This is a genomic window from Bacteroides graminisolvens DSM 19988 = JCM 15093 (assembly GCF_000428125.1).
Taxonomy (GTDB): domain Bacteria; phylum Bacteroidota; class Bacteroidia; order Bacteroidales; family Bacteroidaceae; genus Bacteroides; species Bacteroides graminisolvens.
In genome coordinates, this window is record NZ_ATZI01000015.1 from 1 (window position 1) to 57,671 (window position 57,671).

Consider the following 57,671-nt stretch of genomic DNA (forward strand, 5'->3'; position numbering starts at 1 on the left):
AGTAAAAAAATGAACTAAGATGTAAATATTACATTTTTATGGTAGGTTTTGACCCAAGTTTGCTTCGAGTTTATTATTCATATCGTTCTTTAAGTGTAAGCGATCGGTTAACTCCGTCTATTAGTATTAATTGCTCCTTCCTATCTTTGTGATCAAAACGAAGATTATGGTATATTGGACATTAGATTATTTCAAGGTTCTCTACACTGAATACACCTCCTTGGGTGTTAGTGTTCGAGATTTCTGCAGAGAACGCGGCATAAAAGAGAACCGGTTTTATTATTGGGTTAAAATGTTTAAAAGTCACACGGTGTCAACTTTGCAAACTCCAAGAGATTTTATTCCCATCAGTTCAGATTCTGTTAGTCGCCTCACTCAGGGCTCCATTGAATTCAAAAAAGATAATACAATATCGCCCCAAGTGGAGGACATAAAGATAACATACCCTAACGGTGTGGTATTGCAGTTGGTTGGTGGATACGATTTAGAGCTGCTTAAACGACTCATCACCTTAAATACCTAAGCTTATGTTTAGTCTTACAGCCTCAGATAGGTTTTATCTTTATCCTTATCCTACCGATATGCGCAAGAGCTTCTATACCCTTAGTGGTATTGTTACCAATCAGATGGGAATGGATGTTCAGGATGGGGATGCATTTGTCTTCATCAACAAGCTTTGTACCGCCATGAAGATACTTCACATGGAGTATGGCGGCTTAGTCATTTATCACATGAAGCTATCCGGTGGGCAGTTCGCTCTGCCTGCAATAGATTTTCAAGAAGGTAAAACGGTATCGCATGAAACCCTTTGGAGTGATTTGGTTTTAATGGTTCAAGGTATAGATGCCCAGAAAACCAGGTATCGGAAAAGGTGGATTCCTGAAAAGAAAAATACAGTTTGAAAATCAATAGAATAATAGAAAATAGTCGTCAAACTGCGCGGTCATCTCACCTGTTATTTGTATCTTTATATCGTTGAAACAAACCGATTATGCCCCAGAATCTGATTGATAAAGATGAACTTATACGCCAATTAATGGCTGATCGTGACCGACTGTTTCGGGAGAACAGCCGGCTGCGTACAGCCACCAACATAGCTCCAGAAGAAATGCAGCAGGTTCATAATGATCAATTGGCGGCGAAGGACACCTTAATCAATAAGAAAGAAGCGTTACTCCGCCAGAAAGAGGTGCGTATTGCTCAGTTGGAAAAACAGGTGGACTATCTCAAGCGTCAACTATATGGAGGAAAAGCGGAGCGTTACATCAATCCTGATCCTCAGGCACGACAGTTAGAGCTTTTTGAGGGCGTTGACCTATTGCCCGGAGAAAAGGAAGCGGCTACCAAAGCCGAGAAAGAAATAATATCTGAGAAAGAGGCCAGAGCTAAGCGTATGGAGAAAGCCAAAAAGAGTGCCGTGCGCAAATCGCTACCTGAAAACTTAGAGCGCAAGATTGAACATCTGTATCCCGAAGGTTACAATCCCCAAGACTGGGATCTGCTAGATGAGCAAGAACCACTTTACACGGAAGTTTTAATAAAAGAGCCCACTAAGTTTTATGTGCTTCGTACCTATCGCCATAAAGCTATCCGTAAGTCAGATCATCTGATCGTTACAGCGGATTGTCCTGTCAAACCAATCGCAAAAAGTTATGCTTCATCATCCTTACTTGCTGACCTGATGGTAGATAAGTACGTTGACCACATTCCATTCTACCGGCAACATAAACAGTTTGAGCGTTTAGGTATGAAAATCCCGGAGCCTACTATTCTGGGGTGGTTCCAACAGGTAAGTGACCTACTGATGCCCTTGCACTTCCGATTATGGGAGTTAATGAAGAAGACCAATTATTTACAGTGTGACGAAACCACACTTCCTGTTGTGCGGAATGATAAACACAAGACAGTAAAAGGATACATCTGGCTTGTGCGGGATCCTATGTCCGGACGTGAGTATTTCTATTGGGACAAAGGTTCCAGAAGTGGAGAGGTAGTGCTAAAACTCTTTAACGGATATCAGGGTGCTCTCCAGACCGATGGCTATGAGCGCTACGAATTGCTGGATGGGAAGAAAGGGATTATTCTATTATCTTGCTGGGCACATGCCAGAAGAAAATTCTCTGATGCAATTAAGAATGATAGAGAACGGGCGGAAAGTGCTCTGGAGCAAATCCAGTTACTATATGAGGTAGAGCGGCAGATTAAAGATCAGGCTCTCTGCTTTGAAGAAGCGGCTAAACTAAGAGTGCGTTTGGCTTATCCCATCATGGTTCGGTTTGAAAAATGGCTGGTTGCCGAACATGCCAAAGTTATTAAAGGAAGCCCCATTGAAAAGGCGATCTTATACACCTATAATCGCTTCAATAAGTTATCTCGCTATCATCTGGATGGCAGATACAATATTGACAACAATGGAATAGAAAATGCAGCGAGGCCCGTTGCCGTGGGAAGAAAAAATTATTTATTCTGTCAGAATGATACCGCAGAAAGCACAGCTATCATTTATAGTTTTATGGGATGCTGCAAAGCTGCCAAAGTGAACTTCCGAACATGGATGATTTACTTCTTAGACCATGTGCATGATTACGACCAGGATTATACTAGAGATATAGCGGAATTGCTTCCTGATAACTTGAAAGACGCAGGAGTACTGTGAAATCTAAAGGAACTACCAAATCATTGAGATAAACTACATCATTGAAATCATTGAGATCAAACTATGACATCTTAAAGGAAAATCCGTCCTTGCAATACGGAGTTGACCGATTGCTTACTGTCAATCGGTACGGCAAAACGACACGCTGATGTATATGTATTCTGCCTTCTCAAAAATAAGGACCAAGAGAATATAGATCCAATGAAACTAGAACAATGGTCTTTCTTTGTGTTGCCTACCTATAAAATTGATGGATATACGAGAAGTCAAAGCTCTATTACCTTAAATTCTCTATCGAAGCTGGTTAATGAAATTCAGCACTCAGAATTGAGAGAAGAAATAAATAGAGCATATTTAGAGCAAATAAAATCCCTATCAAAGAATACAATTAAGCCATAATAGACAAATACCTCTGCAAAGCTACTATCTCTGCTTCAACAACCAATTGCTGAAAGTCTTCTGTGAGATGCTCTGTATGTGACTTCTCCAACGCCTTGTAATAGCCTACTTTTGCATCGTTACTACCTTTCAGTGTTATAATAACATAGCCATTTCGAAGAAGGTATAAGTTCATCAATAAACGAGAAGTGCGGCCATTGCCATCTATAAACGGGTGGATTCGTACCAGCTCATCATGCAGATAAGCAGCTACAAGAACGGGATGTACCTTCTCTACTTCCATCTGCTTAAACCGGATCATAAAATCTTCCATTTGTTTCTCTATTAGATACGGTTGCGGTGGCATATATGTACTACCAGAAATCATAACGGGAACAGTACGATACCTGCCGGCATTCTCCCGATCTATCCCATGGAGAATAAGGGAATGTATCTCTTTAATGGTGCGTTCGTTTATCTCTATATCTCGTTTAGCAATATCCTTAATGTAGTTGATAGCTTCGGTATGATTGATTGCTTCCAGATGTTCGCGCATAGACTTTCCTGAAATTGTAACCCCTTCGTTTACAACAAGAGCTGTTTCTTGCAAGGTAAGAGTATTGCCTTCTATACGATTACTTTCGTACGTATATTCAATATCCAAAGCATCCTGAATCTTCCTCAGCGCTTCTCCGGGCAATGGACGCAAAGTTGATAGCTGCTCTTTGAGCACATCTACTTCTATCAGCAACTTCTTTATATTTTCATTCATAGTCATTCTATTTCTTTAATTCGCTCAATCTGCCTATCAAGAAAATAATCAGCATAACTGCTATAATCTTCTGTTTCGTAAAAAGCAATCAGCGCTTTTCTATATTTAAGGATAGCAGCATCTTTTGCTGAATAAACGGGAATAATACCTGCATTCATCAAAACCACGCTCTCAATCATTCTGGCAGTACGTTTGTTGCCATCAATAAAGGGCTGCAAACGAGCAAGATTACAATGCAAAAACACGGCTCGTTCTAACGGATTAGCATACTCTTCTTGTTGAAACAGTATTTCGTTCAATTTACTTTTTATCTCTTGCTGATTCTTGGGGGGAGTATAAAGAGTGCCACTAATACGAACAGCACGTGTTCTTAACGAGCCCGACTCTTCATTAGAAACCAAACCGGTAGAAATAGATTGATGTATACGAAAAAGAGTTGCCTCGTTTATGATTTCTTGATTTTGGAATTTATGAATATATTCCAATTCAGAAGTAAAAGTGTTGTAGAGGTTTTTAAGCATCTTGGCATCTTCATATCTTTTTTCAGAAGTGATGCCGTCTTTCAATAATGCTTCTGTTTCAACATAAGTATAGGTGTTTCCTTCTATTTTTCCTGAATAATAGCACCACAGCACTGCCAAGTCCTTTATCTCAGCGGAATAAAGTTCTGATAACTTTGCTAAAGGACTTTCCAATATAAAGATAGCCTTTTTACGCTGTTCATCGTTGAATACTGGTCCCATACAGCATAAAATTTAGAGTTTTCCATGTTACTTCTCAAAGGCAATTTAAGTCCTTTAAAAAGAAAAAGCTTCAAAACCATCTATTACAGGTAGTTTTGAAGCTTTTTGTGAGGTTCCTGGCGGATTCGAACCGCCGTAGACGGTTTTGCAGACCGCTACCTAGCCACTCGGTCAAGGAACCGTTTTTCTCTATTGCGGTGCAAAGGTAGCACTTTTTATGAAACTACCAAACTATCCGCAGCAATTTTTCTTTGGAGGTGCCTGGTTTTCCTTGCACTCCTTCTTCTTCTTATCCATCAAATCTCTTAATTCACAACCACTTGCGCAATTATCACAAGGATTATTGCTGCTTTGCGAGCGACGAAAAAAAAGATAGATGCGCCGGGATACCTCTGCAAAACAGAGGCCCACTAGCAGTATAACGATCACATATTGCCAATTCATAATAGTAAACTTCCTACTTGATAAACAACAAAAGCCACTCCCCACGCCAATCCCGTGGTATAAAAGGCCGCAAACAAAGCCCACTTCCAACTTCCGGATTCTTGTTTAATGGCTACCAGTGTAGCAATGCAAGGGAAGTAAAGCAGCACAAAAAGCATATAGCAATAAGCTACTAAGGGGGTAATAGGAATGCGTTCGCCCAGACTAACACCGTCGGCATCGGCATCATTGGTATAAAGCACTCCCAGAGTACTGACTACCAACTCTTTTGCTCCCATACCCGAGAACAGACCGATACTTAGTTTCCAGTCGAAACCCAAGGGCTCTAAAACCGGTTCAACCACTTTCCCTATCTGACCGATATAGGAATTTTCTTGTTGTTCGGCCTGCGTATCGTAGTTTTCATGACTGGGGTAATAACCCAGAAACCATATAATAATAGAAGCTATCATAATGATGCCTCCCATTTTCTTGAGGTATTGCTCTCCTTTACTCCATGTATGGCGCATAATGGCTTTCAACGTAGGCATGCGGTAAGGCGGAAGTTCCATCACAAAGGGGGTATCATTTCCTTTAACCAAAAAACGGCTGAAGATTCGGGCAATTAACACTGCCAGGAAGATACCCACCAAGTAAATACTGAAAAGTACCAAACCGGCAGAGTGAGGAAAGAAAGCGCCTACCAACACCAAGTATATGGGCAGACGTGCACTACACGACATCAACGGATTGACCAACATCGTGATAATGCGGCTTTTCCGGTTCTCAATGGTTCGCGTTGCCATCACTGCCGGCACGTTACAGCCAAATCCCATCAGCAAAGGAATAAATGACTTGCCGTGAAGTCCCATCTTGTGCATAATCTTATCCATAATAAATGCAGCACGAGCCATGTAGCCGGAATCTTCCATCAACGAAATACAGAAATACAGAATCAGAATGTTGGGCAGAAATACGATAACACCTCCTACTCCGCCTATGATGCCGTCAATTAACATGTCTTTCAGAGGTCCTTCACCCATGTTGTTTTGTATGAGCGTGCCCAACGATGCAACCATCCATTCAATAGCCATCATCGGATATTCGCCCAGCACAAAAGTGCTTTCGAACATGAGATACATAAATAGCAAAAACAACGGATACCCCCACACGCGATGCGTTACAATGGAATCGAGTACTTTGGTGAATTGCTGTTGTTCCTGATGGCTATCCGTAAAGGTTTCTTTTAAGGCACCACTGATGAAGCCATATTTGGCATCCATAATTGCCGATTCGCTATCTTCATTGAGCGTTGCATTAATCTGTCGTGCAGCCTTGTCTCGCTTACGAATTATTTCGCCTGCGTTGGGTAGTGTTTGAATGACTTTTTCTATTTCGCGATCGTTTTCCAACAATTTAATGGAGAGAAAACGGGTTGAGTATTTGTGACGGATCGATTCGTTCTTCGAGACTTCCTCCTTTACATAAGCAATCGCTTTCTCCAAATCGGCTCCGTGATTGATGTGAATATGCCTGAACACATTTTGATGAGGCTTTTCTTGCTTCACATAGTCTTCCATGTGTTCTTCATGGTTGTTCTCGTCAACATGGGCCCGATGCCAATCTTGTAATTCCTTGGCTACCTCGGGATTTATATTTCCTTTCTTATCAAGAAAATCAGCTCCTTCATACAAGTTGATAATGATATGGAAAAGGCGGTCTATGCCCTTTTGTTTCTTACAAACCGTTGGCACCATAGGCACACCAAAAAGTTTGCTCAGCAAATGATGGTCGAGTTTGTTGCCGCTTGCTTCCAGTTCATCATACATATTAAGCGCAATGACCATGCGCACATTCATATCAATGAGTTGTGTGGTAAGGTAGAGGTTTCTCTCTAGATTCGACGCATCGACCACATTGATGATAACGTCAGGGGTTTCATCAATAATGTGGCGTCTCACATATAGCTCTTCGGGAGTATAGGCTGAGAGTGAATAAGTTCCGGGTAAATCGACTATTTTAAAATGATAGCCTTCAAAATCAAAATAACCTTCTTTGGCATCAACCGTCACACCGCTATAGTTCCCCACATGTTCATGGGCACCGGATGCCAAATTAAACAGAGATGTTTTGCCGCAGTTAGGGTTACCCACCAAAGCTACGTTGATGGTACGGCGTTTACCCAAGGCTAATTTCTTGAGTTTCTCTTCAGAGCGAAAGGTATCTTCGGAAATCGTGCCTAACAATTGGTCACGTTGAAAGCCTCTGCAGTCAAATCGAAACGGATTATCACGCCTGAAACTTGCATGTTGGTGGTAATGAAACCTGGGCGCAAGGGGATGAAGAGCATTTACACAATGCATTCTTCTTCGTCTGTGCCTGCGTTCAAGCCGCAAGCCGCGTGCTTCTTCCTCTGTGAGTACCTCAACCATCTCGGCTTCTTGCCTGCGCAAAGAAACTTCGTAGCCCAGAACTTTATATTTTATAGGATCTTTCAAAGGGGCATTCAGCATGACTTCCACGGTTTTTCCTTTGATAAAGCCCATCTCGATGATACGCTTGCGAAAACCGCCGTGCCCTAATACCTTAATGATAACTCCTTTTTCTCCTGTTTTGAGTTCGGATAAACGCATACCTAATTCCTTCAAAAACTTAATGTGGGCAAAGATAGAGCATAAGTTGCTTTGAAACAAATTATTTAGATTGTTTTTAAATAGCATTGAAGCAATCTTTATCAATTCAAAAGAATTATATTTGCACTATGTTAATGAAAAAGGTTAAGGAGTTCATCGAGAAAGAAGATTTGTTTTCTAAACAGGACAAAATTCTCGTTGCACTGAGCGGTGGTGCCGACTCGGTAGCGTTAACCCGTATATTGATCACATTAGGCTATCATTGTGAAGCTGCTCATTGTAATTTTGAACTGAGAGGTGAGGAATCTGACAGAGACGAGGATTTCGTACGCAACTTTTGCCGGTCACTGAATATCAAGTGTCATTCCATTCACTTCGAGACACGCCGGTATGCTGCTCAACAAAGTATTTCCATTGAGATGGCTGCCCGGGAATTGCGGTATAATTGGTTTTCCAAAATCTGCGAGGAATCTGATTGCCAAGTGGCTGCCGTCGCTCATCACAAGGATGATAGCGTTGAGACCATGTTGCTCAATTTGATTCGTGGCACGGGCATCAATGGTTTATTGGGCATCCGACCGAAAAATGGAAACGTAGTTCGTCCCTTACTTTGCGCTTCACGTCAGGAGGTGGTGGCATATCTGCACCGCATGAATCAGACTTATGTTACCGACAGCACGAATCTGGAGGATGAATACACGCGTAACAAAATCCGTTTGAATCTCCTGCCTTTAATGGAAGAGATTAACCCTTCGGTGAAAGACGGATTAGTCAAAACAGCCTCTTACCTGAACGATATTTCAAAGGTTTACCAACAGGCCATCAAAGAAAGCATAGACCGTATCTTTATAACTCCCGAAAAAGAAATCAGCATTGAGAAATTAATGAATGAGCCTGCTCCTCAGGCTTTACTATTCGAAGTATTGTCTCCGCTGGGGTTCAACTCTACGCAGGTTGAGGAGGTATACGGATCACTGAACGGACAGCCGGGTAAACGGTTTATAAGTAGTCAGTGGCAGGTAGTGAAAGACAGAGATCTTCTTTTAATTGAAAAAGTGAAAACGGCCAACGATAAACCACAGATTACTTTTGAAGAAGTTCTTCTAACCAAAGAATTCGTCATACCCAAGGATAAAAACACAGCCTGCTTTGACGCCAATAAATTCAAAGGGGTTATTTCCATCAGGAAATGGGAGAAAGGCGATTATTTCATTCCTTTTGGTATGAAGGGGAAAAAACTAGTTAGCGACTTCATGACTGACAGTAAGTTCTCATTGCTCAAAAAGGAGCAGCAGTGGGTATTATCTTGCAATGATCAAATAGCTTGGCTTATCGGTGAAAGAACCGACAATCGCTTCCGTATTGATGATTCCACCCAAAAAGTAATAATAGCCAAACTAGGGAAACAAGAGTAATTTTATCGGTTTGCCAATAAAATAGGCTTAAAAAAGGGCTTAAAACTCTCCTCTTATTTAAAAATTATTGTTTTTGCAAATAAAAAATAGCATTTATTTATTTGTTTCAAAATAAATCATTACCTTTGCCCCGTTGAAATTCTCTGTGAACTCCGAATCAGGGAAACGAAAACACAAATCCCAATTCAATAGTAATTATCCCGAATTCATAAAATAATGCTTGTGCCACATCGCTTTTGACCGATAGTCATAGCCATGTTATGCACTCTAAGCGAAAGAAATAATAAAAAAATTACCTATACGTATGTATAACATCATTCAACTTAACGACAAAAATTTGTCGGAATTGCAGTCTATTGCCCAAGAATTAGGCCTCAAAAAAACTGATTCTTTAAAAAAAGAAGAACTGGTTTACAAGATTTTAGATGAGCAAGCCATAGCTGGAGCAACTAAAAAAGTTGCAGCCGACAAAATAAAAGAGGAGCGCAAAGATGACAAAAAGAAGCGCTCACGGGTCAGTGTAAAAAAGGAAACAGCTGACAAAGTTTTCTCTGCCTCCAAAAATGGGGAAATTACTCGTCCAGAAGCAGCCAACACTACTTCAAAAACAGTTAAAACACCCACGCAACCTGCTACACCTGCTGCACCCGCTACTCCACAAACAGCCACTCCGGCAACCGCTTCCTCAACTGCAACAGCCAAACCCGCTGCTTCAACAGAAAAAGCAACTAAAACAACTGCAAACGCTGAAGCGTCAAAATCACGCAAGAATTCTCGTAACACCCCTGCCAAGAAAGAAAGTAATGAAGTCATTACCGCTCCTGTAGAGGCAAAAAAAGCAGTTACACCAACTGAGCCAATAGCTCAACCAATTAAAAAAGTAGTTCCTGCTCCTGCCAAGAAAGAAACGCCCGATCTTTTCGAAGTTGAAGATGATTTCATTCCTATTGAAGAACTTCCTTCTGAAAGATTTGAATTACCAACCGAGCTATTAGGCAAATTTGAAGCTACTAAAGTAGAATCAACAAAGCCTGAAGCTATATCTTCGCAGGATCGCAAACCGAATAAGCAACAACCCAAGGTTGTGCGTCCGGTTAATCAGCCGAATAATCAGGGAGGCAATAGTCCCGCAAACAATGCGCAGGCAAGCAACAACAATCAGCAACGTCCGCAACCACAAAGAGCTCCTCAAAGCGAAAATGCACCGATGCCGGAAAGGAAAGCTCCGGAAAAAGCTTATGAGTTTGATGATATTCTGACGGGAATTGGTGTTCTTGAAATCATGCAAGATGGTTATGGATTCCTTCGTTCATCTGACTACAATTACCTCTCTTCTCCGGATGACATTTATGTATCGCAGTCTCAAATCAAACTTTTCGGTTTGAAAACGGGAGATGTTGTAGAGGGAGTTATACGTCCGCCCAAAGAAGGTGAAAAGTATTTCCCGCTGGTAAAGGTTTCTAAGATCAACGGACGTGATGCCAACTTTGTACGTGATCGCGTTCCTTTTGAACACCTCACTCCTTTATTCCCTGATGTGAAGTTCAAATTATGCAAAGGTGGATATTCGGACTCTTTGTCTGCTCGTGTAGTTGATTTGTTTGCTCCGATAGGAAAAGGTCAACGTGGACTAATCGTTGCTCAGCCTAAAACGGGTAAAACGCTTCTATTAAAAGACATAGCCAACGCTATAGCAGCCAACCATCCGGAAGTTTATATGATCATGCTACTCATTGATGAACGCCCTGAAGAGGTTACCGACATGGCGCGTAGCGTTAACGCTGAGGTCATTGCTTCTACATTTGACGAGCCTGCAGAACGTCACGTAAAAATTGCAGGTATTGTACTTGAAAAAGCCAAAAGAATGGTGGAATGTGGTCACGACGTAGTCATCTTCCTGGATTCAATCACTCGTTTGGCACGTGCTTACAACACGGTTTCGCCTGCATCGGGCAAAGTATTGTCTGGTGGTGTGGATGCCAACGCATTGCATAAGCCTAAAAGATTCTTCGGAGCTGCCCGTAACATTGAAAACGGAGGTTCACTCACCATTTTGGCTACCGCATTGATTGATACCGGCTCTAAAATGGACGAAGTTATCTTTGAAGAATTCAAAGGAACCGGTAACATGGAATTGCAATTGGATCGTAACTTATCTAACAAACGCATCTTCCCTGCTGTTAATATCGTAGCATCGAGCACCCGACGTGATGACTTGCTACTCGATAAACAAACACTTGACCGCATGTGGATTCTGCGCAAATACCTGTCGGATATGAACCCGATTGAGGCTATGGATTTTGTAAAAGACCGCTTGGAAAAGACAAGAGATAACGATGAGTTTTTGATGAGCATGAATAGCTAATCCGAAACGAATCAGTAACAAGAGAGCGGAACAAGATACCATGTTTCGCTCTTTTTTTTCAGTAAAACAGACTTTGAGCTTACAAAAGAGAACAACCGATTTTATGTATACCAACAAACAAATTTGGAACGTAAGTTTTCCAATTGTATTAAGCCTGCTGGCACAAAACATTATCAATGTAACGGACACAGCTTTCCTTGGAAGGGTAAGCGAAGTGGCTCTGGGAGGATCGGCTATGGGCGGATTGTTTTATATCTGCATCTTCACCGTAGCTTTCGGATTCAGTACGGGTTCTCAAATAATGATTGCCCGTCGCAACGGCGAACAACGATATAGCGAAGTGGGGCCTGTCATGATTCAGGGAGTCATCTTCCTTTTGGCGGCAGCCTTATTCATGTTTCTGTTTACACGTGTATTCGGAGAGGATATCATGCATTTTATTGTGTCATCGGATACAATCTTTGATGCGACAATGGATTATCTGTATTGGCGTGTATTCGGTTTCTTCTTTTCATTTATCAATGTGATGTTCCGTGCATTCTATATCGGAGTAACCAAAACGAAGGTGCTTACTATCAATGCTATTGTTATGGCTCTTACGAATGTGGTTTTAGACTATGCATTGATATTCGGAAACTTCGGATTCCCAGAAATGGGCATAGCGGGTGCAGCTATCGCATCGGTCATAGCCGAGGCCTCATCTATAGTATTCTTCCTGATTTACACCTATGTGACTGTTGATTTTAAGAAATACGGTTTGAACCAGTTTCGTACTTTCAATTTAAAATTGCTCACACAAATATTGAATATATCATGCTTTACCATGCTTCAATATTTCCTCTCTATGGCTACGTGGTTTGCATTCTTTGCCGCTGTAGAACGTTTAGGACAAAGAGATTTGGCCATAGCCAACATTGTGCGAAGTATCTATATTGTAATGATGATACCGGTCAGCTCGTTGGCAACAACAGCCAACAGTTTAGTCAGTAACACCATCGGGTCGGGTAAATTGCCTCAGGTGATGCCTTTGATTGGTAAAATTAGCCGAATGTCATTCCTTATCATGCTGGTATCCGTGGGCATTATCGTATTGTTCAAAGAGCAGGTTCTGGCTATTTACACAAACGAGGTGCAGTTAATTAATGAATCGGGTGCTTCTGTTTTAGTTATTGGAATAGCCATGTTAGTGGCTTCAGTGTCAAATATTCTATTCAGCAGTATATCGGGCACAGGGAATACACGCTCTGCTCTTATGCTCGAAACAATAACACTGGTCATTTACATCGGTTATGTTTTCATAGTTGCTATTGCATGGCAGGCTCCGGTTGAGATTTGTTTCACAACAGAAATTTTATACTATGTATTACTGCTTGTAGGTAGTTATATTTATCTGAAAAAAGCAAAATGGCAAAATAAAAAGATATAAATAAATGGATATTTTGTACATTTGCACCCTTAAGTACCCAAATAAAGATAATTAATAATTTGATTTAGATATATGTTCGATAATTTAAGCGAAAGACTTGAGAGGTCGTTTAAGATTCTGAAAGGTGAGGGAAAAATCACCGAAATTAATGTTGCAGAAACGCTGAAAGATGTTCGTAAAGCATTGCTAGATGCCGATGTTAACTACAAGGTTGCTAAGAATTTCACCGATACCGTTAAGGAAAAAGCGCTCGGACAAAACGTATTGACTGCTGTAAAGCCTAGTCAGTTGATGGTTAAAATCGTTCACGACGAATTAGCGAAGTTAATGGGAGGTGAAACGGCAGAAATAAACCTGAAAGGACAGCCTGCTGTTATTCTGATGTCCGGATTGCAAGGTTCGGGTAAGACTACCTTTACCGGTAAGCTGGCACGCATGCTCAAAACCAAAAAGGGGAAAAATCCATTGGTTGTAGCTTGTGACGTTTATCGTCCTGCAGCTATCGAACAGTTACGTGTATTGGCTGAGCAGGTAGGCGTACCCATGTATTGCGAACTCGACAGCAAAGACCCCGTATCCATTGCACAAAATGCAATTAAAGAGGCCAAAGCCAAAGGTTATGACCTGGTAATTGTAGATACAGCCGGCCGATTGGCAATTGACGAACAGATGATGAACGAGATTAGTGCTATCAAAGAAGCAATTAATCCGCAAGAAATTCTTTTCGTTGTTGACTCTATGACTGGTCAGGATGCGGTTAACACAGCCAAAGAATTCAATGAACGATTGAATTTTGACGGCGTGGTATTAACCAAACTCGATGGTGACACACGTGGTGGTGCGGCTCTATCAATCCGTACCGTAGTTGACAAACCCATCAAGTTTGTAGGTACGGGTGAAAAGTTGGATGCACTTGATCAATTCCACCCCGAACGTATGGCAGATCGTATTCTGGGTATGGGTGACATTGTTTCACTTGTTGAACGCGCCCAAGAACAATACGATGAAGAAGAAGCCAAACGTTTACACAAAAAGATTGCAAAAAATCAGTTCGACTTCAACGACTTCCTGACACAAATTGCACAGATCAAAAAAATGGGTAACCTGAAAGAGTTGGCTTCCATGATTCCGGGTGTAGGAAAAGCAATCAAAGATATTGATATTGACGATAATGCCTTCAAAAGCATTGAAGCCATTATCTATTCAATGACTCCCCAAGAACGTTCTAACCCGGCACTTCTCAACGGTTCAAGACGTACCAGAATTGCCAAGGGAAGCGGAACAAACATTCAAGATGTAAACCGCCTTTTGAAACAGTTTGAGGAGACCCGGAAAATGATGAAAATGATTACAGGAGGAAACAAAACGATACCTAAATTAAAACGATAATAGACTATATATAACAATGGCAGACTACACATTAATTGATGGAAAAGCTATTTCGGAACAAGTAAAACAAGAGATAGCAGCAGAAGTAACTGAAATGGTGGCAAACGGTGGCAAGCGCCCCCACTTGGCAGCTATTTTGGTTGGACATGACGGTGGTAGCGAGACTTACGTTGCAGCAAAAGTAAAAGCATGTGAGGCATGCGGATTCAAATCTTCGCTCATTCGTTATGAAAGCGATGTAACTGAAGAAGAGCTTTTGGAAAAGGTACGTGAGCTGAATGCAGATAATGATGTTGACGGTTTTATTGTGCAACTTCCTCTGCCCGATCACATTTCAGAACAGAAGGTTATTGAAACCATTGATTACAGAAAAGATGTTGACGGTTTTCACCCCATCAATGTGGGCAGAATGTCAATCGGACTACCTTGCTACGTTTCGGCTACTCCCAACGGAATTATCGAACTGTTGAAAAGATATCAGATTGAAACTTCCGGAAAAAAATGTGTCGTACTTGGACGAAGCAACATTGTGGGCAAACCAATGGCTGCTCTAATGATGCAGAAAGGTTATCCGGGTGATGCAACTGTTACTGTATGCCATAGCCGTTCACGCGACTTAGTTAAAGAATGCCAGGAAGCGGATATTATTATCGCTGCGTTGGGTCAACCTAACTTTGTAACAGCTGATATGGTAAAAGAAGGAGCTGTGATTATTGACGTTGGAACAACACGGGTGCCCTCTGACAAAACAAAGTCAGGATTCAAGCTGACGGGTGACGTGAGGTTTGATGAAGTTGCACCCAAATGCGCTTTTATAACTCCTGTTCCGGGTGGTGTGGGTCCCATGACCATTGTATCGCTCATGAAGAATACATTGTTGGCCGGTAAAAAGGCTATCTATAAATAAAATGGAAAGCAGCATTCTTTTCGTAGAAGAAGGAGTGCTGCTTTTTAATTTTTGCATATCAAACTAGCATTTTAGACCTTAATAAATCTTTCTTTTATGATAAAAACACCCTCTTTCCCTTTATTCATCTTGTTGCTACTTTGTTCTTGTAGCAGTAACTCCCAAGAGACAAAAGACAAAGTAACCTTATTATTCGTAGGCGATCTGATGCAACATCAGGGACAAATTGATGCAGCGCGAACTCCTCAGGGCTACGATTATTCAGCTTGTTTCAAATTAGTGAAAGACGAAATTGACAGTGCAGACATTGCCATTGGTAATCTTGAAGTAACACTGGGAGGCAAACCCTACAAAGGTTATCCGCAGTTCAGTGCTCCGGATGAATTTCTTTATGCCATACGGGATGCCGGTTTTGATGTATTACTGACCGCCAACAATCATTGTCTGGACAGGGGACAAAAAGGATTGGAAAGAACCATTGCCAAACTTGATTCGCTGGGTATTCCGTACGCCGGGACATATCAAAACAATCAAATTAAAAATGTACGTTACCCTCTGATTCTCGAGAAAAAAGGCATACGCATTGCTTTGCTGAATTATACTTATGGAACCAATGGATTTAAAACAACAGGTTCAAATGTCGTGAATTACATTGATAAAGCAGCTATTAGTCGTGACATCGAATTAGCACGCGCCCAAAAGGTGGACGTGATTATTGCTTGCATGCATTGGGGTGAAGAGTACAAACAAATTCCCAGCAGTGCACAAAAGGAAATGGCAATGTGGCTAATCAAGCAAGGTGTAAACCACGTAATCGGGTCACATCCACACGTTGTTCAACCTATTGTAGTACAAACTGACAGCCTCAGCCAACAGAAAAACGTAATTGCTTATTCGTTGGGAAATTACATTTCTAATATGTCGGCTCCCAACACCGACGGTGGACTTATGTTGAAACTGGAATTAACCAAAGACAGCATTACTTATTTAAGCAATAGTGCGTATAGTCTTATTTGGGTAGGACGCCCTATTCTTACCCGTGAAAAAAATCACAAACTAATTCCGGTAAGAAACATTCCTCCAACCTTGCCCATGGAAGCACGTAATCGCCTGATTATCTTTACGAAAAGCACCGAAAAGCTTTTCAACAAGCACAATCATGGAATAAGCGAATATAATTTTTAGCTAAAATATCTATTTAAATATTTGCAGAATAAAAGATAATACGTATCTTTGCACCGCATTAGAAAAGCGACATGGTGGATGTAGCTCAGCTGGTTAGAGTGTCGGATTGTGGTTCCGAAGGTCGCGGGTTCGAACCCCGTCTTCCACCCCCATAAGAATACAAAGGATTGCTTGTTAAACAGGCAATCCTTTTTTTATTGGTATATAAAGTTGGATTAGAATCTACTAATAAAATTCCAATCCAAATTCATTCTTCAAATCAAGTAAAGCACTATTTTTCTGCACCATCATTTGAAAGCGTTCTACCTTACCAAAAGCTTTCACATTCTCATTACCCTCGCTCACACGAACACTCATTGTTATGGCATTATTATTCAATTGAGTTCTAATATAAGCAAGTATCTGAGGAATAAAATCAGTAAAGTTTTTACTAGTCAACTCATTATCTACTACAATTTCACAAGAAGTTTCGCCCGTTTTCACAACCTTGATGTTTTGCATACGCATGGCAAAAGCCTTGTGTTCAAGTGGTAACTGAGCAGCATAAGCCCTCCAGTAATAATTTACATTCTCCTCATCAAAAGGCATATTCTGCACGGTAGCCGATAATTCGATATCATGAGAGGAATTAGTATCATCCTTATCCGAGTCACTATCACTCTGCATTTTCTTGATAGACAGTCCGATTGAGGAACCTTTCATGAAAGGAACTTTGCTTTCTGTGCGTTGACTAGCCTTAGTCAGCACATCCGATAAAGATTGACTCTCACGCACAGAAGCTGATACAGCCTGATTGGGAGCAGTCTCCCCAACAACAGGAGACGAAACCTGAGTCGCAACTGGCTGCTGCACAGAAGACTTTGGCGCCACAACCGACGCATTCGCACCTGATTGAGCAGGCTGAGCAGGTGTTCCTGACGAACTAAAAACGGGTTTTATGACTTGCTTAGGGCTACGCCCATGAGCGTCGTCATCTGATTCACCGGATGTTATTTGAGCAATTTGAATAAGAGCAAGCTCAACCAATAAGCGTTTATTCTTACTGATTCGGTAATTCAAATCACAATCGTTACATAATTTCATCGCCTTATAAAGGAATGGCAACGGACACACTTGCGCCTGATCCTGATATCGCTTACGAATACTGGAACCAACTTCAAGCAAGGCAACCGTAGCAACATCCTTACAAACCATCAAATCTCTCAGATGTGATGCTAATCCGTTTATAAAATGATTACCATCAAACCCATTATTCAACACATCATTGAATAATAAAAGCGCATCGGTTATGTTATTTTGCAAGAAAGAATCTGTCAGCTTAAAATAATACTCATAATCCAGCACATTTAGGTTCTCGATGGTACTTTTATAAGTAATACTTCCACCGGTAAAACTTACAACCTGATCAAAGATAGATAAAGCATCGCGCATTCCTCCATCAGCCTTTAAGGCAATAACATTCAACGCTTCAGGTTCAAAATGAACCCCTTCTTGTCGGGCCACATATGAAAGGTGTTCAACCGTATCTTCAACAGTGATTCGATTGAAATCATAAATTTGACAACGTGACAAGATGGTAGGCAGAATCTTATGTTTTTCAGTAGTAGCTAAAATAAAGATGGCATGATGAGGAGGTTCTTCCAATGTTTTCAAGAAAGCATTGAAAGCTGATGCCGAAAGCATGTGAACCTCATCTATAATATATACTTTATATTTACCAATTTGTGGAGGGATACGAACCTGCTCCACTAACTGCCTGATATCATCAACCGAATTATTGGAAGCCGCATCCAGTTCATGAATATTATAAGATCTTTGTTCGTTAAATGCAACGCATGATTCACACTCATTACAGGCTTCTCCTTCAGGAGTGAGATGCAAACAGTTTATTGTTTTAGCAAAAATACGTGCACAAGTAGTTTTTCCCACTCCACGAGGTCCACAAAACAAGTAAGCATGGGCTAACTTTTGTGTTGCAATAGCATTTTTTAATGTTGTGGTAAGTGCTTTTTGGCCTACTACAGATTCAAAGGTAGCAGGACGGTATTTACGAGCTGAAACAATATAATTATCCATAACCAGGGATTCTCTATTTTCTATTTTTGCAAATATACATAAAAAAAAGACTGTAACAGTAGGTTTTAAGATAGAAGTTTTATCTTTGCATAATCAATTATCAATTCGAATTCGTAGAGATACCATGAGCAGATTATTATTAATTTGGGGATTCATCAGAAGACATAAATACCTGATAGCAACGCTGGTCTTTGCTATTATTATTGGCTTTTTAGATGAAAACAGCATGGTAAGGCGTGTAGGTTATGCCAGAGAAATAAATCGTTTGCACGAAGAAATAGAGCAATATCGTAAAGAGTATGAGGAAAGTACTCAGCGACTGAATGAACTCACTACTAATCCTGAAGCAATTGAGCGTATTGCCCGTGAACGGTATTTTATGAAAAAGCCCAACGAGGACATTTACGTATTCGAAGAAGAAAACAAAACAGAAAAAGAATGAAAAAGATAGTTCAAGGGCTCATGATGGTAGGTGGAATTATGACATTGGCCGGAGCAGCCTTTTATATCACCGGTTGGTTCCTATCTCCTTATATTTATATTATTGGTGCAGGCCTGTTTGCTATAGCCCAAATAAATACCCCCTATCAAGGAACGAATAAAATAATAAAGCGTCTTCGTTTACAGCAAATTTTGGGAGCTTTGATGCTAATCATGTCCGGCATCTTCATGTTCACAACCCGCGGAAACGAGTGGATTGCTTGTTTATGTATTGCAGCTGTACTGGAATTATACACTTCCTTTCGCATACCACAAGAAGAAGCCAAAGAACAATAACATTCTTTACTGGTTTCTTAACTTCCGATAAATAAACATACTCATATTTCAAACCAACCCATCGTATCCCCATGACTCGTCGCGGGGAAAACTCTCATCATTTCGTTGGTCGAAATAATATAGCCCGAAATAAAAGAAGTATTTGCCGAATCAAAAAGGCAGCAAAACAATAAATGTCTTGCTGCCTTATTACCTAAATAATATAGGAAATACTATTTCTTAGCTGCAGAAGCAGGAGTATATCTTGCATTCAATCCTTCAACAATCTCTTTAGTAATGTTGAATGCACTATCAGCATAAAGCAAGTTATCAAATCCTGTGTTGCTTATAATCATGCTATAGCCTTTCGTTTTATTATATTCCTTCAGGAAAGCATTGATTGAATCACGAAGTTGCAAACTGTTTTTTTGATTTTCAGCAGCCAACTCATTGGTCAACCTATTCTGCAACTCTTGCAGATCTTGCTGTTTCTTTGTAAGGCGAGCGTGCTCTTGTTCAGCTCTTTCACGACTTACAAAAGCATTGTTTTGTAATTTACGTTGGAACTCCTGAGCCTCTCCATCAAGTTCTCTGGCTTTTTGATTCAATGTGGCACGGATATTCTCTTCCTTTTTCATCATTGCCTCATTCAAATCATTCCAGAAATTATATTGAGTTAATAATGTATCAATTTCAACATAGGCAATTTTCATATTCGTAGTAGCCACAGCTCCACCAGAAGCTGCCCCTCCAGTTTTGTCTTCAGTTTTACCCGCACACTGAGCAAATAAAAACATCACTGCAACAGCCGCAACTCCGTTAATGAGGTAGTTTGTTCTCTTCATAACTTGTAATATTGTTGTTTTTAATTAATTAATTCATACTATCGTTTAAGGTTCGCTCTACATCACTAAAAGAAAAGCGGGGTTTACTTTGTGCCTCACGATCTTGAGATTGTGCACAGCTAATTCCTTTATTTCTTAAAGCTTTGTTTCCGCTAACGTGGCCGTTTGGAAACTTACCACCTTTCACAAAAAAAACATTGATGCCTAATAAAATAAGGCATATTGCAACTATTAACAGAGTAATCAGTATTGTATTGAGCATTTCTATTAATTTTGTGGGTGCAAATATAGACTTTTGCCCCGATTATACATCCTTTTTATGGATAAAAAAAAGAAAATGGTTTATTATAAACCCGCACATTTAACCATATTTAGCAATATTCGGTTAATAACCACAATTCATTTATCCTTTTGCAAGGATACATAAAAAAAGAGAGAAAAGAACATTATGAACTTATAATTGTTATATTTTAACTTCAATTACAAACCCAAAAAGAAAAAAAATGGAACTATCAGAATTAAAGCCTGAATCAGTATTTTATTATTTCAGCGAAATATGCAAGGTCCCCAGGCCTTCCAAAAAAGAAGAGAAAATTATATCTTATCTGGAAAACTTCGCAGCTGAACAAAAGCTTGAGATTAAAAAAGATGAAGTAGGTAATATATTAATAAAGAAACCCGCTACACCCGGAAAAGAAAATTTAAAGACTGTGGTTCTACAATCGCACGTTGATATGGTATGTGAGAAGAATAATGATGTAGAACACGACTTCCTTACCGATCCCATTGAAACGATCATTGACGGTGAATGGTTAAAAGCGAAAGGAACAACTTTGGGTGCTGATAATGGAATTGGGGTAGCTACCGAATTAGCCATACTAGCCGCTAATGACATTGAACACGGTCCCATAGAATGTTTATTCACGATTGATGAGGAAACAGGATTAACCGGTGCATTTGCCCTGAAAGAAGGCTTTATGAGTGGTGACATATTATTGAATCTCGATTCTGAAGATGAAGGCGAACTTTTCATCGGTTGTGCCGGCGGAATAGACTCTGTAGGCGAGTTTCACTATCGTGAAGTGCCTGTTCCTACCGGATATTTCTTTTTCCGTGTCGATGTAAAGGGTTTAAAAGGCGGTCATTCAGGTGGTGATATCCACTTAGGTCGTGGAAATGCCAACAAGATTCTGAACCGTTTCTTAAGTCAGACTGCCAAGAAGTATGATATGTATATCTGTGAAGTAAACGGAGGTAATCTTCGTAACGCTATTCCCAGAGAGGCTTATGCTATATGTGCTGTGCCTCATGATGCCAAAGAGCCGGTTCGTGTTGACCTCAATATTTTCATCGCCGATATTGAAAATGAATTTGCTGTTTCCGAGCCGGATTTAAAGTTGACTCTTCAATCGGAAACACCTCGCAAAATGGCTATAGACCAAGATACTTCTTCACGTTTACTGAAAACGCTTTATGCAGTGCCTCATGGGGTATATGCAATGAGTCAGGACATACCGGGTTTAGTTGAAACATCAACAAATCTGGCATCTATAAAAATGATAGACAGTAAGAAGATCAAAATAGAAACCAGCCAACGCAGTTCTATCCTTTCAGCCAGAAATGACATGGCCAACACTGTAAGGGCAGCTTTCGAACTAGGAGGAGCACGCGTTTCCTTCGGCGAAGGTTATCCGGGATGGAAACCAAACCCTCATTCTGAAATTCTGGAAATTGCAGTAGCCTCTTACAAACGCCTCTTTGGAGTTGATGCGAAGGTGAAAGCCATTCACGCCGGACTGGAATGTGGCCTTTTCCTTGATAAATATCCCGGACTGGACATGATTTCTTTTGGCCCCACATTAACAGGAGTGCACTCACCGGACGAGCGAATGCATATTCCATCAGTTGAGAAATTCTGGAACCATTTGCTTGATGTTTTGGCTAATGTTCCGACCAAGAAATAAAACAGCATACTGATTGTACAATCCTGAAAGGTTATTTGATAAAGATACAAATTGATCTTATCAAATAACCTTTTTTGTTACCCTAACAATGACCTTAAAGTCTATGAAAACACGAATAGTAGTATGTTGTTTTATTTGTTTTCTATCTGTTCCGACTCAAGCGCAGCATATTGATTCCTTACGTATTATGTTCTGGAATGTAGAGAACCTATTTGATTGCAAACATGATTCTCTCAAACAAGACCAAGAATTCTTGCCCGAAGCCTTACGGCATTGGCACTATGGACGGTATAAAAAGAAGTTAGCAGATGTTGCACGCACCATTGCTGCCGTTGGAGAATGGAAACCGCCCCTATTAGTTGGGTTGTGTGAAGTCGAAAACGACAGTGTATTAAGGGATCTGACACGCTACTCTCCATTAAAACAATATGGTTACCGATACGTAATGACTAACTCTCCCGACAATCGGGGGATTGACGTTGCCTTGTTATATCAGCGGGGGCATTTCAAATTAATCAATCACAGAAGCATACGCATTCCATGTCTCCATGCCAAAGAACGACCAACAAGAGACATTCTCCATGTAACGGGAGTAACCTTGAACCTCGACACATTACATGTATTCGTTGTACACACCCCTTCAAGGTCGGGCGGACAAAAGGCTTCAGAACCAAGGCGATTACAAGTAGCTCAAATCATCAAAGATGCAACTGATAGTTTGTTTCAAACATCTCCGGATTCGAAAATTATTATCATGGGTGATTTCAATGATTATCCGCATAACAAATCAATAGCCATGGTACTTGGTGCAACAGCTCCCATCCCACCCCTGAAGACCAATAAACTATATAACTTACTGGCCTCTCAGAGTAAGCAAAAAGAGGTGGGGTCCTATAAATATAAAGGAGAATGGGGCTTACTGGATCAATTAATCGTATCGGGAGCACTCCTCGACTCAAATGGCAGCACGCATACTTCTGAAGAGATGGCGCACATAGCCAGACTCACCTTTTTACTAACAGAAGATGCCAAATACGGTGGTGTGCAACCGTTTCGGACTTACAACGGGATGCGTTATCAAGGTGGATTAAGTGATCATCTGCCAGTGTACTTGGACCTGAAGGTCAAAACTCAATTCTAGAACAGAAGCGAAGATTTTCATTAAAAAAACGGGGCAATCTAATTCTTAGACCGCCCCGTTTTAAGTTATACAATAATAATTCAAAATTATCCGTTTACCTTTTTATAATCTTCCAGGAACTTAGCCAAACCGGCATCCGTTAGCGGATGATTGAGCAAACCTTTAATGGCACTCAGCGGACAAGTTGCAACGTCGGCACCTGCTTGCACGCACTCAATAATATGTTTGGTGTTGCGAATAGAAGCCGCCAGCACCTGAGTGGTATATCCATAATACCGGTACATTTCAACAATCTGAGCAACAAGCGCAATTCCATCTTCACTGATATCATCGAGTCTGCCTACAAACGGTGAAACGTAAGCAGCCCCTGCCTTAGCAGCCAATAAAGCCTGTCCAACGGAAAAGACCAAAGTACAATTCGTTCGGATGCCATGTTCGGTAAAATACTTAATCGCCTTAATGCCCTCCGCAATGCAGGGAACCTTTACTACAATATGAGGATTAAGAGCAGCCAGTTCAAGTCCTTCTTTAATCATGCCTTCGTAATCAGTAGCAATTACTTCAGCACTCACATCACCTTGTACTATGTTGCATATTTCGACATAATGTGCACGTTGATTTTCAACCCCTTTGATACCCTCTTTAGCCATTAAAGAAGGATTCGTTGTTACTCCGTCAAGAACTCCCATATCGTGGGCTTCTTGTATCTGACTGAGATTAGCCGTATCAATAAAAAATTTCATGATATATTGATTTAAAAATTAAACACTAATTATATCATGTAACAGTCTTGAGAAGAACTTGTTCACAAAAAAAGTCCTTATTGAGCGTCAAGCTTTTAACGAGACTTCTTCAATACCAACCTGTTTGTAATGTTTGCAGGCAGTTCATTTTCATAGTGAGTAACCATAATCAAGGTTTTATTCTGGCGCCGGCAAAAGGCTTCAATAATCTTTTTCACCCTTTTACGATTAAAGGTATCTAACCCATGAAGAGGTTCATCCAGAATCAACAGTTCGGGGTCTTTCACGAAAGCTCTTGCCAGCAAGGCCAGCCGCTGTTCGCCGGAAGATATTTGCAGAAACATCTTGTCTTTTAACGAAGAGATTCCAAACACCTGCATCCACCATTCGCAAATAGCCATTTGCTCGGGCAGGGGACGTTTATACAATCCGATGGAATCATGCAATCCCGACGCAACGATTTCAATAACCGGCAAGTTTTTCAAATAAGCCCGATGCATTTCGGGTGACACATAACCAATGTGTTTCTTGATTTCCCAAATGCTCTCTCCCGTTCCTCTTTTCCGTCCGAAAAGACTGATGTCACAAGCGTACGACTGTGGGTTATCAGCACAAACCAGACTTAAAAGTGTGGATTTCCCGGAACCGTTTTCACCACTTAAAGCCCATTTCTCACCCAAGTTGACCACCCAGTCGAGCTCCTTCAAAATGGTACGGTCTCCATAACGAATGCTCACTCCATTGAGTTTCACCACTTCGGCCGATTCGTAATCCGTGCGTTGGTAAGGCAAATCAAGAATAGCTTGTTGCACTTCACTGCAATCATCTTCCGAAAGATGCAGACTCAGTCCATTGAGGTAGTCCGTGCGCGTTTGCTTTTCCCCCACATTTCCATGAAAGACGGGGAGCACATGAGTAATAAAATCGGGCACATCGTCGACCATGGAAAGCACCAGAACAATTTGTAAATCAGACAGGCGGGTGACACGTTTCAGTAAATCATGAAGCAGCTCGCGTGCCGATGCATCCAAACCGATAAAAGGATTATCCATAAGTAATACCCGCGGTGAAGTAAGCAAGGTTTTAGTCAGCTGGAACTTACGCAACTCACCGCTCGACAGCAAAATAATTTTCTTATCGAGCAACGATTCCATATTGAATAAAGCAAAAAGCTCTTCTTTTAACGCCACATTGTCCGTCTCACCCAGCAAGTCGCCCACTGTAGGCGCATCTTCCTGATCATGTGCATTCCATCTTTGCTGATAATAGTAATTGGCATCGGCGGCACCATACGAATCACGAAAAGTGATGTACTTCACATTGTCGTAAACCGTCTGCGTATCCGACGGTGAAAAATCATACGAAACAGAGCCTTCCTTCAACGGATATTTCCCCAAAAGGGTGTCAATGAGCAAACTTTTACCGGCACCATTGGGGCCTACAACGGCAAGATGCTCGCCTTGCAACAAAGAAAAGTCAATCGGTTTGGCCAAACGTACAAGCGGATTACGGGCAACGCCCTGATGCATGGATATGATATCGTGTTTCATGATTTTTGATGTCTATCGGATAAATATTTGCAAAAATAGATAAATGAGGGGTCATATTCAAAGAAACATCGTGCCAAAATTCATACCTTTGCGTAATAAGTAACACCTGAGACGATGAAGTACAAACTATTAGTTCTTGATGTTGACGGGACTCTTCTCAACAAAGAGAAGGAGATTAGCCCCCGTACTCTCTCCACATTGCTTAAAATACAGCAAATGGGAGTTCGAATCGTATTGGCATCGGGCCGACCTACATTCGGAATCAGGCCAATTGCCTTAAAGTTGGAGCTCGATAAAAACGATGGCTTCATACTTTCTTATAACGGCGGACAAATTATCAGTATGCAAAAGGAGGAGTTGTTGTTTGAAAAACGCATCAATCCCGAAATGCTTGCGTACTTGGAGAAGAAAGCTACAGAAAGCGGATTCGATGTCTTTACGTATCATCAAGATAAGATTTACACCAATAATCCGTTCAACGAATACATTACCCGCGAAGCCCATATCAACCGGATGGGTGTTTTGAGTTTCGAGAATCTGGCACCGCACATTGACTTCGCACCCTGTAAGTTCATGATTGCCGGTAAGAGGGAAGATCACCTCATCAAACTGGAAGAGCGTTGGAAAAAGCGTTTGAACGGGGTTTTGGATGTCTTTCGTTCCGAGCCTTATTTTCTGGAAGTGGTTCCTAATTTCATTGATAAAGCCAACACCTTGGGGGTGCTGTTAGAGAAACTGTCCGTTAAGCCCGAAGAAGTAATGGCGATAGGCGACGGCGTGTGTGACTTCTCCATGATTCAGCTGGCCGGATTAGGCGTAGCAATGGGAAATGCTCAAGATTCGGTGAAGGCCTGCGCGGATATTGTAACCACTTCCAACGACGAAGACGGCGTGGCACTAGCTGTTGAGAATAACATTCTGGCCGAAATTCATCCGTCGGAAATTCCTCTAGATGAACTAAACGCCCGGGCACGCCACGCTCTGATGGGCAATTTGGGGATTCAATACACGTATGCATCCGACAAACGAATTGAGGCTACCATGCCGGTTGACGAGCGAACGCGCCAGCCTTTTGGCATTTTGCACGGCGGAGCAACGCTCGCTTTAGCTGAAACCGTAGCCGGATTGGGTTCCATGATTCTCTGCAACCCCGACGAGTTTGTTGTGGGAATGCAAGTCAGCGGAAACCACATATCATCCGCTCACGAAGGCGATACGGTGAGGGCTGTAGGCACCATCATTCATAAAGGACGTTCCTCGCATATTTGGAATGTGGATGTATTTACGTCGACCGACAAGCTGGTATCGTCCGTACGTGTAGTTAACAGCATACTTAAAAAGAGATGAGCCCAAAAGAAAAGTTATACGGTGATATTATAGATAGCTTAGCCAACCGGAACATAAGCTTTGCCTTGTATCGGGCGCCCGAAGATAAGAGTTTTCACTTCTTGGCACAAACCACCGGCCACATCCGGACGTTTTACGACCTGAAGGAACTGAACGGAGAGCAAGGTTTTGTCATAGCTCCCTTTCATTCGGGCAGCAACAAGCCCATTGTTCTCATTCAACCGGATTGTTTGGAGCTTGAGAAATTAGCAGCCACTCCTTGCGAGCCATTGAACGAACTCGATGATGCTTTCGAAGAAAGCAACCGAGACGCTTCAAAAAAAGAATACACCCGGAAATTTCACGCTTTTGTGCAACCACTGCAGGAGAAGGAGTTTGACAAGCTGGTGCTATCTCGTTCAACAACCTTGCGGAGAGAAGCTACTTTTTCTCCGGCTGCTGCCTTTTTCCGGGCAAGCAAACGATACACACATTCTTATGTGTATCTTTGTTACACCCCGCAAACAGGCATGTGGTTGGGAAGCACTCCCGAGATTATTCTGTCGGGCGAGCAAGGTTCGTGGAGCACCACCGCCCTGGCCGGAACGCAATCGTTGCAACAAGGAGAATTACCCATTAACTGGGACAGCAAAAACAAAAAGGAACAGCAATTGGTCGCTTCTTACATACGAAGACAACTTCAAACGTTACACATTCAGCCCACGGAGAAAGGTCCTTATGCCGTTCGTGCCGGAGAGCTTGCTCACCTGAAAACCGACTTCCACTTCGCTCTCCAAGAAACAAATTCACTGGGCGATATGTTAAAGTTATTGCATCCCACTCCGGCAGTATGCGGCTTGCCCAAAGAGAAGGCATATCGGTTTATCTTAAGTCAGGAAGGGTACGACCGTAGTTATTATTCGGGCTTCATTGGGAACCTGAACCCTTCGGGCAGAACTGATTTATACGTAAACTTACGATGCATGCACATCGGTAAGGAACGGCTAACGCTGTATGCCGGCGGCGGACTGCTGCCCACTTCGAAGTTAGCCGACGAATGGAATGAAACGGAAAAGAAGCTGCAAACCATGCTGGCCATTACAAACAACTGAAAATAACAACCTATGTACTCCGATAAAAAGAACATCCTTCAACTGGTAGCGCTTCTGAAAGCGCACGGCGTAACGAAAATAGTATTGTGCCCCGGCAGCCGTAACGCACCGATCATTCACACGTTGGTTACGCATCCGGATTTCACCTGTTATTCAATGACTGATGAGCGAAGTGCAGGCTTTTTCGCTATCGGACTAGCGCTGCATGGCGGTAAGCCGGCAGCGGTATGCTGTACTTCGGGTACGGCGTTGCTAAACCTGCATCCGGCTGTGGCCGAGGCTTTTTATCAGCAGGTGCCGCTGGTTGTTATATCGGCCGACCGCCCCGCGGCATGGATCGGACAAATGGACGGACAAACGTTGCCTCAACCGGGTGTATTCCAATCGCTCGTAAAGAAATCCGTTAACTTACCGGAGATACATACGGAGGAAGACGAATGGTATTGCAACCGACTGATCAACGAGGCGCTTCTGGAAGTAAACCATCACGGTAAAGGACCGGTACACATCAACGTGCCTCTGGCGGAACCTCTGTTCCAATTTACCACCGAAACATTGCCCGAAGTACGCGTAATGACCCGCTACCAAGGGTTGAACGTGTACGACCGCGACTACAACGACCTCATTGAGCGGCTGAACAAATACAAGAAACGAATGGTCATTGTGGGACAAATGAGCCTGATTTATCTGTTCGAAAAGAAATATTCCAAGCCTCTTTATAAACAGTTTACATGGCTCACCGAGCACATAGGCAACCAAACCGTACCGGGCATTCCCATCAAGAACTTTGATGCCGCACTGTATGCCATGGATGAAGAGACACAAGAAAAAATGGTGCCCGAACTGGTGATTACCTACGGCGGACATATTGTTTCCAAACGTCTGAAGAAATACCTTCGGGAACATCCGCCTGTGGAGCATTGGCACGTATCGGCAGACGGTTCGGTGACCGATTTATATGGTTCGCTCACTACCATCATCGAGATGGACCCGTTTGAATTTCTGGAGAAGATTGCTTTTCTGCTCGAAAACAACACACCCGATTATCCGCGGCTATGGGAAAACTATTGCAAGGACATACCACTGCCCCAGTTCCCCTACTCGGAAATGTCGGCCATTGGGAGCCTCATCGGTTCCTTGCCTCTGCAATGTGCGCTGCATTTGGCCAACAGTTCGGTCATTCGTTATGCCCAGCTATTCCCGGTATCAAATAGCATTGAAGTGTGTTGTAACCGCGGAACAAACGGAATAGAAGGATCATTGTCTACCGCCATCGGCTATGCGGTGGCCTCGGAGAAGCTAAACTTTATCGTTATCGGAGACCTTAGTTTCTTTTACGACATGAATGCTATCTGGAACCGGAACATTGGGAACAACATCCGCATCATGCTGCTCAATAATGGTGGAGGCGAAATTTTCAACACACTGCCCGGACTGGAAATGTCGGGGCGCTCGCATCAGTTCATTACTGCCGTGCACACCACATCCGCCAAAGGATGGGCAGAGGAAAGAGGTTTTCTTTACCTTCGGGCGGAAGATGAAACTCAGCTGGAGGAAGCCATGAAAACCTTCACTCAGCCCGAGATGCTTGCACAACCTCTCTTAATGGAAGTTTTTACCAACAAGAATAAAGACTCCCGCATACTAAAAGACTATTATCACCAACTAAAAAAATAAATATATGAGTACATCTAGAGAATGGACTACCATCAAAGAATACGAAGAGATTCTGTTTGACTATTATAACGGAATTGCCCGCATCACCATCAACCGCGAGCGTTACCGCAATGCCTTTACGCCCACAACGACCGGTGAAATGAGTGATGCTTTGCGCATCTGCCGTGAAGAAGCCGATATTTGGGTGGTTGTCATTACCGGTGCAGGCGACAAAGCGTTCTGCTCGGGTGGTGATCAAAATGTGAAAGGAAGAGGCGGATACATTGGTAAGGACGGGGTTCCCCGCCTCAGCGTGCTCGATGTGCAAAAGCAAATTCGCTCCATCCCCAAGCCGGTCATTGCCGCTGTTAACGGATATGCTATTGGTGGCGGACATGTGTTGCACGTGGTTTGTGACCTTTCCATCGCATCGGAGAATGCCATCTTCGGACAAACAGGACCTCGCGTGGGGAGCTTTGATGCCGGATTTGGTTCTTCTTACCTGGCACGTGTGGTAGGACAAAAGAAAGCCCGTGAAATTTGGTTCCTCTGTCGCCAATACAATGCGCAAGATGCGTTGAACATGGGCTTGGTCAACAAAGTGGTTCCGCTGGAACAGCTCGAAGATGAATACGTACAGTGGGCAGAAGAAATGATGTTGCTTAGTCCGCTGGCCCTGCGCATGATTAAAGCCGGTTTGAACGCCGAGCTGGATGGTCAGGCCGGTATTCAGGAATTGGCAGGCGATGCCACCATGCTTTATTATTTGACGGACGAAGCGCAAGAAGGGAAAAACGCTTTCCTCGAGAAACGGAAACCCGACTTCAAGAAGTTCCCCAAATTACCTTAATCAATTCCCGAATCTAACTGTTTCGTGATGTATAACATTCAAATAACTCCCCGCCTGCTGCACTTCAAACAGCCGGCGGGGACTTCAAGAGGCGTTTACAACACCCGCAAAGTGTGGTACATAGAAATTTCTTCTATGGAAAACCCTTCCATAAAAGGCATAGGCGAATGTGCACCTTTGCCAAACTTAAGTTGTGACGATGTTCCCCAGTACGAAGAAGTACTGCAACAGGCATGCAGCAGAGTAGCCCGGGAAGGCAACATCCCAACCGAATCGTTGCGCAATTATCCATCCATCTTGTTCGGATTAGAAACCGCTCTGCGTCATTATGAAACAGAAAGTCTGGCTTTATGGGACACTCCTTTTTCACGAGGCGAAGCGGGTATTCCCATCAACGGACTGATATGGATGGGAAACTTCGAGGAAATGTACCGGCAAATCGAAGCTAAAATGGAGGCCGGTTACCGCTGCATCAAGTTAAAGATTGGTGCCATTGACTTCGATGCGGAGCTAACACTGCTGAAACACATACGCTCTCGCTTCAGCGTAAAGGATATCGAGTTGCGCGTTGATGCCAATGGAGCTTTCTCACCCGCAGAAGCCATGCATAAGCTCGACGCATTGTCTAAGTTAGATTTGCATTCCATTGAGCAACCCATACGGGCGGGACAATGGGAGGAAATGGCTCGGTTAACAGCCCGCACGCCCCTGCCCATCGCACTCGATGAAGAACTGATAGGGCACAACTTACCTGAAATTAAGAAAGAACTTCTCTCAGCCATTCGTCCGCAATACATCATTTTGAAACCTTCTCTGCACGGAGGCATCTGCGGCAGCAATGAGTGGATTGCAGAAGCCGAAAAGCAAAACATTGGCTGGTGGGTAACCTCGGCACTTGAATCGAACATCGGGCTCAACGCCATTGCTCAATGGTGCGCCACGCTACACAATGCGTTGCCTCAGGGCTTGGGAACCGGGCAACTATTTACCGATAACATTGACCTGCCACTTGAAATCCGAAAAGATTGCTTGTGGTTTTGCGCTGAAAAGCCATGATTACAGAAGAAAGAACACAGTCCATTACACTGAACGGCATTACGTACAATGCCCAGGAAATCAAAGAACTGAACCAATCGGTTACGGACGAGCCGCCTGTTATCCTCAGAGATCTCTATGCTTTTCTGGACGACTGGTATTCGCCCTCACCTACCCTGGTTGTGCACACATCGGGCTCAACAGGAACGCCCAAACCAATCACTGTATTGAAAGAGCAGATGATAAAGAGCGCGCAGCTGACTTGCGATTATTTGCAATTAAGGCGGGGAGACACCGCTTTGCTATGCATGCCTCTGCAATACATTGCCGGCAAAATGATGGTAGTGCGGGCACTGGTAGCGGGTTTGAATCTGCTGATCAGAGAACCTTCCGGGCACCCGTTGGCGCATCTTCACTCCCCTTTGCGTTTTGCTGCTATGATACCGCTGCAAGTGTACAACTCACTTCAAAACCCGGCCGAGCGACAAGCTTTGTGTGGCATCGAACAACTCATTATTGGTGGCGGAGCCATTAACTCTTCTCTGGAAGAGGAAATAAAAACATTACCGGGGGCGGTTTATTCAACGTACGGCATGACCGAAACCCTATCGCACATTGCCCTGCGGCGCCTCAACGGTCCCAATGCCTCATCACATTACCAACCTTTTGAACAGGTGAAGTTGTCCTTATCCGACCAAGGGACTTTGGTTATTGATGCGCCTTCTGTATGCGCAGAACAGCTTGTGACCAATGATGTAGCCCGTATTTTCGACGACGGAAGTTTCACGATTCTGGGAAGGAAAGACAATATAATCAATACGGGAGGAGTCAAGGTGCAAACCGAATGGGTGGAGGAGCAACTGCGCCCGCTCATCGGGACAGACTTTGCCATCACCTCGGTACCGCACAGTCAACTCGGTGAAGCTGTTGTGCTACTTCTCAAACATGCTGAGAATATAAATACAGATACGCTCCGAACACAGATGGATGAATTCTTGCCGAAGTATCATTCGCCCAAATACATTTTAATAACGCATAGCATACCGCAGACCGGTAGCGGTAAGATAGACCGGGCGGGCTGCAAAGAGCTTGCCCAAAGATTGATGGAACAGCATTGATCGGCTACACAAAGGATTTTAATCGGCACGTTTACAACAATTTTATTGCTGGTGAACAAATGTCATATACACCCGGGTGTACAGACCTTGTACACCCCCATGTATGATACTTGTACACCCGGATGTACAGCCTGTGTACACCCGGGTGTATATAAGATTTTGCCACGAGGAAATAAAGAAAAGCTAACCAGCTTATTTCTCCATCTCAATATCGATATTAGTACTGTCCCACTTGCACATTTGTCCGGTTGCGGCATCAACCACAAAACCCGGCCAGAACAAGATATTTATCACTGCAACCGCATCAAATTTCGTATCTAACTTCAAAGGCGTGGGACGGTAGCCTTCTTTCTTAGCAATCAAGTACTTGCTGGAAAGTTCTTTTTTGATACGTACTGACGTAGTATTGTTGTCCTTAATCTCGGCAATCTTCACCCCATCATCATAAATCTTGATGCCATTTTCGCCATTGAAGGTTATGGCTTGTTTAGATGGAGTAAAAAGAGTACAACAAGACGACAGCAACATGGCCGGCAAAACAAATAAAAGAATCTTTTTCATATTAGTATGTATTAAAATTAGTAAGTGCTAGTTTACCAGGGCTTCTGTTATCGTTGATAATTGTTAAGTCTTAGCTATAGCTTTTGCAAAAATCCATAAAAAAAGGATAAAACACAAACGATTCTATCCTTTTTTTATTCTTAATCTTTCATTTCGTCTCTGATTACGGCCATCATACCTTCCACCTGTGCCAAGGCAAGCATCCGTCCGTGAAAAGAATATCCGGGATTGTAACCTTTATCGGCATCGTCAAGCATCAATCGGCCATGATCCACTCGCATAGGCAAGTCGGCACGCTCTTTCTCAAAAATGCGAACCAGATCAACCAAATGTCCGCGACCCTCCAGATGAGAAGCTTCGATGAAGTTTCCATCGGGCGTAGCGTTTGTGCTACGCAGATGCACAAAATGAGTACGCGAGGCAAAGCGACGGGCTAGTTGAGGCACGTCATTATGAAGTCCGGCACTCAGTGAACCGGCGCAAAAGGTAAGTCCATTGTGCGGATTATCTACAGCCTGCAAGAACCAATCGATATCTTCCGCACTGGTTACAATGCGGGGCAATCCCAATACCTGATAAGGAGGATCATCGGGGTGAATGCACATGTTGATGCCCCACTCTTCGCACACCGGCATAATGGCAGCAAGGAAATAGCGCAAGTTCTCACGCAATCCGTCCCGGTCGATGCCGTTATACAACTGAAGCAGGCGTTTAAAAATAGCAACCGGATTTTGATCGCCTTCTTTTATATTACCGTTAACGAACCCCTGTGTCTTCACGATAATCGTATCAACCAGTTCATCCTTTTCTGCCTGCGTTATGGTCCGATCAAGTTCGTCAACCTGACGCAATTCATCGGCAGTATAATCAGACTCGGCATGTTCTCTGTTCAGTATCTTACAGTCAAAGTAAGCAAAGCGGATCTTATCAAAATAGAGCGACGAGGTACCATCGGCCCAAGGGTGAGCCAGATCCGTGCGAATCCAGTCGATCACCGGCATAAAGTTATAGCAAACGGTGGTAATGCCTGCACGGCCTAAGTTGGCCAGACTGATTTTATAATTCTCAATCAGTTCGTCGCGCTGAGCACCTCCGTATTTGATCGATTCGGAAACGGGCAGACTTTCAACGACCGACCACTTCAGGCCGAATGATTCAATATACTGTTTCATTTCCGTGATGGCTTCGAAGCTCCACACTTCGCCATTGGGAATATGATGAAGGGCTGTAACAATGCCCTCCACTCCTATTTGTTTAAGCATGGGAAGTGTAATCTTATCACCCTTCCCAAACCATCTCCATGTTTTCTCCATGATACTAAGTTCTTTTTATGAAGCAAAGTTACGCATTATTTATCGGGGAGCATTCTCGTGGTTGGAAATATGGAGCTTAAATCTTTTCAGACTGTCCAAATCATGCACGGGTCTTTCCAATTCATGCGGTATAGGCATTTGGCTATATTGTTGAAAATAAAGTAAGCAGCCGTCTTTCCACCACATGGCATCACGCGTTTGAATCTTCAATCGGCGTTGCACCTCTTTGAAACGGTTGCTGTCAACCAAGCCTTCAAAAGCATCCCATGTTTTTTGGAATGAACGAGTCTGCTGTAATCCTTTATCATAAGTATAACAGAGTTCTTCCCAAAGCGTACGCCCGTTCTTCATTTTAAAATCCCACGGCACATGATGGAACCACAGAATCAAGTTCTCGGGACACGTTTGCACATCATCATACAAATCACACAATGGAGACTGATACTGTGCCACCGCATTGCTACCCGTCTTACTGCGATCGAAACCGACTCCAACCTTATCAGCCTTATGATAATAGCCCGGCAACCAGTCGGCACGCGCTCCCGGCACTTCGCACCAAGGTTCGGGTCCGTAATGATGTCCGAAAGCAAATATATGATGCAAGCCCAGTGGCATCATATAATTCACGGCAGCCTCACGAGATTCCATCATCATTTTTTCGGTAGCCGACAAAAAAGAAGCAGAGCTTGCAGCATCCGGGAAGGTCTGCTTCAGCCATTCGTCTGCTATTTGTTCCGAAGACAATTCATGATTCCATGCCAAACGGCCAAATGCATACCAGTTAGATTGGGCAAACGTGTGTCCGCACCAATTATCCTCGTCGCCGATATTAGCCACTCCTGCCATAGCAGTCAGCGCATGAGGGTAAACAGATCCATCGGTAACACGCGCCACAGTAGAGCCTTTGCCTTTTTGATACGTATCACTTTCCAGACATTCCTTCCACATGGGAGCCAAATAAACCAGATGATTAGAGAAGCCCAAGTATTCTTGGGTAATCTGAAACTCGGGCATAACCGGTGTCTTTTTCATGGCGCCGAACAGCGGACTAAACGGTTCGCGCGGCTGAAAATCAATCGGTCCGTTTTTCACCTGAACAATCACGTTATCATGAAATTGCCCGTCGAGAGGCATAAACTCCTGATATGCCTGCTTGGCACGATCCTGATCTCCGGGATTATACACAAAAGCCCTCCACATAACAATACCCTTATGCGGTTTCAAAGCCTCGGCAAGCATATTGGCTCCATCGGCATGCGTACGCCCAAAGTCCTGCGGACCGGGCAACCCTTCGGAGTTAGCTTTCACTAGAAACCCTCCAAAGTCGGGAATCAGTTTATAAATCTCGTTGACTTTATCAATCCACCATTTGCGCACATTCTTATCCAGAGGATCCGAAGTAGACAGTCCGCCCAGTTCGGCAGGTGATGAGAAGTTAATAGACAAGTATACTTTGAGTGCGTAGGGACGGAACACGTTGGCCAAAGCCTGCACTTTCTGTAAGTATGCAGCAGAGAGCACTTCCGGACTTGCATTCACATTATTCAGTACCGTACCGTTGACTCCGATCGAAGCATTGGCACGGGCGTATGCTTCATAACGCGGAGACAGAGTTGCCGGCAGTTCGTCCCAATTCCACAACGAGCGACCCGCGTAACCCCGTTCAATCGTGCGGTCCAAATTGTCCCAATGATTCAGTATACGTATTTTATAAGATGGAGATTCTTTGATGTCGAGCCGGTTCATCGATGCCCCCGTCTGCTGCATGCGCAACAGTTGAAAGACTCCATACAAAAGACCGGCATCACCTATTGAACTGATTGTGATACTCTTACCATCTGTAGCTGTCCGAATCCAATAGCCATCGCCACCCAGTCCACGTTCAACTTTACTTTTGTCGACCTTGAGCACCACCGGCACGCCACGCCATCCGTGTTTCAACTCAGCAACAGCCACTTGAATGGTTGGTGTCATTTTACGAGTTATCACTTCAGCGGCTGTTTTCGGTGCAGGCATCCGAAGCCATAAACTATCTGCTTCACTAGCATACGAACCCGATGCTAAACAACAAAATATCAGTAAACAGAAAAATCTAATCATCCTAACATGTATTTGGTATAACAAACTATTTTATCAATCAAACGGATAAATCACTCCCCACTCTTTTCTTAATTGATCCATCAACTTCATGATACGCAATGTTTCAGCGTGAGGCATATAAGGAGATTCAATCCAACCTTCTCGTAAGGCTTCTATACAAGCATACACCTGGTACTCGTATCCCGTAATTTGTGGCGGACAATTATAATGAGCTAACATTTCATAATCACCCGACACTACGGTAACCCGTTGGGGATTATTTATGTTTTCAATAATAAGATGTCCTTTGGTTCCCGAAATAATGCCCTGCCTGTCGCTCATACACTCCATAGAACTATGCAACACCGCCATTTTATGATCTTTAAAGATAAGAGTTATGGCATTCTGAGAGTCAACTCCCGTATCCGTCTTTACACAAGTAGAAACAACTTTTTCAATCTCCGTGCCAAAGACCATGGATGCAAAATTCAGCGTATAAACACCTAAATCAAGCAATGCTCCACCAGCCAGAGCAGGCTGCAACATACGCTCTTTGTAACCGATGGGATACCCTAAATTGGCAGTTAGCATAGTAGGTTCCCCAATAACACCATTTGACACAAATTCATTAATGGTGCGCGACAGAGGCATGTAACGAGTCCAAATGGCTTCGGTAATGAAAACATTTCTTTCACGAGCCAAATTTAGCAATTCTTCTGCCTGAGCAGCATTTGCAGTGAAGGCTTTTTCGCATAAGACAGCTTTTCCCTTCAACAAACACATTTTAGCGTGCTCGTAATGATGAGAATGAGGAGTAGCAATGTAAACCAAATCAATATGTTCGTCTTGTAGCATTGCCTCGTAAGAAGAAAAAGAGTTCGCAATTCCCCATTTTTGAGCAAAAGCCTTGGCTCTGTCAGCGTCTCGTGAAGCAACTCCATAAGCAATCACATCATCGCCCATTCCTTGGAGGGTAATCGCCATTTTTTCGGCAATCCAACCGGTTCCTATAATTCCTATTCTAACCGTTTCAAACATATATTATTCTTTCATGCATTCAAACTCATTCTCACTAAAGCTTATTTCAGGAACAAAAAAGTTGGGGGAAATTACTTCCCTCCCCCTTCAATGGTCTTGATAGAGCCATCGGCATTGTATTCAAGTTCGCAAACCTTCAAGCTGCGAAGCCAAGTACGTCCGCCAGAGGGCACACTGTCATGATGAAACAAATACCATTTTCCTTGAAATTCACAAATAGCATGATGCGTAGTCCATCCTACCACCGGAGTAAGTATAACACCCTGATATGTAAATGGCCCGTACGGATTATCACCAATTGCATAGCAAAGCTGATGAGTGTCACCGGTAGAATATGAGAAATAGTATTTACCATTATATTTATGTACCCACGATGCCTCAAAGAAGCGACGATTATTATCACCTGCCGTAAGAGGTTTGCCATTCTCATCAAGTATAACAACAGGACGAGGCTCTTCTGCAAATTCAAGCATGTTATCGGCTAGTTTGGCAATTCTGGAAGGAATGGCAGGTTCGTTATCAGCAGGGAATTCAGCACACTCCAACGCCTTGTTATTCTTATAACGTTGCAGCTGACCGCCCCATAAACCACCAAAATACATGTAGTAATTACCATCACCGTCATCGAGTATGGCAGGATCAATACTGTAGCTTCCCTTCATCGGATCGGGCTGAGCAATAAAAGGACCTTCGGGTTTGTCGGCCACGGCTACTCCTATTCTAAAAATATCCGTTTGATCCTTTAACGGGAAATACATATAATATTTTCCGTCTTTACAAGTACAATCACAGTCCCACAGCTGGCGTCCTGCCCAAGGAATATCTTTCACATCAAGTACCACTCCGTGGTCAGTAACCGGACCATCTATCGTTTCCATCGAAAAGACATGGTAATCTTTCATATCGAAATGATCACCGTTATCATTCTCGGGTATGCCACTCTCCCGGTCATGCGACGGATAAATGTATAGTTTACCATTAAACACATGCACAGCCGGATCGGCCATATAATCTCCAGGAACTAAATATTTGGCTTTATTTTCCATAATGATACCTTTCATTTAAAATCCAAACAACGTTGGACGATTTATACTTCATATTAATTTCTCTATATTATATCAAATGCTTTGCTATTGGAATGAAGACAAAGCTGCAACTTTATCCTACTGTCTTCTTTCGCAGCTAGATTCGTTCATGTACAAATATGATTTTTTATATCCGCCACAATCAATCACAATTTTCTCTAGCACCACAGCCGGGTTCAACGGTTTAAAATCAAGAATGTAAGTGCCATCCTCAGATACAGGAAGTTCCAAAGTAACTTCTTTCTCTATCACCCGGCGAGCTACCGTAGGATAGAACACACTATACACATTCTCCGGCAATTCATTCAGGTTATGATTGAAGTTAACAGTCTCCTCATTACCGCCCCTGAAGCCTACAGTATACTTGTGCCCTTTCACATCCTGAAAAGCGAGCGTAGACTTAACGACAACGATTACCTTAACCGTCTTCATGCCCTTGGCCTCTAGCGGCAGAGTCATCTTATACGAAAGCGAAGCACCGTTCACAGGCGATGTATAAGGCATCAGAGTTACAGCGCTTAAGAAGCGCCCCATATCAGGTATTATCTTCCATTCAGTACCTTGTGGAGCTTTATTCTCAAAGAAATGTTCAGCTTCCATTGCTACGTATCCATCTTTACCGGTAAAGACATAGCCACCCACAGCTTTTTCAGGTTCAGCAATGCGGAATACCTCAGGTAGCTTGTCGGCAGGGAAATTATCATTCCATATTGTATATCCGATATGCTTTTGTATCATCATGTTCTTCCACTTTCCATCGGCCATCACATTATTATAATCATAACTCAGAGCCTTGTCGCGTGCAAAACACTTCTCAACCTGGTTGGCCCAATGGTTAGCCATGGGATTATTTTCTGCATAAAGCTTATGATTCATAGCTTGTGCATAATACATTTCATAAAGGTTAGACATAGCCTGAACCGGGAAAAGCAACAACTGTTTGTAAGCATCTCTATACTCGGAAGCCAAAGACATGTACTGGCGCAAGGCCTCAGCCTCCAGGCGCGTATAATCATCGGCCACCTGCTTCCATTCGCCGGTTTCCAGATTGTAAGTCTTGGCATCCAGCATTTCCGGAGTAACTCTACCGTTATACTTACTATACAGATTAAGGATCCTGGCAGCCTCATCCGCCTGCTCCTCGCCGAAAGCCTGAGCACAAAACTTACGAGGATGCTTCATAAAGTTCTCCGCAGTATAAGCATCCGGATTCCATGCCATATCAAGGAATAGAGTGATAGGATATTCCATGGGCTTAAGGTCGCCCACATTCAGAACCCACAGTTTTTCGACACCATATTCGTATGCCAGATGCAACTGTTCCCACATTCCCTGTATAGGAGTTACATTCAACCATTTCGTATTACGCGGAGCACCTACATAGTCCACATGATAATACAATCCCCATCCTCCGGGACGGTTACGTTCTTTTTCAGCTGGCAAACGACACACATTGCCCCAATTGTCATCACACAGAAGCATAATAACATCATCGGGCACACGCATACCTTTATCGTAATAATCGAGTACCTCTTTATAAAGAGCCCACACTTGAGGAGTTTCCTTAGCAGGCTTGCCCGTTACATTCTGAATTATCTTTCGTTGATTTTCAACAACAGTTTCAAGAAGCTTCACGTTAGTAGCATCAGACATGGCAGCATCACCATCGCCACGCATACCGATAGTAACCACATCTTCTGTATTCTTCATTCTTTCTATCCCCTCCTGAAAGAACTGATCCAGCACCTTCTTGTTGGTTGCATAATTCCACGCTCCATGCTCATTGCGTTTTCTAGTCCATTCTTGATGATTGCGCGCCATTGGTTCATGATGAGAAGTACTGATTACCACTCCCATTTCGTCGGCAGTTTTACTGTTGAGAGGATCATCACCATAGAATGCCCAGCTCCACATGGCAGGCCATAAGAAGTTACCTTTCAGACGGAGAATAAGTTCAAATACATCACTATAAAAACGATGGCCACCAAAATCGGTTCCATAATGTTGCTTTACCCATCCGGTGAGACACGGAGCTTCATCATTCAAAAAGATTCCCCTATATTTTACAGCCGGTTCCCCATCGGTATAGACACCCGGCATTACATAAGCCTCCGTTTGCTTCACCACAGGTACATCCATCCACCAATACCAGGGCGACACACCCATTTGTTCAGCCAGTTCATACACACCATATATAGTACCACGACGGTCGCTACCGGCTATTACCACAGCTTTCTCCACCCCTTGAAGTGGATTGTTTACTGTAGTGATGATAAACTTCTCATTCTTATTCTCAAGTTGCTTCTTATCGAGTTTCTTAGCCTTGATAAGCTGCTTGATATACGTAGACTCCAAGCTACCTACTATGATACAGTTTTCCGAGGAAGTATTTTTTAATAACTGAGGCTTCATGCCGCACACACGGTTAAAGTCTTCTATAAGATTATTAACTGCTATTCTTATCCCTTTCTGATCCTTTTCATCTAGAAGGATATTTACCACTTTTCCGCTGCCGATTATCTGAAAAGCTCCATCGGCTTTCCGGAAAGTCACAAATTGATCTGCTGCATACGTGGTTAAACAAAACAATAAAAGCGCAAAGGTTGAACAAAGTTTCTTCATACGTATATAACCTTTATTATTTACTTTTGTTATTACTAGCTTCATTGATCATTTCATTCACAAAAGGTTTTGGCTGATAATTCCGATCAAACAGCACTGGATAATCCGTACGACCTTTCATCGGCCAGTCATTTCTCCATGAGTCGGCATCCGTAGCTCCCCAGACGGTAACACGAGTCACCTTATCACTGTGTTTGATGAAGAGTTTGAAGAATTCGCTCATTCGGTCATTCCATGCCTTTGAGACGGAATCGGGCAACATGTCGGGGTAAGGATTCATTTCCTTCTGGTAATCAAAATTAGCAGAAACATCGGCACCTACATTGGGCGCCGGAGGAGGGAGAATGGTCAGATCAAGTTCGGTAATCATCACCTTAACGCCGGTCGCAGCAAAAGCTAACAAGCTAGTCTCAAAATCCTCCACCTTAGGAAATTCCATTGTGAAATGTCCCTGCATCCCCACAGCGTCAATCCGAATGCCTTTTGCTTGTAGTTTCTTAACCATATTGACCACTGCGTCTCTACGGCCTTTGTGCGCCATGGAGTAGTCATTATAATACAACTCAGCATCTGGATCCGCTTCATGCGCAAACTGAAAGGCCAAAGGTATATAATCTTCACCCAATATTTCATAAAACTTTGTTTGGCGATAAGAGCCATCATCTTCAAACGCCTCATTCACCACATCCCATCCTTTAATTTTACCTTTATAGCGACTCACAACGGTAGTGATATGCTCTTTCATACGTTCTGTAAGCACTTCCTTTGATACATTCTTACCATTCTCGTCCACACAGAACCAAGGTGCCAGCTGTGAATGCCATATTAATGTATGCCCAATTATATCCATGTTATATTTCTCTCCAAAAGCAACAAACCGGTCGGACTGAGTAAAATCATAGCGTCCCTCCTCAGGATGTATCACTTCACTTTTCATACAATTTTCTGGAGCTACAGAATTAAAATGCTTGATGATGAGTTGCGCACCCGCACTATCTCTTCCCGACGCCTGATTGTCATTAATAGCCACTCCCATCAAAAATTTATTGGCAAAAGCATCCTTCAGCGTTACTTCACTATTGCCCTTAGTACTTTTGCAACCTGACAAACAAACAAGGCCAAGTCCCGCCATTAAAATTAAATTTTGTACTTTCATAAAACAAGGTGTTGATGAATTATACTTTATTAGATCTTCGCACTGCAAGTTCTTGTTGAATCTTCTCATTAAAATGCTTGGATATAGGATAAAAGAGCAACGCCAAAACTCCCACAACGAAAGTAAGCGCAGGTATGATACTTGAACTGATACGGATTCCGAACAAAGCAGATTCTGTTTGAACCACGTTAGGAATAAAACCAAAGGAATCAACAATAGCTCCACAAATGGCACCCCCAATTCCTAAGCCGGCTTTCAAAGCGAACACAATACCTGCAAAAACAAAACCGGTTGCTCTCCGGTGATTAACCCATTCAGAATGATCGGCCACATCGCCCATCATAGCCCATAAAAGAGGAATAGTAGGTGCATAAGCCATACTCTTGAGCATGTTAATCACAAAAATAAGCCCTACACTTTTGGCATCTACAACGAAAAACAACGAGGTGAATACAGCCGTTAGAGCCAAACATACGATGAACACATTTCTCTTTCCAAATATGTTCGACAAATAGCCCGAAAGGAAAATCACTCCCAGAAGAGTTATAATTTGACCAACCATATTAAAGAGGCTATAACCTACTGCAAAAACATTGCTGTGATCGGGAAGCGCAATGAGTCCGAACGCATCTAAGAACTGATGCCACAATCCATAGGTATTTCCATCAACGGTAACCAAGCCAAAATGCTGCAAGAAATTAAAAAGAGAAGTCTTATCTACAAAATAATTAAAGTAGTAAGACATGCTGCTTCCCCACATAGCCAACGTAGTAAATAAGAATAGCGTAAGCACAAACATGGCTTTCCACGGACGGTTGGAAACAATATCTTTAAAATCTTGCTTGATTGAGTTTTTCTGGTTGGCCGGTGGAAGAATACGCTCTTTGGCAGAGAAGAATGTGATAACAAGTAAAACAACTGCCACAACGGCAAACAATGTAATCGTAACAAACCATCCTTTTTGTGCATCCCCTTGCCCGAACTTAGCAACCAGAGGCAACGTAAGCCCTTGTACAATGAAAGTAGCAATGGTTGCCGTTACAAAACGTATGGAAGATATGCTGGTGCGTTGCTTAATATCACTAGTCATGACACCTCCCAAAGAAGCATAAGGAGTATTGTTGAATGAATAAATAGCCATCAGCAAAGTATAGGTAACGCCGGCATAAATAATTTTGCCCCTCTCAGTCAAATCGGGTGTAGAAAAAGCCAATATAAAAAACAATGCAAACGGAATAGCTGTCCACAACACCCAAGGTCTGTATTTTCCCCAGCGGGTTTGCGTTCGGTCTGATAAGATGCCCACCACCGGATCGACAAAGGCGTCGAATACGCGGGCTACCAACAAGATCATTCCTGCTGCTGTTGCTTTAATACCGAAGACGTCCGTGTAGAAAAATAATTGGAACATCATCATCATTTGAAAGACCAGGTTCGCTGATCCATCACCCAGACTATAGCCAATTTTCTCGGCCATTGATACTTTCTGATTGGAGCTTTTCATTGCATTTTATTTTTTATGATTAATTATGTCTGTATATACATGCAAATTTAATTATACCCGTTGGCGGAATTAAATTAGTGCATATTTAATTTGTCCAATGGGTTTGTTATTAATCTTGTTTATATATTGAAGGATTGTAAGTGCACTAATTTTCCCCGTAATTCTGGTAAACAATCCTTCTGTTTGTTTTGCGTAATTTCTGATTATCATAAATTGATCGCATAATTGTGCAAAAAGCGTTTCAACCCTTTTCCTTGCTTTAGCAAATGGACTAAATACAGGTTTCCAATCTTTTTGATTCGACCGATATGGAACTTCCAACTTGATATTAGCTTTTTCAAATAAATCAAGTTGTATGGCTGCTCCAATATACCCACGATCACCGATGATGGTGCAATTCTGAAAGTTACACTTTACGTCTTTCAAATAATGAATGTCGTGAACACTCGCCTTTGTCAGGTCAAAAGAGTGTATGACACCGCTCAACCCACAGAGAGAATGTAATTTATATCCGTAATAATGTTTACCCTGTGAAGCACAATAGCCATAATTGGGAGCTTTATCATAATTATTCTTTCCCATTTTACAACGTTTTGACCTTATGGGACGACAGACTTCAATTGGCATAGAATCAATACAAAAAATAGCTTCTCCACCATCAACTTTTGATGCAATTCTTTCACGCACCTGATTACATAAGCCGATAGTGAGCTTCCTGCGATCATTATATTGACGACGGGATATGAGAGAAGAAAAATCATCTTTGTATTCATTTAATTTAGAAAACAAAAAGCTTTCACTATCGTAAGCGATCGGCTAACTCCGTCTATTAATTTTCAGTATGCCTTCCTATCTTTGCCAGCAAAACGAATATTATGGTATATTGGACATTAGATTATTTCAAGATCCTCTACAATGAATACACAGCCTCCGGTGTTAATGTTCGAGAGTTTTGCAGAGCGCGAGGCATTAAAGAGAATAGGTTCTATTATTGGATTAAAATGCTTAAAAGTCAAGCCTTATCCGCCTTGGATACTCCAAGAGAGTTTATTCCCATAAGTCCTGGGGCGGTCAATCGCCTTAAAACCTTAAGCTTATGTTTAGTCTTACAGCCTCAGATAGGTTTTATCTATACCCTTATCCTACTGATATGCGCAAGAGCTTCTATACCCTTAGTGGTATTGTTACCAATCAAATGGGAATGGATGTTCAAGATGGCGACGCGTTTGTCTTCATTAATAAGCTTTGTACAGCCATGAAGATACTTCACATGGAGTATGGTGGCTTGGTAATTTATCACATGAAGCTATGCGGTGGGCAGTTCTCTCTGCCTGAGATAGATTTTCAAGAGGGTAAAACGGTGTCGTATGAAACCCTTTGGAGTGATCTGGTTTTAATGGTCCAAGGCATAGATGCGCAGAAAGTCAAACATCGAAAAAGATGGATTCCAGAAAAGAAAAACACAGCTTCAAAAGCAAAATAATAACATAAAACAGTCATCAATTAGTATGGCTATTTCGCTTGTTTTTTGTATCTTTATATCGCTAAAACAAACGGATTATGCCCGAGAACACTATTGATAAAGATGAACTTATACGCCAATTAATGGCTGATCGTGATCGACTGTTTCGAGAGAACAGCCGGCTACGTACAGCTCAAAACATAGCTCCTGAAGGAGTACAGCAGGTTCATAATGAGCAATTAGCGGCAAAGGACACCCTAATCAATAAGAAAGAAGCGTTACTCCAGAAGAAGGATGTTCGCATTGCTCAGTTGGAAAAACAAGTGGACTATCTCAAGCGTCAACTATATGGAGGAAAAGCAGAGCGTTACATCAATCCTGATCCTCAGGCGCGACAGTTGGAACTGTTTGAGGGTGTTGGCCTATTACCCGGCGAAAAGGAAGCGGCTGCCCAATTAAACCAATTGCAAAGAGTTATGCCTCATCATCCTTGCTTGCTGACCTCATGGTAGATAAGTATGTTGACCATATTCCCTTTTATCGGCAACATAAACAGTTTGAGCGTTTAGGCATAAAAATCCCGGAGCCTACTATCCTAGGGTGGTTCCAGCAAGTAAGCGACTTACTGATGCCCTTGCACTTCCGATTATGGGAGTTGATGAAGAAAACCAATTATTTACAGTGTGACGAAACCACACTCCCAGTTGTGCGGAATGATAAACACAAGACAGTAAAAGGATACATCTGGCTTGTGCGAGATCCTATGTCCGGACGACAGTATTTCTACTGGGACAAAGGTTCTAGAAGTGGTGAGGTGGTGCTTAAGCTCTTCTGTGGATATCAAGGTGCTCTTCAAACAGATGGTTATGAGCCATACGAATTATTGGATGGCAAGAAAGGAGTTATCCTCTTATCTTGCTGGGCACATGCACGAAGAAAATTCTCTGATGCAATTAAGAATGATAAGGAACGGGCCGAAAAAGCCTTAGAGCAAATCCAGTTACTCTATGAGGTAGAGCGGCAGATTAAAGATCAGGCTCTTTCGTTTGAAGATACAGCTAAATTAAGAACACGTTTGGCTTACCCAATTCTGGTACGATTTGAAAAATGGTTGGTTGCAGAACACGCAAAAGTTATTAAAGGAAGTCCCATCGAAAAGGCGATTATGTACACCTATAAGCGCTTTAACAAATTATCACGCTACCATTTGGACGGTGCATATAATATAGATAATAATGGCATAGAAAATGCAGTGAGACCCGTAGCAGTGGGTAGGAAAAATTATTTATTCTGTCAGAATGATGATACCGCAGAAAGCACGGCTATCATTTATAGTTTCATGGGGTGTTGCAAAGCTGCCGGCGTAGACTTCCGCACATGGATGATTTACTTCTTAGACCATGTGCATGATTACGATGAAGACTACACTATGGATATAGCCGACTTACTCCCCGATAAGTTGAAAATGAAAGGATTGCTTTGAAATCCACGAAATCCAAGAGAATTGCGAAATCATCAATATCCATTACATCATTGAAAACCTTGAGATAAAAATATGATATCCCAAGGTTTTATTTTGATTCACTATACGCAGTTAGCCGATGGCTTACACTGAAACTAATATACTTATCAAAGAAGGATTCCAGAAACAACAAGAACAATTACATGAATTTCAGCAGAAACTAGAAAAACAGCAACATAATCCCCTACCCGTTCAGAAGCATCTTCATTCCATAGAGTTAAAATCGTCAAAGGTAGTCATTGCATTGGTCTCGCTTTGCGTAGCACTACTCTGTTCTATGAGTTGCAACATCTATCAATTCTCAGCAAACAGCCGTTTGAATGATAATGATATTAAGTTCCGTTACATCAAGGCATTTGGAGAAATCACCCCTAAAAACCTGTTGAAGCTTGAAACTATCTTTGAGTATGAACCCGACAAGCAAAAGCAACGCTCCTTGCGAAAGATGGTTGAGGAATATGAGCAACAAGTTGAGGAGCGAGCCAAAGAATTAGAGCAAGCCCGACTCAAAGAGGCACAAGCCGAACAACTGCGACAAGAAGCAGATAAAATTAAACAAAAGAAGTAGGTAGTCAATGAGTTGAAAAGATGGAGAAAATAAAACTTCTTCATCTTTTCGCTATTATATAGCGGTATATTTCATATCTTTATAGCCAAATAAAAGAAAACATCAATATTTAATTGATATGAATCGAATAAAAGAAGTCCTGGAAGAGAAAGGAATCAAGCAAACGTGGCTCGCAGAGAAGATCGGCAAAAGTTTCAGCCAAACCAACGCCTACGTCTGCAACCGCCGCCAACCCAGCTTGGAGGTATTATTTCAGATAGCAGAATTATTAAATGTAAACCCCAAAGACTTGTTAGCAGAGCCTGACAAGTCATCTAATGAATAATATAATATGGCAACGACAATCAGTTATCAAGATATAGAAAAAAGACTCACAGTGTTCAAAGAATCTTTTCCTATAGAAGAAATACCTTACATCTTATTAAGAGCCTTTGGTACTACAGATACATATATCAAAAGATACAAAGATGGTAAAGGCATTATTTCCGGCTTCAACGGTCTATTGATTAAAGGTTTGCTTGCATACCGTCAAGTGTCGACAGAAGCTCTTCTTTCTGAACTGGAGATGATGAAAGACGATCCTGTTGTGCTACGTGCAAAACCACGCTTATTGATTACCTCCGATGGAAACTCTATTCAAGCTTATGGTCCTAAGGAAGAAGAGTCGTACGACAATAAACTAAAATCTCTATGGCTGGACTTTCAATTCTTTTACCCATTGGCAGGAGTAGAACGTTACCGAGGTGTTGACGAGAATCCAGCCGATGTAAAAGCTGCCGAGAAAATGGCCAAGCTTCATGATGAAATTCGCCGATACAATGAATTCTCATCAGGCGACGATTTACACGATCTGAATATCTTTATGACCCGCTTGCTTTTCTGCTTCTTTGCTGAAGATACCGGAATATTCGAAGAGAATCTGTTTACTGCTTCCATCAGTCGCTATACCCAAGAAGACGGCTCCGATCTTTCTGAATATTTGAGTGCTTGTTTCAATATAATGGATAAGGATTTGAGAGTAGGAGTTCCTTCTGTTATCACCCAATTTCCTTATGTCAATGGAGGATTATTTCATAAACAAATATCTATTCCTAAGATGGGATATAGAGCCCGAAAGCTGATCCTTGAATGCGGTGGGCTGAACTGGAAAGATATTAATCCGGATATTTTCGGTTCTATGATTCAGGCTGTAGTCTCTCCCAGTCAACGAGGTTCGTTGGGAATGCACTATACAAGTGTACCAAACATTATGAAAGTTATCCAGCCGTTGTTTCTTGACAATCTTTACGAGGAGTTTACGAGGATTAAAGTAAGTGTAAAAGGTTTGCGCCAACTACTAGTCCGTATTTCTAAGATGAAATTCTTTGACCCTGCCTGCGGAAGCGGTAATTTCTTAATCATTGCTTATAAAGAGCTGCGTAAACTTGAAATCTTAATCTGGAAACAAATATCATCCCTAAAAGGGCAATACGAAATCCCCTTTGTCAACATTCAGTTAAATCAATTTTATGGAATAGAGATTGACGACTTTGCTCACGAAGTGGCCATGCTTTCTCTCTGGCTGGCAGAGCATCAGATGAACTGTATGTTCACATGTGAATTTACAAATGTGCAGATTCCAGCACTTCCTTTGCGCACAAATGGGAATATTGTTCAAGGGAATGCTTGCCGAGTGGATTGGAATGAGGTTTGTCCGCATACGGAAGAGGAAGAGGTGTTTGTATTTGGGAATCCACCGTATTTGGGAAGTTCTCTACAAGAAGAAGAACACAAAAAAGATATGGAATTGGTTTTTTCCTGCTTTGATGGTTGGAAAAATCTCGATTATATTTCTTGTTGGTTTCTTTTAGGGAGCATGTATATACAAGGTTCACAATCTAAATGCGCTTTCGTTTCAACTAATTCGGTGTGTCAAGGAGAGCAAGTATATTTACTTTGGAATCCTATATTTTCTTTAAATATAAAAATATACTTTGCCCATAGAAGTTTTAAATGGAATAATAATGCAAAACATAATGCTGGTGTAACTTGTGTAATTATTGGCTTAATGTCTAACAATCGAGACTCAAAATGCATACTATCTTCCGATGAAAAATATTTTCTTGTAAACAATATTACGCCATATCTCATTCCTTCCGAGAAACAAACAATCGTTTTAAAAAGAAGTAAATCTATATATTTAGTACCAACAATGGATTATGGAAGTAAACCTACAGATGGGGGAAATTTATTATTAAACCAACAAGAACTAAAAGACTTCTCAGCAGACTACCCTAATGCAGCTATTTATATAAAACCATTTGTTGGTTCAGATGATTTTATAAATGGGAAACATAGATATTGTTTTTGGATTGAAGAAAATCAATATTCAGATGCTTATGCTATATTCCCTATTAAGGAACGTATAGAGAAAGTTAAACTCATGCGACTCAATAGCAAAAAAGAAGCTACAAGAAAAGATGCAGAAAGAGCTTTTCAATTTGCAGAATGTAGATATAAAGATGCTGATTGCATTATTATACCCCGGCATTCCTCTGAAAATAGGGATTATATACCCATGGGTTTCTTATCCAAAGGAACAGTTGTCGCAGATTCTGCTTTTGCTGTCTACGATGCTCCCATGTGGCTTTTCGGTATTCTCACCAGTAAGATACACATGGCTTGGGTTAAAATCGTTGGAGGAAGACTGGAAACCCGATATCGCTATTCTGCTCAACTTTGCTACAACACTTTTCCTTTCCCTAAAATCTCCGAAGAGAAGAAAAAGCAAATCGAATCTGCTGCCGAAGAAGTTCTTTTATGCCGCGAAGACTATCCTGATAAAACATTAGCAGATCTTTATGATCCAGATAAAATGCCAGATAATCTTCGCCAAGCACATCATGCTTTAGACTTGATTGTAGAGAGTTGCTATCAAGACAAACCATTCGAGAATGATGAAGAGCGATTGGAGTGCCTGTTCAAGTTATATGAGAAAATGACTAAAAAAGAAAAATAGATTATGAAAGCCGAAAATATAGTAGACATTACATACGAACAAACCGGACGATCCACCAATACCAATAAACTAGGTATGCGTGAGATGCAAGCCAAAGTATATGAATGTAAAGACAAGCAATACTTACTTATCAAAGCACCACCCGCATCCGGCAAAAGTCGAGCTATGATGTTTGTTGCACTCTATAAAATGCAATATCAAGGCATTCAAAAGGCTATTGTATCAGTACCCGAAAAAACCATTGGCGGTTCCTTTAAAAATACAAATTTAAAAGAGTTTGGGTTCTTTGCGGATTGGACTGTTGCACCTTATTATAATTTATGTGGCGGAGACGATGAAAGCAATAAAGTGGGACGGTTCAAAGAGTTTCTACAAGACAAAGCGGCCAAAACTCTTGTGTGTACGCACTCTACACTACGTTATGCTTTCAAGGATTTGGACGACGAATGTTTCAATGATACATTGATTGGTATTGATGAATTCCACCATACTTCAGCAGATGCTGACAGCGGATTGGGAGACATCGTGCGCCGACTCATGGCCAATACTAATGCTCATATACTAGCCATGACGGGATCGTATTTTCGAGGAGATGGAGTTCCAGTGCTACGTGCAGAAGATGAAGCTAGATTTCACCCGGTAACCTATAACTACTATCAGCAGCTAAATGGCTATCAATATCTAAAGAATCTGGTTATTGGATATAAATTCTATCAAGGCAACTATTTGGATGCCGTATCAGAAGTGCTCGATACTACCAAGAAAACTATAATTCACATACCTTCGGTCAATTCGCGTGCAGCTACCGGACTAGGCAAGCATACAGAAGTGGATGAAATCATGCAAAAGATTGGTACTGTTAGATATACTGACTATAACACCACGATTAAATATGTTGTTACTCCAGATGGCAGAGAATTAAAAATAGCAAACCTTGTAGAGGAAACGGCTTCTGAACGTGAAACACTTCAACGTTATCTCCGTAACATAAAAAAGAAAGAAGATGTAGATATTATCATAGCACTTGGAACAGCAAAGGAAGGATTCGACTGGAAATGGTGTGAACACTGCCTTACAATTGGAGTTCGAGGATCATTGACAGAAATTGTGCAGATCATAGGCAGATGTACCCGTGACTGCGAAGGAAAAGAGACTGCCCAATTTACAAATCTGATAGCAATGCCTAATGCTAAACAAGATGATGTAACCGTAGCTGTCAATGATTTATTGAAAGCAATAACGGCTTCACTTCTGATGGAACAAGTAATGGCGCCATCGTGGAAGTTTAAAACAGCCAAAGAGGTAAAAGAAGGAGCAGAAGGCGGCGATGGTGATAAACGTACACTGATTGTAGAAGGATTGAAACCGTTATCTTCGGAAAAAACAAAAATAATCGTTGCTGAACAATTAGATGACTTGAAAGCGACCATCCTACAAGATGATATGATTGTAAAAGCTATGGCATCTGATACCTACGCAGAAACGATCAACAAAGTACTTATCCCTAAAATCATCAAGGAGAAATATCCCGATTTAACCACAGACGAAGTGGAAGAAGTTCGCCAACGCACGATACTGGATACTATAGTAAAAGGAAATAATGTAGAAGTACAGCCGGACGGACAACGTCTTTTGCGACTTACCAATAAATTTATCAACATCGATAAACTGTCTATCAATATTATTGACACAATCAATCCTTTTCAAAGGGCCTATGAAATTCTGTCGAAACAGGTGAATGCTGGAATGCTGAAAGTGATCCAAGATACGATTGCCGAACAAAAATACGACATGAGCCTTGAAGAAGCTATTTTTCTCTTCAAAGGTCCATTGAAGCAATATATCGTTGCCAACAATGGGCAACTTCCTGATATAAATCATCCTAATCTGAAAGTACAAAGGCTGGCACAAGCCTATCTAAAGATTAAGAATCAGAAAATCAGAAAAGAAATGGGATTGGAATACGATCCAAAGAGTAATTAATTCATAAATAGAAAAGTGTCCCATGGAATATCCTAAAGAGCTTGAAGAATTATTTAACGATCCCCTTTTAGCAGATGTTAAACCTGCTTCTAAGCCACTGACAGCAGATGACCGTTTGGCCGAGAAACTTTTGTGCATTAATGAGTATATAAAGCGAACAGGACATCGCCCCCTACCCGGAGGAAATCTTGAAGAGAAAAAACTTTGTCGAAGTCTGGAGGCTATACTGAATCATCCTTCTGTATCTTCATTAAAAAACTATGATGAATTCAACCTGTTAAATATAGAGTAGCTTATGGAAATAGATGACATCAATAAAGAACTGGAGGAACTATTTAAAGACCCTATATTAGAGATTACTGATGAGGAGAAAGCCCTTTTTACTCTTCCGGAAGTTCTAAAGGCAAAGAAAGAACGTAAAGAAGCTGATTATGTAGCTCAACGAGTTGTTTGTGAAAACTTTGCTGATTATGAATCCGGATTTAAGCAAGTCCATAAAGATCTACGTGAAGGCAAACGAATGTTGAAAAGATATACAGGTGAATCTGCTATTCAAGCCGGATATTATTATGTATTAAACGGGGTAGTGGTTTATTTGGATAAGCTGATAGAGATGAGGAAAGAGAACAGAACCGGCGGACACCTCGATGGACGGACACGCCTTATATATGAAAACGGAACAGAATCTGATATAAAATTCAGAACTTTAGGAAAAAGCATACAAATAGACGGGTTCATTATTACAGAGAGTACAGAAACAGATGAAGTTGCTTTAGAAGTTCGTTTTAATAATATAGAAAGTTCTGATATTGCGGATGGATACATATATGTACTATCTTCTTTATCTACTGATCCACAAATACAAGGGCAAAAAGACTTATATAAAATAGGTTTCTCAACAACAAGAGTTGAAGAACGGATAAAGAATTGTGAATATGAGCCGACTTACCTAATGGACCAAGTGAAAATAGTTTCGGTATGGAAAACCTTTAATATGAAGACAAACGTATTCGAAAACATTATCCATCAGTTTTTTAAATCCGTACAATTCAAAGTTAAGGTTAGAGATATAGCGGGGAACGAGTCTATCCCTCAAGAATGGTTTGTTGTGCCATTAGGGATTATTGAACGAGTGGTAGAAATGATTATTGATGGTTCCGTTGTTGATTATAGATATAATCCAACCATGCAAGTACTCGAAAAGGTTGAAAAAGAAAAGAGAACAGCAAGTGATAAAGTAGATACAACTGGCTGGTCTATCCTAACACTGCGAATCAAACAAATTTATTTTGATTTAATCCTAAAAGGTGAAAAAACGGTTGAATACAGAGATATGAAGCAAAGCCAAATAGGCAAATACACATGGGTAGAACAAGATACAGGCACTAGATATTTGCGCAAATTTGATGCATTACGTCTATTTGTTCGAAATACAGCCGGCGGCGGAGACAGAATGTTGGTCGAAGTTATAGATACTCAATATAATCCGGATTCTAGACAGGTGGAGTACCTGCTGGGAAAGGTTTTGGAAGTTGATATCAAATCTAATTTACATAAATAATATGCAAAATATAATAGCAGTCATTTGGGATTTTGATAAAACGCTAGTAGATGGCTATATGCAAGATCCTATCTTTGAAGAGTATAATATAGATCCTAAGAATTTTTGGGAAGAAGTAAACAAATTACCTGAACGATATTTGAAAGAGCAGGATGTAAAGGTTAATCCAGATACAATTTACCTGAATCAGTTCATTAAATATGCTAAAGAAGGCAAATTTGCAGGATTGAATAATGATAAGTTAAAGGAATTTGGAAGCAAGTTAAAATTCTATCCCGGTATCCCTGATATATTTAGAACCAGTAAAGAACTACTAGCAAATGATCCAGCCTGCAAAGAGTATAATATTAAAGTGGAGCACTATATTGTTAGTACTGGATTTGCTCAAGTTATACGAGGTTCTTCCGTTATGGAGCATATTGAAGATATTTGGGGGTGCGAGCTAATAGAAGCACCTGATCCGAATCAAGAAGGTTGTTCTATCATCAGTGAAATAGGATTTACAATTGATAATTCTACTAAAACTAGAGCCATCTTTGAAATCAATAAGGGTATCAATAAAAATCAAGATGTAAATGTAAATAGCAATTTGTCTGAAGAGCAAAGAAGAATAAGCTTTAAGAATATGATTTATATAGCGGATGGTCCTAGTGATGTTCCTGCTTTTTCTGTTGTAAAAGGAAGAGGAGGCGCAACTTTTGCTATATACCCTCACGGTAATGAAAAAGCATTCAAACAAGTGGAACAGTTGAGAATAGAAGGACGTATTGATATGTTTGCAGAAGCTAACTATAATGATAAAACAACCGCTTCTATGTGGATTTGTAATAAGATACTTGAATTTGCAGAGCGTATTAAACAAACAGAGAAAAGTAAACATTCTGGGAATTTCAACACCCCCAAACACTTAATATAGCAAACTTTATCAATTATGGCTGAAAAATATAATGCATCCAATATAGCATTAGAACAAATCCTGAACTTCATTAAGTCCGGTGAAATCGCTATTCCAGAAATTCAACGTCCTTTTGTCTGGAAACCCAGACAGGTACGTGATTTGATTGACTCACTATACACAGGTTATCCAACCGGATACTTTATTATCTCTCAAAGTCCCAATATGAAGTTGAAAGACGGCACTCTTTCCGAAGGAAAAAAGATAATGATAGATGGACAACAACGTGTAACTGCACTGATGACTGCCATTATGGGAATGGAAGTTATCAATGCCAACTTCGAGAAAAAAAGAATAAAAATAGCATTTAATCCTTTGGCTAATCCTGAAAATGAGGAAGAAATATTCAAAGTACAAGATAATGCCATTTTGAGAGATAAACGCTGGATTGCAGATATTGCAGAAGTTTTTAAACCGACTTTTGATCTATGGCAGTTCGTAAATGAATATTGTACTGTAAATACTGAGATTAGAGGAAGCGAATTGAATAAAATTCTCATGCAGTTGATGGATATCAAGAACCGTCAAATAGGTGTAATTACGTTAAACAGAGAGCTCACAATTGACGAAGTTACAGAGATTTTCATTCGCATCAACAGCCAAGGGGCAAAACTGAACCAAGCAGACTTTGCCATGTCAAAGATTGCAGCCAATACGAACTATGGCGGTAATGTACTAAGAAAAGCTATCGATTATTTCTCGCATTTAGCTATCCAACCGGATTGGTATGGAGATATGTGTAAAGATGTAGAATTTATCGCGACTCCATTTGCTAACAAATTAAAGTGGCTAAAAGATGATCGTGAAGATATATTTGATCCTGATTATAATGATATTCTTCGAATAGCCTTCATGTATAAGTTCAATCGTGCCAAAATGAAGGACTTAGTAAGTTTGTTAGGAGGACGCGATTTTGAAACACGTGAATATAAAGAAGATATTGCAGAAGTTTCATTTCAAAAGCTTACAGAAGGGGTTATGGATTTTATGAACGAGTATGCCTTTTCAAACTTTGTATTAACAATTAAGTCAGCCGGATTTATCAGTAATAAATTGATAAACTCACAAATGACACTCGACTTCGCTTATACGCTTTATCTCTTACTCCATGCTGATCCTAATATTGACAATTCAAAAATTAAGCATTACGTTGCTAAATGGTATGTCATGACAACTTTAACCAGCAGATATATCACCTCCCCTGAGAGTGTTATGGATACAGATATTCGCAGAATTAAAGAAAGAGGGTTTGTAGCATACTTCGAGGAAGTTGAAGCCGCCAATTTATCTGAGACCTTTTGGAGTGTAGGATTAGTTCAAAACCTAGAAACATCTGCTATCAACAGCCCATATTTTAATACGTATCTAGCAGCACAAATTTATAATGGAGATAATGCTCTATTTACAAATGGAGGTAAAGTTAGTGATTTGATTACCGTCATTGGGGATGTTCATCACATTTTCCCTAAAAAGTATTTAATCAGAAATGGCTGGACGGATAAATCGAAATACAATCAAATTGCAAACTACACCTATCTTGATACACAAGTTAATAAAGCGGTATCTGATGATGCACCCTACATTTATTTCAGCAAAGCATTCGAACAATGTGAGACCAAACAACTCATATATGGCAATATTACGGACTTAGATGTACTTCATAAGAATTTGAAACAAAATTGCATCCCGGAAAATATAGTAGAGATGTGGAATACTGATTACGACATTTTTTTAAATAAACGGCGTAAATTAATGGCGCATAAGATTAAAGAATACTATTATAATTTATAAAGAAGGCTATATGCAGTTCATATATAATACAACAATAATGATTCATGACTAAAGAACAGAAAATATTATCTCTTTTAGCTCAGTTCAAAGAGTTGGGTATAGATCAGCAGATAGACTATAACAAGTTCTATCTATACTCTATTATTACCCATTCAACAGCTATTGAGGGTTCTACCGTCACCGAAATAGAAAACCAACTTTTATTCGACGAGGGTATCAGCGCAAAAGGTCGTTCAATGACTGAACAGTTAATGAACTTAGACCTGAAAGCTGCATACGAACAATCAATTGCCTTTGCAAAGAGCCATAGTGATATTACCGTCGAGATGCTTAAGAAGCTATCCTCTGTGGTTTTAAAGAATACAGGAACAATCTATCAAACTGCTTTAGGAGAATTTTCGTCTGCAAATGGAGATCTACGTTTACTAAATGTTACGGCTGGTACCGGAGGGCGTTCTTATATGAATTACTCAAAAGTACCTACTAAGCTAGCAGAGCTTTGCGAAAACATAAACCAAAGACGAAAGTCTCTATCAAAAAGAGAGATTATCGAATGCTACAAATTGAGCTTCGATGCTCACTTTCATTTGGTAACTATCCACCCTTGGGCTGACGGCAACGGCCGAATGTCTCGTTTGCTGATGAATCAGTTGCAGTTTGAATTTGGGCTCATCCCCACCAATATCAACAAAGACCGTAAAGCGGAATATATTGAAGCCCGTATTGCCACCCGTGAAAATGATGATATTGAGTTGTTTCGTAACTTTATGTTTGATGAACATATTCGTAACTTGGAGGAGACAATTCGTAATTATCAGGCATCAATAGAGGATACTGGTTTAGAACCTCGTATCGATGTCGGTATAAATGTCGGTATAAATGTCGGTATAAACGAGCAGTGTACATTAGAACTTATTCGAATTAATAATCGGATAACTGCAAAAGAAGTAGCAGAATCGCTCTCGGTTTCCTTACGGCAGGGTGAACGTATTATGGCAACACTAAAGGA

The 57,671-nt window shown here is 41.5% G+C and carries 46 protein-coding genes, 2 tRNA genes and 3 pseudogenes (1 of these 51 running past the window's edge); 32 read left to right on the forward strand and 19 right to left on the reverse strand.

Translation table 11 applies throughout. The features are described 5' to 3' along the window. The first annotated feature begins 166 nt into the window (after positions 1-166). The 3 genes from tnpA (C511_RS0110160) to tnpC (C511_RS0110170) all read left to right on the forward strand — a co-directional run bounded on the left by tnpA (C511_RS0110160) (position 167) and on the right by tnpC (C511_RS0110170) (position 2,656). A complete protein-coding gene (tnpA, locus tag C511_RS0110160; protein ID WP_024997181.1) occupies positions 167-523 on the forward strand; it encodes an IS66 family insertion sequence element accessory protein TnpA in 357 nt (118 codons plus the stop codon). 4 nt (positions 524-527) lie between these two features. Beyond that, positions 528-902: an IS66 family insertion sequence element accessory protein TnpB gene (gene tnpB / locus C511_RS0110165; RefSeq protein WP_024997180.1), complete on the forward strand. Its 375-nt coding sequence runs from the start codon at positions 528-530 to the stop codon at positions 900-902. An 89-nt stretch (positions 903-991) separates the two neighbouring features. Beyond that, complete coding sequence (tnpC, locus tag C511_RS0110170) at positions 992-2,656, forward strand: IS66 family transposase (RefSeq protein ID WP_024997179.1); 1,665 nt, start codon at positions 992-994, stop codon at positions 2,654-2,656. 388 nt (positions 2,657-3,044) lie between these two features. On the opposite strand, the gene C511_RS0110180 is transcribed toward tnpC (C511_RS0110170), so the two are convergent. The 5 genes from C511_RS0110180 to feoB all read right to left on the reverse strand — a co-directional run bounded on the left by C511_RS0110180 (position 3,045) and on the right by feoB (position 7,605). Then, positions 3,045-3,806, reverse strand: coding sequence for a Fic family protein (locus C511_RS0110180; RefSeq protein ID WP_024997177.1), 762 nt, complete (start codon positions 3,804-3,806; stop codon positions 3,045-3,047). Between the two features lie 2 nt (positions 3,807-3,808). Then, a complete protein-coding gene (locus C511_RS0110185) occupies positions 3,809-4,549 on the reverse strand; it encodes a Fic family protein (protein ID WP_024997176.1) in 741 nt (246 codons plus the stop codon). A 110-nt stretch (positions 4,550-4,659) separates the two neighbouring features. Beyond that, a tRNA-Cys gene (locus C511_RS0110190) sits at positions 4,660-4,730 on the reverse strand. Between the two features lie 50 nt (positions 4,731-4,780). Next, positions 4,781-4,993 (reverse strand): hypothetical protein, encoded by a 213-nt coding sequence (locus C511_RS18345; RefSeq protein WP_034783357.1) that lies wholly within the window; start codon positions 4,991-4,993, stop codon positions 4,781-4,783. After that, complete coding sequence (feoB, locus tag C511_RS0110200; RefSeq protein WP_024997174.1) at positions 4,990-7,605, reverse strand: ferrous iron transport protein B; 2,616 nt, start codon at positions 7,603-7,605, stop codon at positions 4,990-4,992. Before feoB ends, C511_RS18345 begins: the two co-directional genes overlap by 4 nt. A gap of 128 nt (positions 7,606-7,733) precedes the next feature. Here feoB and tilS point away from each other — a divergent pair, with 128 nt between their 5' ends. The 7 genes from tilS to C511_RS0110235 all read left to right on the forward strand — a co-directional run bounded on the left by tilS (position 7,734) and on the right by C511_RS0110235 (position 16,444). Then, positions 7,734-9,020: a tRNA lysidine(34) synthetase TilS gene (gene tilS, locus C511_RS0110205; RefSeq protein WP_024997173.1), complete on the forward strand. Its 1,287-nt coding sequence runs from the start codon at positions 7,734-7,736 to the stop codon at positions 9,018-9,020. A gap of 304 nt (positions 9,021-9,324) precedes the next feature. Beyond that, complete coding sequence (gene rho / locus C511_RS0110210; RefSeq protein WP_024997172.1) at positions 9,325-11,385, forward strand: transcription termination factor Rho; 2,061 nt, start codon at positions 9,325-9,327, stop codon at positions 11,383-11,385. A 103-nt stretch (positions 11,386-11,488) separates the two neighbouring features. Beyond that, the gene (locus C511_RS0110215; protein WP_024997171.1) at positions 11,489-12,811 is read left to right on the forward strand and encodes an MATE family efflux transporter; all 1,323 of its coding nucleotides are present in this window, start codon (positions 11,489-11,491) and stop codon (positions 12,809-12,811) included. A 72-nt stretch (positions 12,812-12,883) separates the two neighbouring features. Then, positions 12,884-14,200, forward strand: coding sequence for a signal recognition particle protein (ffh, locus tag C511_RS0110220; protein ID WP_024997170.1), 1,317 nt, complete (start codon positions 12,884-12,886; stop codon positions 14,198-14,200). Positions 14,201-14,216: 16 nt separating this feature from the next. Further along, a complete protein-coding gene (gene folD, locus C511_RS0110225) occupies positions 14,217-15,107 on the forward strand; it encodes a bifunctional methylenetetrahydrofolate dehydrogenase/methenyltetrahydrofolate cyclohydrolase FolD (protein WP_024997169.1) in 891 nt (296 codons plus the stop codon). A 96-nt stretch (positions 15,108-15,203) separates the two neighbouring features. Next, positions 15,204-16,292 (forward strand): CapA family protein, encoded by a 1,089-nt coding sequence (locus C511_RS0110230; protein ID WP_081698300.1) that lies wholly within the window; start codon positions 15,204-15,206, stop codon positions 16,290-16,292. Between the two features lie 73 nt (positions 16,293-16,365). After that, a tRNA-His gene (locus C511_RS0110235) sits at positions 16,366-16,444 on the forward strand. A 73-nt stretch (positions 16,445-16,517) separates the two neighbouring features. On the opposite strand, the gene C511_RS0110240 is transcribed toward C511_RS0110235, so the two are convergent. Then, the gene (locus C511_RS0110240; RefSeq protein ID WP_024997167.1) at positions 16,518-18,368 is read right to left on the reverse strand and encodes a DNA polymerase III subunit gamma/tau; all 1,851 of its coding nucleotides are present in this window, start codon (positions 18,366-18,368) and stop codon (positions 16,518-16,520) included. Between the two features lie 124 nt (positions 18,369-18,492). Between C511_RS0110240 and C511_RS0110245 the strand changes: the two genes are divergently transcribed. Continuing rightward, positions 18,493-18,810 carry an FtsB family cell division protein gene (locus C511_RS0110245; protein WP_024997166.1) on the forward strand — a complete coding sequence of 106 codons (318 nt, stop codon included), beginning with the start codon at positions 18,493-18,495 and terminating at the stop codon, positions 18,808-18,810. After that, entirely contained in the window at positions 18,807-19,145 is a 339-nt protein-coding gene (locus C511_RS0110250; protein ID WP_024997165.1) for a hypothetical protein, read from the forward strand. The genes C511_RS0110245 and C511_RS0110250 overlap by 4 nt, the downstream gene beginning before the upstream one ends. Positions 19,146-19,357: 212 nt before the next feature. Here C511_RS0110250 and C511_RS0110255 read toward each other — a convergent pair whose 3' ends face one another. After that, positions 19,358-19,969 (reverse strand): OmpH family outer membrane protein, encoded by a 612-nt coding sequence (locus C511_RS0110255; RefSeq protein ID WP_024997164.1) that lies wholly within the window; start codon positions 19,967-19,969, stop codon positions 19,358-19,360. Positions 19,970-19,997: 28 nt separating this feature from the next. Beyond that, positions 19,998-20,231 carry a hypothetical protein gene (locus C511_RS0110260; protein ID WP_024997163.1) on the reverse strand — a complete coding sequence of 78 codons (234 nt, stop codon included), beginning with the start codon at positions 20,229-20,231 and terminating at the stop codon, positions 19,998-20,000. Positions 20,232-20,472: 241 nt separating this feature from the next. Here C511_RS0110260 and C511_RS0110265 point away from each other — a divergent pair, with 241 nt between their 5' ends. Further along, complete coding sequence (locus C511_RS0110265; RefSeq protein ID WP_024997162.1) at positions 20,473-21,933, forward strand: aminoacyl-histidine dipeptidase; 1,461 nt, start codon at positions 20,473-20,475, stop codon at positions 21,931-21,933. A 103-nt stretch (positions 21,934-22,036) separates the two neighbouring features. Continuing rightward, positions 22,037-23,074, forward strand: a complete 1,038-nt coding sequence (locus C511_RS0110270) for an endonuclease/exonuclease/phosphatase family protein (RefSeq protein ID WP_024997161.1) — start codon at positions 22,037-22,039, stop codon at positions 23,072-23,074. Between the two features lie 86 nt (positions 23,075-23,160). On the opposite strand, the gene fsa is transcribed toward C511_RS0110270, so the two are convergent. Both fsa and C511_RS0110280 read right to left on the reverse strand, forming a co-directional pair. After that, the gene (fsa, locus tag C511_RS0110275; protein ID WP_024997160.1) at positions 23,161-23,817 is read right to left on the reverse strand and encodes a fructose-6-phosphate aldolase; all 657 of its coding nucleotides are present in this window, start codon (positions 23,815-23,817) and stop codon (positions 23,161-23,163) included. A 95-nt stretch (positions 23,818-23,912) separates the two neighbouring features. Then, on the reverse strand, positions 23,913-25,367 hold the full coding sequence (locus tag C511_RS0110280; RefSeq protein ID WP_024997159.1) for an ATP-binding cassette domain-containing protein: 1,455 nt from the start codon (positions 25,365-25,367) through the stop codon (positions 23,913-23,915). Between the two features lie 114 nt (positions 25,368-25,481). Here C511_RS0110280 and C511_RS0110285 point away from each other — a divergent pair, with 114 nt between their 5' ends. From C511_RS0110285 to C511_RS0110310, 6 genes are read left to right on the forward strand one after another with little or no spacing between them, the layout of a single operon-like run. Next, the gene (locus tag C511_RS0110285) at positions 25,482-26,714 is read left to right on the forward strand and encodes a Cof-type HAD-IIB family hydrolase (protein WP_027318109.1); all 1,233 of its coding nucleotides are present in this window, start codon (positions 25,482-25,484) and stop codon (positions 26,712-26,714) included. Next, on the forward strand, positions 26,711-27,805 hold the full coding sequence (locus C511_RS0110290; protein WP_027318110.1) for an isochorismate synthase: 1,095 nt from the start codon (positions 26,711-26,713) through the stop codon (positions 27,803-27,805). The genes C511_RS0110285 and C511_RS0110290 overlap by 4 nt, the downstream gene beginning before the upstream one ends. Positions 27,806-27,817: 12 nt before the next feature. Continuing rightward, positions 27,818-29,482, forward strand: coding sequence for a 2-succinyl-5-enolpyruvyl-6-hydroxy-3-cyclohexene-1-carboxylic-acid synthase (menD, locus tag C511_RS0110295; protein ID WP_024997158.1), 1,665 nt, complete (start codon positions 27,818-27,820; stop codon positions 29,480-29,482). A 4-nt stretch (positions 29,483-29,486) separates the two neighbouring features. Then, positions 29,487-30,311, forward strand: a complete 825-nt coding sequence (menB, locus tag C511_RS0110300) for a 1,4-dihydroxy-2-naphthoyl-CoA synthase (RefSeq protein WP_027318111.1) — start codon at positions 29,487-29,489, stop codon at positions 30,309-30,311. A 27-nt stretch (positions 30,312-30,338) separates the two neighbouring features. After that, a complete protein-coding gene (locus C511_RS0110305; RefSeq protein ID WP_024997157.1) occupies positions 30,339-31,367 on the forward strand; it encodes an o-succinylbenzoate synthase in 1,029 nt (342 codons plus the stop codon). Continuing rightward, complete coding sequence (locus C511_RS0110310; protein WP_027318112.1) at positions 31,364-32,464, forward strand: AMP-binding protein; 1,101 nt, start codon at positions 31,364-31,366, stop codon at positions 32,462-32,464. The genes C511_RS0110305 and C511_RS0110310 overlap by 4 nt, the downstream gene beginning before the upstream one ends. Before the next feature lie 192 nt (positions 32,465-32,656). On the opposite strand, the gene C511_RS0110315 is transcribed toward C511_RS0110310, so the two are convergent. The 9 genes and pseudogenes from C511_RS0110315 to C511_RS16650 form a co-directional block, all read right to left on the reverse strand. Next, entirely contained in the window at positions 32,657-33,025 is a 369-nt protein-coding gene (locus tag C511_RS0110315; RefSeq protein WP_024997718.1) for a hypothetical protein, read from the reverse strand. A 140-nt stretch (positions 33,026-33,165) separates the two neighbouring features. Beyond that, positions 33,166-34,338 carry a mannonate dehydratase gene (gene uxuA / locus C511_RS0110320; RefSeq protein WP_024997719.1) on the reverse strand — a complete coding sequence of 391 codons (1,173 nt, stop codon included), beginning with the start codon at positions 34,336-34,338 and terminating at the stop codon, positions 33,166-33,168. A 39-nt stretch (positions 34,339-34,377) separates the two neighbouring features. After that, the gene (locus C511_RS0110325) at positions 34,378-36,438 is read right to left on the reverse strand and encodes an alpha-glucuronidase (RefSeq protein ID WP_027318113.1); all 2,061 of its coding nucleotides are present in this window, start codon (positions 36,436-36,438) and stop codon (positions 34,378-34,380) included. A 33-nt stretch (positions 36,439-36,471) separates the two neighbouring features. Further along, a complete protein-coding gene (locus C511_RS0110330) occupies positions 36,472-37,455 on the reverse strand; it encodes a Gfo/Idh/MocA family protein (RefSeq protein WP_024997720.1) in 984 nt (327 codons plus the stop codon). Between the two features lie 71 nt (positions 37,456-37,526). After that, positions 37,527-38,501 carry a glycoside hydrolase family 43 protein gene (locus tag C511_RS0110335; protein WP_024997721.1) on the reverse strand — a complete coding sequence of 325 codons (975 nt, stop codon included), beginning with the start codon at positions 38,499-38,501 and terminating at the stop codon, positions 37,527-37,529. A 117-nt stretch (positions 38,502-38,618) separates the two neighbouring features. After that, on the reverse strand, positions 38,619-41,162 hold the full coding sequence (locus C511_RS0110340) for a glycosyl hydrolase 115 family protein (RefSeq protein WP_024997722.1): 2,544 nt from the start codon (positions 41,160-41,162) through the stop codon (positions 38,619-38,621). 16 nt (positions 41,163-41,178) lie between these two features. Beyond that, complete coding sequence (locus tag C511_RS0110345; RefSeq protein WP_024997723.1) at positions 41,179-42,318, reverse strand: endo-1,4-beta-xylanase; 1,140 nt, start codon at positions 42,316-42,318, stop codon at positions 41,179-41,181. Between the two features lie 19 nt (positions 42,319-42,337). Then, positions 42,338-43,822, reverse strand: coding sequence for an MFS transporter (locus tag C511_RS0110350; protein ID WP_024997724.1), 1,485 nt, complete (start codon positions 43,820-43,822; stop codon positions 42,338-42,340). A gap of 69 nt (positions 43,823-43,891) precedes the next feature. Next, positions 43,892-44,635, reverse strand: a pseudogene (locus tag C511_RS16650) (IS982 family transposase); the annotation flags it as partial. 62 nt (positions 44,636-44,697) lie between these two features. Here C511_RS16650 and tnpA (C511_RS18580) point away from each other — a divergent pair. From tnpA (C511_RS18580) to C511_RS16660, 12 genes and pseudogenes are all read left to right on the forward strand, one after another. Then, positions 44,698-44,865 (forward strand): annotated as a pseudogene (tnpA, locus tag C511_RS18580) (IS66 family insertion sequence element accessory protein TnpA); the annotation flags it as partial. Between the two features lie 53 nt (positions 44,866-44,918). Further along, positions 44,919-45,305 (forward strand): IS66 family insertion sequence element accessory protein TnpB, encoded by a 387-nt coding sequence (gene tnpB, locus C511_RS0110365; RefSeq protein ID WP_024997192.1) that lies wholly within the window; start codon positions 44,919-44,921, stop codon positions 45,303-45,305. A gap of 77 nt (positions 45,306-45,382) precedes the next feature. Beyond that, positions 45,383-46,767 (forward strand): annotated as a pseudogene (gene tnpC / locus C511_RS16655) (IS66 family transposase). 118 nt (positions 46,768-46,885) lie between these two features. Beyond that, entirely contained in the window at positions 46,886-47,374 is a 489-nt protein-coding gene (locus C511_RS0110375; RefSeq protein WP_024997191.1) for a hypothetical protein, read from the forward strand. A gap of 118 nt (positions 47,375-47,492) precedes the next feature. Beyond that, on the forward strand, positions 47,493-47,699 hold the full coding sequence (locus C511_RS0110380; RefSeq protein ID WP_034782202.1) for a helix-turn-helix domain-containing protein: 207 nt from the start codon (positions 47,493-47,495) through the stop codon (positions 47,697-47,699). Positions 47,700-47,705: 6 nt separating this feature from the next. Next, positions 47,706-50,372, forward strand: a complete 2,667-nt coding sequence (locus tag C511_RS0110385) for a class I SAM-dependent DNA methyltransferase (RefSeq protein ID WP_027318114.1) — start codon at positions 47,706-47,708, stop codon at positions 50,370-50,372. 3 nt (positions 50,373-50,375) lie between these two features. Then, positions 50,376-52,355 carry a DEAD/DEAH box helicase gene (locus C511_RS0110390; RefSeq protein WP_024997189.1) on the forward strand — a complete coding sequence of 660 codons (1,980 nt, stop codon included), beginning with the start codon at positions 50,376-50,378 and terminating at the stop codon, positions 52,353-52,355. Between the two features lie 22 nt (positions 52,356-52,377). Continuing rightward, on the forward strand, positions 52,378-52,647 hold the full coding sequence (locus tag C511_RS0110395; RefSeq protein ID WP_024997188.1) for a hypothetical protein: 270 nt from the start codon (positions 52,378-52,380) through the stop codon (positions 52,645-52,647). A 3-nt stretch (positions 52,648-52,650) separates the two neighbouring features. Then, complete coding sequence (locus tag C511_RS0110400; RefSeq protein WP_024997187.1) at positions 52,651-53,916, forward strand: GIY-YIG nuclease family protein; 1,266 nt, start codon at positions 52,651-52,653, stop codon at positions 53,914-53,916. 1 nt (position 53,917) lies between these two features. After that, positions 53,918-54,832, forward strand: coding sequence for an HAD family hydrolase (locus C511_RS0110405; protein ID WP_024997186.1), 915 nt, complete (start codon positions 53,918-53,920; stop codon positions 54,830-54,832). A 15-nt stretch (positions 54,833-54,847) separates the two neighbouring features. Further along, complete coding sequence (locus tag C511_RS0110410; RefSeq protein ID WP_024997185.1) at positions 54,848-56,662, forward strand: GmrSD restriction endonuclease domain-containing protein; 1,815 nt, start codon at positions 54,848-54,850, stop codon at positions 56,660-56,662. 44 nt (positions 56,663-56,706) lie between these two features. Beyond that, positions 56,707-57,671 carry the 5' portion of a Fic family protein gene (locus tag C511_RS16660; RefSeq protein ID WP_024997184.1) on the forward strand. The gene runs 64 nt beyond the window's last position, so only the first 965 of its 1,029 coding nucleotides appear in the window; its start codon is at positions 56,707-56,709; its stop codon lies off the right edge, out of view.

What these genes read in the sequence shown, in the direction of transcription:
- C511_RS0110400 (WP_024997187.1), top strand. Translation starts at nt 52,651, where the DNA reads ATGGAAATAGATGACATCAATAAAGAACTGGAGGAACTATTTAAAGAC.
- C511_RS0110350 (WP_024997724.1), bottom strand. Translation starts at nt 43,822, where the DNA reads ATGAAAAGCTCCAATCAGAAAGTATCAATGGCCGAGAAAATTGGCTAT.
- C511_RS0110290 (WP_027318110.1), top strand. Translation starts at nt 26,711, where the DNA reads ATGAGCCCAAAAGAAAAGTTATACGGTGATATTATAGATAGCTTAGCC.
- C511_RS0110270 (WP_024997161.1), top strand. Translation starts at nt 22,037, where the DNA reads ATGAAAACACGAATAGTAGTATGTTGTTTTATTTGTTTTCTATCTGTT.
- C511_RS0110380 (WP_034782202.1), top strand. Translation starts at nt 47,493, where the DNA reads ATGAATCGAATAAAAGAAGTCCTGGAAGAGAAAGGAATCAAGCAAACG.
- tilS (WP_024997173.1), top strand. Translation starts at nt 7,734, where the DNA reads ATGTTAATGAAAAAGGTTAAGGAGTTCATCGAGAAAGAAGATTTGTTT.
- C511_RS0110410 (WP_024997185.1), top strand. Translation starts at nt 54,848, where the DNA reads ATGGCTGAAAAATATAATGCATCCAATATAGCATTAGAACAAATCCTG.
- folD (WP_024997169.1), top strand. Translation starts at nt 14,217, where the DNA reads ATGGCAGACTACACATTAATTGATGGAAAAGCTATTTCGGAACAAGTA.
- C511_RS0110310 (WP_027318112.1), top strand. Translation starts at nt 31,364, where the DNA reads ATGATTACAGAAGAAAGAACACAGTCCATTACACTGAACGGCATTACG.
- C511_RS0110185 (WP_024997176.1), bottom strand. Translation starts at nt 4,549, where the DNA reads ATGGGACCAGTATTCAACGATGAACAGCGTAAAAAGGCTATCTTTATA.
- C511_RS0110305 (WP_024997157.1), top strand. Translation starts at nt 30,339, where the DNA reads ATGTATAACATTCAAATAACTCCCCGCCTGCTGCACTTCAAACAGCCG.
- uxuA (WP_024997719.1), bottom strand. Translation starts at nt 34,338, where the DNA reads ATGGAGAAAACATGGAGATGGTTTGGGAAGGGTGATAAGATTACACTT.
- C511_RS0110390 (WP_024997189.1), top strand. Translation starts at nt 50,376, where the DNA reads ATGAAAGCCGAAAATATAGTAGACATTACATACGAACAAACCGGACGA.
- fsa (WP_024997160.1), bottom strand. Translation starts at nt 23,817, where the DNA reads ATGAAATTTTTTATTGATACGGCTAATCTCAGTCAGATACAAGAAGCC.
- C511_RS0110245 (WP_024997166.1), top strand. Translation starts at nt 18,493, where the DNA reads ATGAGCAGATTATTATTAATTTGGGGATTCATCAGAAGACATAAATAC.
- C511_RS0110335 (WP_024997721.1), bottom strand. Translation starts at nt 38,501, where the DNA reads ATGGAAAATAAAGCCAAATATTTAGTTCCTGGAGATTATATGGCCGAT.
- tnpB (WP_024997180.1), top strand. Translation starts at nt 528, where the DNA reads ATGTTTAGTCTTACAGCCTCAGATAGGTTTTATCTTTATCCTTATCCT.
- C511_RS0110315 (WP_024997718.1), bottom strand. Translation starts at nt 33,025, where the DNA reads ATGAAAAAGATTCTTTTATTTGTTTTGCCGGCCATGTTGCTGTCGTCT.
- C511_RS0110280 (WP_024997159.1), bottom strand. Translation starts at nt 25,367, where the DNA reads ATGAAACACGATATCATATCCATGCATCAGGGCGTTGCCCGTAATCCG.
- tnpB (WP_024997192.1), top strand. Translation starts at nt 44,919, where the DNA reads ATGTTTAGTCTTACAGCCTCAGATAGGTTTTATCTATACCCTTATCCT.
- ffh (WP_024997170.1), top strand. Translation starts at nt 12,884, where the DNA reads ATGTTCGATAATTTAAGCGAAAGACTTGAGAGGTCGTTTAAGATTCTG.
- feoB (WP_024997174.1), bottom strand. Translation starts at nt 7,605, where the DNA reads ATGCGTTTATCCGAACTCAAAACAGGAGAAAAAGGAGTTATCATTAAG.
- C511_RS0110180 (WP_024997177.1), bottom strand. Translation starts at nt 3,806, where the DNA reads ATGAATGAAAATATAAAGAAGTTGCTGATAGAAGTAGATGTGCTCAAA.
- tnpC (WP_024997179.1), top strand. Translation starts at nt 992, where the DNA reads ATGCCCCAGAATCTGATTGATAAAGATGAACTTATACGCCAATTAATG.
- C511_RS0110240 (WP_024997167.1), bottom strand. Translation starts at nt 18,368, where the DNA reads ATGGATAATTATATTGTTTCAGCTCGTAAATACCGTCCTGCTACCTTT.
- C511_RS0110405 (WP_024997186.1), top strand. Translation starts at nt 53,918, where the DNA reads ATGCAAAATATAATAGCAGTCATTTGGGATTTTGATAAAACGCTAGTA.
- C511_RS0110340 (WP_024997722.1), bottom strand. Translation starts at nt 41,162, where the DNA reads ATGAAGAAACTTTGTTCAACCTTTGCGCTTTTATTGTTTTGTTTAACC.
- C511_RS0110215 (WP_024997171.1), top strand. Translation starts at nt 11,489, where the DNA reads ATGTATACCAACAAACAAATTTGGAACGTAAGTTTTCCAATTGTATTA.
- C511_RS0110230 (WP_081698300.1), top strand. Translation starts at nt 15,204, where the DNA reads ATGATAAAAACACCCTCTTTCCCTTTATTCATCTTGTTGCTACTTTGT.
- C511_RS0110265 (WP_024997162.1), top strand. Translation starts at nt 20,473, where the DNA reads ATGGAACTATCAGAATTAAAGCCTGAATCAGTATTTTATTATTTCAGC.
- C511_RS18345 (WP_034783357.1), bottom strand. Translation starts at nt 4,993, where the DNA reads ATGAATTGGCAATATGTGATCGTTATACTGCTAGTGGGCCTCTGTTTT.
- C511_RS0110260 (WP_024997163.1), bottom strand. Translation starts at nt 20,231, where the DNA reads ATGCTCAATACAATACTGATTACTCTGTTAATAGTTGCAATATGCCTT.
- C511_RS0110375 (WP_024997191.1), top strand. Translation starts at nt 46,886, where the DNA reads ATGGCTTACACTGAAACTAATATACTTATCAAAGAAGGATTCCAGAAA.
- C511_RS0110345 (WP_024997723.1), bottom strand. Translation starts at nt 42,318, where the DNA reads ATGAAAGTACAAAATTTAATTTTAATGGCGGGACTTGGCCTTGTTTGT.
- C511_RS0110255 (WP_024997164.1), bottom strand. Translation starts at nt 19,969, where the DNA reads ATGAAGAGAACAAACTACCTCATTAACGGAGTTGCGGCTGTTGCAGTG.
- rho (WP_024997172.1), top strand. Translation starts at nt 9,325, where the DNA reads ATGTATAACATCATTCAACTTAACGACAAAAATTTGTCGGAATTGCAG.
- C511_RS0110250 (WP_024997165.1), top strand. Translation starts at nt 18,807, where the DNA reads ATGAAAAAGATAGTTCAAGGGCTCATGATGGTAGGTGGAATTATGACA.
- menD (WP_024997158.1), top strand. Translation starts at nt 27,818, where the DNA reads ATGTACTCCGATAAAAAGAACATCCTTCAACTGGTAGCGCTTCTGAAA.
- tnpA (WP_024997181.1), top strand. Translation starts at nt 167, where the DNA reads ATGGTATATTGGACATTAGATTATTTCAAGGTTCTCTACACTGAATAC.
- C511_RS0110385 (WP_027318114.1), top strand. Translation starts at nt 47,706, where the DNA reads ATGGCAACGACAATCAGTTATCAAGATATAGAAAAAAGACTCACAGTG.
- menB (WP_027318111.1), top strand. Translation starts at nt 29,487, where the DNA reads ATGAGTACATCTAGAGAATGGACTACCATCAAAGAATACGAAGAGATT.
- C511_RS0110325 (WP_027318113.1), bottom strand. Translation starts at nt 36,438, where the DNA reads ATGATTAGATTTTTCTGTTTACTGATATTTTGTTGTTTAGCATCGGGT.
- C511_RS0110330 (WP_024997720.1), bottom strand. Translation starts at nt 37,455, where the DNA reads ATGTTTGAAACGGTTAGAATAGGAATTATAGGAACCGGTTGGATTGCC.
- C511_RS0110395 (WP_024997188.1), top strand. Translation starts at nt 52,378, where the DNA reads ATGGAATATCCTAAAGAGCTTGAAGAATTATTTAACGATCCCCTTTTA.
- C511_RS0110285 (WP_027318109.1), top strand. Translation starts at nt 25,482, where the DNA reads ATGAAGTACAAACTATTAGTTCTTGATGTTGACGGGACTCTTCTCAAC.